Annotated in this window: 59 protein-coding genes, 5 tRNA genes and 2 rRNA genes (2 of these 66 cut by a window edge); 64 read left to right on the top strand and 2 right to left on the bottom strand. The window is 59.7% G+C overall.

From position 1 onward, the window contains the following. The 53 genes from K8374_RS01945 to bfr all read left to right on the top strand — a co-directional run. Nucleotides 1-1627 (top strand): 23S ribosomal RNA (locus K8374_RS01945); it begins 1265 nt to the left of the window's first position. Nucleotides 1628-1754: 127 nt separating this feature from the next. Continuing rightward, nucleotides 1755-1870: ribosomal RNA gene (gene rrf, locus K8374_RS01950) — 5S ribosomal RNA — on the top strand. A 325-nt stretch (nt 1871-2195) separates the two neighbouring features. Continuing rightward, a complete protein-coding gene (birA, locus tag K8374_RS01955) occupies nt 2196-3155 on the top strand; it encodes a bifunctional biotin--[acetyl-CoA-carboxylase] ligase/biotin operon repressor BirA (RefSeq protein WP_224457751.1) in 960 nt (319 codons plus the stop codon). Then, nucleotides 3145-3894: a pantothenate kinase gene (locus K8374_RS01960; protein WP_224457752.1), complete on the top strand. Its 750-nt coding sequence runs from the start codon at nt 3145-3147 to the stop codon at nt 3892-3894. Before birA ends, K8374_RS01960 begins: the two co-directional genes overlap by 11 nt. 7 nt (nt 3895-3901) lie before the next feature. Further along, nucleotides 3902-4327, top strand: coding sequence for a hypothetical protein (locus K8374_RS01965; RefSeq protein WP_224457753.1), 426 nt, complete (start codon nt 3902-3904; stop codon nt 4325-4327). 144 nt (nt 4328-4471) lie between these two features. Continuing rightward, nucleotides 4472-4556, top strand: a tRNA-Tyr gene (locus tag K8374_RS01970). A 23-nt stretch (nt 4557-4579) separates the two neighbouring features. Further along, nucleotides 4580-4653, top strand: a tRNA-Gly gene (locus K8374_RS01975). A gap of 28 nt (nt 4654-4681) precedes the next feature. Then, nucleotides 4682-4757: transfer RNA gene (locus K8374_RS01980), tRNA-Thr, on the top strand. 80 nt (nt 4758-4837) lie between these two features. Further along, nucleotides 4838-6031, top strand: a complete 1194-nt coding sequence (gene tuf, locus K8374_RS01985; protein WP_224457754.1) for an elongation factor Tu — start codon at nt 4838-4840, stop codon at nt 6029-6031. 55 nt (nt 6032-6086) lie between these two features. Further along, a tRNA-Trp gene (locus K8374_RS01990) sits at nt 6087-6162 on the top strand. 43 nt (nt 6163-6205) lie between these two features. Next, a complete protein-coding gene (gene secE / locus K8374_RS01995; protein ID WP_084859382.1) occupies nt 6206-6574 on the top strand; it encodes a preprotein translocase subunit SecE in 369 nt (122 codons plus the stop codon). Between the two features lie 9 nt (nt 6575-6583). Next, nucleotides 6584-7117 carry a transcription termination/antitermination protein NusG gene (nusG, locus tag K8374_RS02000; protein WP_011531880.1) on the top strand — a complete coding sequence of 178 codons (534 nt, stop codon included), beginning with the start codon at nt 6584-6586 and terminating at the stop codon, nt 7115-7117. A 119-nt stretch (nt 7118-7236) separates the two neighbouring features. Then, nucleotides 7237-7668: a 50S ribosomal protein L11 gene (gene rplK / locus K8374_RS02005; protein ID WP_224457755.1), complete on the top strand. Its 432-nt coding sequence runs from the start codon at nt 7237-7239 to the stop codon at nt 7666-7668. After that, the gene (gene rplA, locus K8374_RS02010; RefSeq protein ID WP_084859378.1) at nt 7668-8363 is read left to right on the top strand and encodes a 50S ribosomal protein L1; all 696 of its coding nucleotides are present in this window, start codon (nt 7668-7670) and stop codon (nt 8361-8363) included. The genes rplK and rplA overlap by 1 nt, the downstream gene beginning before the upstream one ends. A 200-nt stretch (nt 8364-8563) precedes the next feature. Continuing rightward, on the top strand, nt 8564-9064 hold the full coding sequence (gene rplJ / locus K8374_RS02015; protein WP_084859376.1) for a 50S ribosomal protein L10: 501 nt from the start codon (nt 8564-8566) through the stop codon (nt 9062-9064). 80 nt (nt 9065-9144) lie between these two features. Beyond that, on the top strand, nt 9145-9516 hold the full coding sequence (gene rplL, locus K8374_RS02020; protein ID WP_043215349.1) for a 50S ribosomal protein L7/L12: 372 nt from the start codon (nt 9145-9147) through the stop codon (nt 9514-9516). Nucleotides 9517-9566: 50 nt separating this feature from the next. Then, entirely contained in the window at nt 9567-9755 is a 189-nt protein-coding gene (locus K8374_RS02025; RefSeq protein WP_224457756.1) for a hypothetical protein, read from the top strand. Further along, on the top strand, nt 9736-13809 hold the full coding sequence (gene rpoB / locus K8374_RS02030; RefSeq protein WP_084859375.1) for a DNA-directed RNA polymerase subunit beta: 4074 nt from the start codon (nt 9736-9738) through the stop codon (nt 13807-13809). Before K8374_RS02025 ends, rpoB begins: the two co-directional genes overlap by 20 nt. Nucleotides 13810-13873: 64 nt before the next feature. Then, nucleotides 13874-18073, top strand: coding sequence for a DNA-directed RNA polymerase subunit beta' (rpoC, locus tag K8374_RS02035; protein ID WP_224457757.1), 4200 nt, complete (start codon nt 13874-13876; stop codon nt 18071-18073). Nucleotides 18074-18283: 210 nt separating this feature from the next. Continuing rightward, complete coding sequence (gene rpsL, locus K8374_RS02040) at nt 18284-18655, top strand: 30S ribosomal protein S12 (RefSeq protein WP_003257088.1); 372 nt, start codon at nt 18284-18286, stop codon at nt 18653-18655. Nucleotides 18656-18761: 106 nt separating this feature from the next. Beyond that, nucleotides 18762-19232, top strand: coding sequence for a 30S ribosomal protein S7 (gene rpsG / locus K8374_RS02045; protein ID WP_003246741.1), 471 nt, complete (start codon nt 18762-18764; stop codon nt 19230-19232). 30 nt (nt 19233-19262) lie between these two features. Then, complete coding sequence (fusA, locus tag K8374_RS02050; protein WP_084859371.1) at nt 19263-21407, top strand: elongation factor G; 2145 nt, start codon at nt 19263-19265, stop codon at nt 21405-21407. A 30-nt stretch (nt 21408-21437) separates the two neighbouring features. Further along, on the top strand, nt 21438-22631 hold the full coding sequence (gene tuf / locus K8374_RS02055) for an elongation factor Tu (RefSeq protein ID WP_224457758.1): 1194 nt from the start codon (nt 21438-21440) through the stop codon (nt 22629-22631). Nucleotides 22632-22772: 141 nt separating this feature from the next. Then, nucleotides 22773-23084: a 30S ribosomal protein S10 gene (gene rpsJ / locus K8374_RS02060; protein ID WP_003186070.1), complete on the top strand. Its 312-nt coding sequence runs from the start codon at nt 22773-22775 to the stop codon at nt 23082-23084. An 80-nt stretch (nt 23085-23164) separates the two neighbouring features. After that, complete coding sequence (gene rplC, locus K8374_RS02065; RefSeq protein ID WP_043210317.1) at nt 23165-23800, top strand: 50S ribosomal protein L3; 636 nt, start codon at nt 23165-23167, stop codon at nt 23798-23800. Nucleotides 23801-23812: 12 nt separating this feature from the next. Continuing rightward, a complete protein-coding gene (gene rplD / locus K8374_RS02070; RefSeq protein ID WP_043210315.1) occupies nt 23813-24415 on the top strand; it encodes a 50S ribosomal protein L4 in 603 nt (200 codons plus the stop codon). Then, nucleotides 24412-24711 (top strand): 50S ribosomal protein L23, encoded by a 300-nt coding sequence (rplW, locus tag K8374_RS02075; protein WP_003255484.1) that lies wholly within the window; start codon nt 24412-24414, stop codon nt 24709-24711. The genes rplD and rplW overlap by 4 nt, the downstream gene beginning before the upstream one ends. Nucleotides 24712-24725: 14 nt before the next feature. Next, nucleotides 24726-25550: a 50S ribosomal protein L2 gene (gene rplB, locus K8374_RS02080; protein ID WP_084857313.1), complete on the top strand. Its 825-nt coding sequence runs from the start codon at nt 24726-24728 to the stop codon at nt 25548-25550. 16 nt (nt 25551-25566) lie between these two features. Further along, the gene (rpsS, locus tag K8374_RS02085) at nt 25567-25842 is read left to right on the top strand and encodes a 30S ribosomal protein S19 (RefSeq protein WP_010486981.1); all 276 of its coding nucleotides are present in this window, start codon (nt 25567-25569) and stop codon (nt 25840-25842) included. Nucleotides 25843-25853: 11 nt separating this feature from the next. Next, a complete protein-coding gene (gene rplV / locus K8374_RS02090; protein WP_003103908.1) occupies nt 25854-26186 on the top strand; it encodes a 50S ribosomal protein L22 in 333 nt (110 codons plus the stop codon). A gap of 13 nt (nt 26187-26199) precedes the next feature. Then, a complete protein-coding gene (rpsC, locus tag K8374_RS02095; protein WP_003255481.1) occupies nt 26200-26886 on the top strand; it encodes a 30S ribosomal protein S3 in 687 nt (228 codons plus the stop codon). Nucleotides 26887-26898: 12 nt separating this feature from the next. Then, nucleotides 26899-27312, top strand: coding sequence for a 50S ribosomal protein L16 (gene rplP, locus K8374_RS02100; RefSeq protein WP_009397508.1), 414 nt, complete (start codon nt 26899-26901; stop codon nt 27310-27312). After that, on the top strand, nt 27312-27503 hold the full coding sequence (gene rpmC, locus K8374_RS02105; RefSeq protein ID WP_002555481.1) for a 50S ribosomal protein L29: 192 nt from the start codon (nt 27312-27314) through the stop codon (nt 27501-27503). The genes rplP and rpmC overlap by 1 nt, the downstream gene beginning before the upstream one ends. Nucleotides 27504-27505: 2 nt before the next feature. Beyond that, entirely contained in the window at nt 27506-27772 is a 267-nt protein-coding gene (gene rpsQ / locus K8374_RS02110; protein ID WP_084857315.1) for a 30S ribosomal protein S17, read from the top strand. 23 nt (nt 27773-27795) lie between these two features. Then, nucleotides 27796-28164 carry a 50S ribosomal protein L14 gene (rplN, locus tag K8374_RS02115; RefSeq protein ID WP_008089810.1) on the top strand — a complete coding sequence of 123 codons (369 nt, stop codon included), beginning with the start codon at nt 27796-27798 and terminating at the stop codon, nt 28162-28164. 11 nt (nt 28165-28175) lie between these two features. Next, nucleotides 28176-28490 carry a 50S ribosomal protein L24 gene (rplX, locus tag K8374_RS02120; RefSeq protein ID WP_013970637.1) on the top strand — a complete coding sequence of 105 codons (315 nt, stop codon included), beginning with the start codon at nt 28176-28178 and terminating at the stop codon, nt 28488-28490. A 20-nt stretch (nt 28491-28510) separates the two neighbouring features. Next, complete coding sequence (gene rplE / locus K8374_RS02125) at nt 28511-29050, top strand: 50S ribosomal protein L5 (RefSeq protein ID WP_084857317.1); 540 nt, start codon at nt 28511-28513, stop codon at nt 29048-29050. Between the two features lie 13 nt (nt 29051-29063). Further along, a complete protein-coding gene (gene rpsN / locus K8374_RS02130; protein ID WP_013970638.1) occupies nt 29064-29369 on the top strand; it encodes a 30S ribosomal protein S14 in 306 nt (101 codons plus the stop codon). Nucleotides 29370-29578: 209 nt separating this feature from the next. Continuing rightward, entirely contained in the window at nt 29579-29971 is a 393-nt protein-coding gene (gene rpsH / locus K8374_RS02135) for a 30S ribosomal protein S8 (protein WP_084857318.1), read from the top strand. Between the two features lie 12 nt (nt 29972-29983). Beyond that, nucleotides 29984-30517, top strand: coding sequence for a 50S ribosomal protein L6 (gene rplF, locus K8374_RS02140; protein ID WP_224457759.1), 534 nt, complete (start codon nt 29984-29986; stop codon nt 30515-30517). A gap of 10 nt (nt 30518-30527) precedes the next feature. After that, complete coding sequence (gene rplR, locus K8374_RS02145) at nt 30528-30878, top strand: 50S ribosomal protein L18 (protein WP_009397496.1); 351 nt, start codon at nt 30528-30530, stop codon at nt 30876-30878. Between the two features lie 3 nt (nt 30879-30881). After that, nucleotides 30882-31382 carry a 30S ribosomal protein S5 gene (gene rpsE, locus K8374_RS02150; RefSeq protein ID WP_023382626.1) on the top strand — a complete coding sequence of 167 codons (501 nt, stop codon included), beginning with the start codon at nt 30882-30884 and terminating at the stop codon, nt 31380-31382. Nucleotides 31383-31384: 2 nt separating this feature from the next. Next, nucleotides 31385-31561, top strand: a complete 177-nt coding sequence (rpmD, locus tag K8374_RS02155) for a 50S ribosomal protein L30 (protein WP_028690238.1) — start codon at nt 31385-31387, stop codon at nt 31559-31561. Nucleotides 31562-31564: 3 nt separating this feature from the next. Beyond that, complete coding sequence (gene rplO / locus K8374_RS02160; protein ID WP_084857322.1) at nt 31565-31999, top strand: 50S ribosomal protein L15; 435 nt, start codon at nt 31565-31567, stop codon at nt 31997-31999. Next, the gene (gene secY / locus K8374_RS02165; RefSeq protein WP_084857323.1) at nt 32000-33331 is read left to right on the top strand and encodes a preprotein translocase subunit SecY; all 1332 of its coding nucleotides are present in this window, start codon (nt 32000-32002) and stop codon (nt 33329-33331) included. A gap of 29 nt (nt 33332-33360) precedes the next feature. After that, nucleotides 33361-33477, top strand: coding sequence for a 50S ribosomal protein L36 (rpmJ, locus tag K8374_RS02170; RefSeq protein ID WP_011531897.1), 117 nt, complete (start codon nt 33361-33363; stop codon nt 33475-33477). A 131-nt stretch (nt 33478-33608) separates the two neighbouring features. Further along, nucleotides 33609-33965: a 30S ribosomal protein S13 gene (gene rpsM / locus K8374_RS02175; RefSeq protein ID WP_084857325.1), complete on the top strand. Its 357-nt coding sequence runs from the start codon at nt 33609-33611 to the stop codon at nt 33963-33965. Nucleotides 33966-33983: 18 nt separating this feature from the next. After that, complete coding sequence (rpsK, locus tag K8374_RS02180) at nt 33984-34373, top strand: 30S ribosomal protein S11 (protein WP_003255454.1); 390 nt, start codon at nt 33984-33986, stop codon at nt 34371-34373. A 15-nt stretch (nt 34374-34388) separates the two neighbouring features. Continuing rightward, nucleotides 34389-35009 (top strand): 30S ribosomal protein S4, encoded by a 621-nt coding sequence (rpsD, locus tag K8374_RS02185; protein WP_084857327.1) that lies wholly within the window; start codon nt 34389-34391, stop codon nt 35007-35009. A gap of 22 nt (nt 35010-35031) precedes the next feature. Further along, on the top strand, nt 35032-36033 hold the full coding sequence (locus K8374_RS02190) for a DNA-directed RNA polymerase subunit alpha (RefSeq protein ID WP_003255452.1): 1002 nt from the start codon (nt 35032-35034) through the stop codon (nt 36031-36033). Nucleotides 36034-36075: 42 nt separating this feature from the next. Continuing rightward, a complete protein-coding gene (rplQ, locus tag K8374_RS02195) occupies nt 36076-36462 on the top strand; it encodes a 50S ribosomal protein L17 (RefSeq protein ID WP_043210290.1) in 387 nt (128 codons plus the stop codon). A 171-nt stretch (nt 36463-36633) separates the two neighbouring features. Beyond that, on the top strand, nt 36634-38073 hold the full coding sequence (locus tag K8374_RS02200; protein WP_224457760.1) for a catalase: 1440 nt from the start codon (nt 36634-36636) through the stop codon (nt 38071-38073). A gap of 162 nt (nt 38074-38235) precedes the next feature. Continuing rightward, complete coding sequence (gene bfr, locus K8374_RS02205) at nt 38236-38700, top strand: bacterioferritin (RefSeq protein ID WP_084857331.1); 465 nt, start codon at nt 38236-38238, stop codon at nt 38698-38700. Nucleotides 38701-38821: 121 nt separating this feature from the next. Here the strand turns inward: bfr and uvrA are convergent, their stop codons facing one another. Then, the gene (gene uvrA, locus K8374_RS02210; RefSeq protein ID WP_224457761.1) at nt 38822-41656 is read right to left on the bottom strand and encodes an excinuclease ABC subunit UvrA; all 2835 of its coding nucleotides are present in this window, start codon (nt 41654-41656) and stop codon (nt 38822-38824) included. A gap of 129 nt (nt 41657-41785) precedes the next feature. Between uvrA and K8374_RS02215 the strand changes: the two genes are divergently transcribed. The 11 genes from K8374_RS02215 (at nt 41786) to K8374_RS02265 (ending at nt 55291) form a co-directional block, all read left to right on the top strand. Further along, nucleotides 41786-43180 carry an MFS transporter gene (locus tag K8374_RS02215; protein WP_224457762.1) on the top strand — a complete coding sequence of 465 codons (1395 nt, stop codon included), beginning with the start codon at nt 41786-41788 and terminating at the stop codon, nt 43178-43180. Between the two features lie 9 nt (nt 43181-43189). Beyond that, the gene (locus K8374_RS02220) at nt 43190-43729 is read left to right on the top strand and encodes a single-stranded DNA-binding protein (protein WP_196145403.1); all 540 of its coding nucleotides are present in this window, start codon (nt 43190-43192) and stop codon (nt 43727-43729) included. Nucleotides 43730-44002: 273 nt separating this feature from the next. Then, nucleotides 44003-47071 carry a formate dehydrogenase-N subunit alpha gene (fdnG, locus tag K8374_RS02225; protein WP_224457763.1) on the top strand — a complete coding sequence of 1023 codons (3069 nt, stop codon included), beginning with the start codon at nt 44003-44005 and terminating at the stop codon, nt 47069-47071. Further along, complete coding sequence (gene fdxH / locus K8374_RS02230) at nt 47072-48022, top strand: formate dehydrogenase subunit beta (RefSeq protein ID WP_084857342.1); 951 nt, start codon at nt 47072-47074, stop codon at nt 48020-48022. Then, nucleotides 48019-48675: a formate dehydrogenase subunit gamma gene (locus K8374_RS02235; protein ID WP_224457764.1), complete on the top strand. Its 657-nt coding sequence runs from the start codon at nt 48019-48021 to the stop codon at nt 48673-48675. Before fdxH ends, K8374_RS02235 begins: the two co-directional genes overlap by 4 nt. Nucleotides 48676-48679: 4 nt before the next feature. After that, nucleotides 48680-49606: a formate dehydrogenase accessory protein FdhE gene (fdhE, locus tag K8374_RS02240; RefSeq protein WP_224457765.1), complete on the top strand. Its 927-nt coding sequence runs from the start codon at nt 48680-48682 to the stop codon at nt 49604-49606. Nucleotides 49607-49746: 140 nt separating this feature from the next. After that, a complete protein-coding gene (gene selA / locus K8374_RS02245; RefSeq protein ID WP_224457766.1) occupies nt 49747-51174 on the top strand; it encodes an L-seryl-tRNA(Sec) selenium transferase in 1428 nt (475 codons plus the stop codon). Beyond that, a complete protein-coding gene (gene selB, locus K8374_RS02250; protein WP_224457767.1) occupies nt 51171-53093 on the top strand; it encodes a selenocysteine-specific translation elongation factor in 1923 nt (640 codons plus the stop codon). The genes selA and selB overlap by 4 nt, the downstream gene beginning before the upstream one ends. A gap of 6 nt (nt 53094-53099) precedes the next feature. Then, nucleotides 53100-53195, top strand: a tRNA-Sec gene (locus tag K8374_RS02255). Between the two features lie 370 nt (nt 53196-53565). Next, a complete protein-coding gene (locus K8374_RS02260; RefSeq protein ID WP_224457768.1) occupies nt 53566-54582 on the top strand; it encodes a hypothetical protein in 1017 nt (338 codons plus the stop codon). Between the two features lie 25 nt (nt 54583-54607). Beyond that, nucleotides 54608-55291 carry a hypothetical protein gene (locus K8374_RS02265; protein WP_224457769.1) on the top strand — a complete coding sequence of 228 codons (684 nt, stop codon included), beginning with the start codon at nt 54608-54610 and terminating at the stop codon, nt 55289-55291. A gap of 93 nt (nt 55292-55384) precedes the next feature. Here K8374_RS02265 and K8374_RS02270 read toward each other — a convergent pair whose 3' ends face one another. Then, a protein-coding gene (locus tag K8374_RS02270) for an asparaginase (RefSeq protein WP_224457770.1) crosses the window boundary here: on the bottom strand, nt 55385-56035 show its 3' portion. Its footprint extends 339 nt past the window's final position; the window shows 651 of its 990 coding nt (coding positions 340-990); its start codon lies off the right edge, out of view; its stop codon occupies nt 55385-55387.

Consider the following 56035-nt stretch of genomic DNA (forward strand, 5'->3'; position numbering starts at 1 on the left):
TGCGAGTGAAAAACTCGCACGCCGAAAGACCAAGGTTTCCTGCGCAACGTTAATCGACGCAGGGTTAGTCGGTCCCTAAGGCGAGGCTGAAAAGCGTAGTCGATGGAAAACAGGTTAATATTCCTGTACTTCCAGTTATTGCGATGGAGGGACGGAGAAGGCTAGGCCAGCTTGGCGTTGGTTGTCCAAGTTTAAGGTGGTAGGCTGAAATCTTAGGCAAATCCGGGATTTCAAGGCCGAGAGCTGATGACGAGTTGCCTTCAGGCGACGAAGTGGTTGATGCCATGCTTCCAAGAAAAGCTCCTAAGCTTCAGATAACTGGGAACCGTACCCCAAACCGACACAGGTGGTCGGGTAGAGAATACCAAGGCGCTTGAGAGAACTCGGGTGAAGGAACTAGGCAAAATGGCACCGTAACTTCGGGAGAAGGTGCGCCGGCGAGGGTGAAGGACTTGCTCCGTAAGCCCATGCCGGTCGAAGATACCAGGCCGCTGCGACTGTTTATTAAAAACACAGCACTCTGCAAACACGAAAGTGGACGTATAGGGTGTGACGCCTGCCCGGTGCCGGAAGGTTAATTGATGGGGTTAGCGCAAGCGAAGCTCTTGATCGAAGCCCCGGTAAACGGCGGCCGTAACTATAACGGTCCTAAGGTAGCGAAATTCCTTGTCGGGTAAGTTCCGACCTGCACGAATGGCGTAACGATGGCGGCGCTGTCTCCACCCGAGACTCAGTGAAATTGAAATCGCTGTGAAGATGCAGTGTATCCGCGGCTAGACGGAAAGACCCCGTGAACCTTTACTATAGCTTTGCACTGGACTTTGAGCTTGCTTGTGTAGGATAGGTGGGAGGCTTTGAAGTGGGGACGCCAGTTCTCATGGAGCCATCCTTGAAATACCACCCTGGCAACCTTGAGGTTCTAACTCAGGTCCGTGATCCGGATCGAGGACAGTGTATGGTGGGTAGTTTGACTGGGGCGGTCTCCTCCCAAAGAGTAACGGAGGAGTATGAAGGTGCGCTCAGACCGGTCGGAAATCGGTCGCAGAGTATAAAGGCAAAAGCGCGCTTGACTGCGAGACCCACACGTCGAGCAGGTACGAAAGTAGGTCTTAGTGATCCGGTGGTTCTGTATGGAAGGGCCATCGCTCAACGGATAAAAGGTACTCCGGGGATAACAGGCTGATACCGCCCAAGAGTTCATATCGACGGCGGTGTTTGGCACCTCGATGTCGGCTCATCACATCCTGGGGCTGAAGCCGGTCCCAAGGGTATGGCTGTTCGCCATTTAAAGTGGTACGCGAGCTGGGTTTAGAACGTCGTGAGACAGTTCGGTCCCTATCTGCCGTGGACGTTTGAGATTTGAGAGGGCTGCTCCTAGTACGAGAGGACCGGAGTGGACGAACCTCTGGTGTTCCGGTTGTCACGCCAGTGGCATTGCCGGGTAGCTATGTTCGGAAGAGATAACCGCTGAAAGCATCTAAGCGGGAAACTTGCCTCAAGATGAGATCTCACTGGGATCTTGAATCCCCTGAAGGGCCGTCGAAGACTACGACGTTGATAGGTCGGGTGTGTAAGCGCTGTGAGGCGTTGAGCTAACCGATACTAATTGCCCGTGAGGCTTGACCATATAACACCCAAGCAATTTGCTGTTGCGAATTGCGGTGGTGAAGACGAACGAACCGAAAGTTTGCATCACAAATTCACATATCCGAATTGGCTGGCATGTCCATCTGGACGTTCTGGCAACAGAATTTCTTGACGACCATAGAGCATTGGAACCACCTGATCCCATCCCGAACTCAGCAGTGAAACGATGCATCGCCGATGGTAGTGTGGGGCTTCCCCATGTGAGAGTAGGTCATCGTCAAGATTCATTTCGCAAAACCCCTATCTGCGTGAGCAGGTAGGGGTTTTGTCTTTCCGCTCTCCGAAAGACGCGCGCCTCGCCCTGTAGCGGCCTTGTGCCGCGAAGCGGGCGCGCAGCGACCGCCAACCCTGCCACCCCGATCCCCCTGGTGCACCGCGTCGCCTGGGCTTACGGCCGCTGCGCACCCGGTTCGCGGCACAAGGCCGCTCCTACAGAGGGGCGCGTCGGCTACAAGGCATTACCTGCGGGCCCAGGATTGCCGCCTTTTCCTATGCAAGCCCCCTGACGCGTCGCTATCATGCCAGCCTTATTCCTGGTCGAGACTGGCATGCTGAAGTTGTTGAATCTCCTCAAGGATGGCCGGTTCCATTCCGGGCAGGCCCTGGGGGAAGCATTGGGGGTGAGTCGCAGCGCCGTGTGGAAACAGCTGCAACACCTGGAAAGCGAACTAAACCTTGTTATCCACAAGGTGCGCGGTCGTGGCTATCAGTTGGCCGCACCGCTTGCCCTGCTCAACTCGCAATCGATCGCCGAATATACGCACGGAGAAGCTTGGCCGCTCGCGATCCATGACACCATCGATTCGACCAATGCCGAAGCCCTGCGCTTGATCGGCGAAGGGCGATCTGCGCCGTTCGTGGTGTTGGCCGAGCGTCAGAGCGCTGGCCGGGGAAGGCGAGGTCGCCAGTGGATAAGTCCGTTCGCTGAAAATCTCTATTACAGCTTGGTGCTGCGGGTGGATGGCGGCATGCGTCAGCTCGAAGGCCTGAGTTTGGTCGTTGGCCTGGCTGTCATGCGCACCCTCCAGGGGTTTGGCTTGGTGGGGGTCGGGTTGAAGTGGCCCAATGACCTATTGGTCGGTCAGCAAAAGATCGCGGGTATCCTCTTGGAGCTGGTTGGGGATCCTGCAGATGTCTGCCACGTCGTGCTGGGTATAGGCATCAATGTGAATATGCAGGTCAATGACCAAGTTGATCAGCAGTGGACGTCAATGAGGCGTGAGGCCGGGATAATGGTCGATCGTAATCGTCTCGTCGCGCAGCTCAACCAGCAACTGCAGCATGAGCTGGCTCGCCATCGTCGCTACGGTTTCGCGGCATTCCAGGAAGAATGGGAACAGGCGAACCTTTGGCAGGGGCGAACGGTATCGCTTGTTGCGGGTAACAACCGTATCGATGGGGTGGTGCTTGGGGTTGACGGGCAGGGCGCCCTGCGTCTTGAGGTCGATGGCGTGGAAAAGAGCTTCAGTGCAGGAGAGCTCAGTTTGAGGTTGCGTGATGATTCTTGAGCTCGATTGCGGTAACAGCTTTATCAAGTGGCGGGTGATCCACGCCAGTGATGCAACCATCGTCGGTGGTGGCATCGTCGACTCAGACCAGGCATTGCTGGTCCAGGTCGCTGGATTGCCCGGCCAGCGGTTGACTGGCTGCCGCATGGTGAGTGTGCGCAGCGAAGATGAAACCGATGTGCTTTGTGCGCTACTGGAACAGCGTTTCGGTGTGCGGGTGCAGGTTGCTCATCCCGCCCAGGAAATGGCTGGCGTGCGTAACGGGTATGACGACTACCAGCGCCTGGGCATGGATCGTTGGCTTGCCGCATTGGGTGCTTACCACCTGGCGAAAGGCGCCTGCCTTGTGATCGATCTGGGAACGGCGGCCAAGGCGGACTTCGTGGCTGCTGACGGTCAGCACCTCGGTGGGTACATCTGCCCAGGCATGCCGCTGATGCGCAGCCAGCTGCGTACGCATACCCGCAGGATCCGTTACGACGATGCGTCAGCGGAGCGCGCCTTGAGCAGCCTGGCTCCTGGGCATTCTACTGTTGAGGCGGTCGAGCGAGGTTGCGTATTGATGCTGCAAGGCTTTGCTCGTACACAGATCGAGCAGGCGCGTGCGTTGTGGGGGGATGCATTCTCCGTATTCCTTACTGGCGGTGATGCGCCCCTGGTGCAGGAGTCGGTCCCGCAGGCTCGGGTGATACCCGACCTGGTCTTCGTCGGCCTGGCCATGGCCTGTCCATTGGATTGAGGTGCCTATGCGTTGGTTGTTTCTGCTGTTGGTGGTGCTCAATGTCGTCTATTACGTCTGGCATCAGCAGGAAGCGCCGCTGAAGGCCAAGGAAGTGGCCCCTCTTTCTCTCTATAAAGGTAACCAGCAGGAGATTCGCCTGTTGCGTGAGACCGGAGCCTCTGCGCCGGCCAGGCGCCGTGAGGAGTGCCTGGTGGTAGGTGGGCTGGCGACCCAGGAACAGCTTGGCGCTCTGCGTCAGCGCCTGGTGAGCCTGGATATCGCTACCGTGCCGGTGGTGGGGCAGCTGCCCGGGGCAGACGGCCGCTGGTTGAAGGTGGCCGTTGAAAGCGAGCGTTTGCTGGACTCTGCAGTCCTTTCCAGTCTTTCCAAGGATTTCAAAGACTTAAAACACAAAATTATTTTGTGCGAGGGTATTGCAACTGCTGAATAGCTTGATAGAATGGCGCCCGCTTCGCAGGGAACACCACTGAGGTGGTAGGACCGGAAGCTGTTGTCAAAGTAGCTAACCTCAAGATTTTAATGAGAAAAAGCTTGACAGCAGGACGGCAAGAGTTGAAAATGCCGCCCACACTTAGGAGGGGTTCCCGAGTGGCCAAAGGGATCAGACTGTAAATCTGACGTCTACGACTTCGAAGGTTCGAATCCTTCCCCCTCCACCAGTTTAGCGAGAGCCGCAAGCTCCGCGGGTATAGTTTAGTGGTAGAACCTCAGCCTTCCAAGCTGATGATGCGGGTTCGATTCCCGCTACCCGCTCCAAGTTTGCTGTTATTGCAAAAAGCGTTTCGCTCTTGTAGCTCAGTTGGTAGAGCACACCCTTGGTAAGGGTGAGGTCAGCGGTTCAAGTCCGCTCAAGAGCTCCATATAAACAAGGCAGATATGAAAATATCTGCCTTTGTTTTATCAGTAGCAATGACTATTTCTTCTGCGGAGGACTGTATCGATGGCTAAGGAAAAGTTTGATCGTTCCCTTCCCCACGTTAACGTCGGCACCATCGGCCACGTTGACCACGGTAAGACCACTCTGACCGCAGCTCTGACTCGCGTCTGCTCCGAAGTTTTCGGTTCGGCAGTCGTTGAGTTCGACAAGATCGACTCGGCTCCGGAAGAAAAAGCGCGCGGTATCACCATCAACACCGCTCACGTCGAGTACAACTCGAACATTCGTCACTACGCTCACGTTGACTGCCCAGGTCACGCTGACTACGTGAAGAACATGATCACCGGTGCTGCCCAGATGGACGGCGCGATCCTGGTTTGCTCGGCCGCCGATGGTCCGATGCCACAAACCCGTGAGCACATCCTGCTGTCCCGTCAGGTAGGCGTTCCTTACATCGTGGTCTTCCTGAACAAGGCTGACCTGGTAGACGACGCTGAGCTGCTGGAACTGGTCGAGATGGAAGTTCGCGACCTGCTGTCCACCTACGACTTCCCAGGCGACGATACCCCGATCATCATCGGTTCGGCTCGTATGGCGCTGGAAGGCAAAGACGACAACGAAATGGGCACTACCGCTGTCAAGAAGCTGGTAGAAACTCTGGATGCCTACATCCCTGAGCCAGTTCGTGCCGTTGACCAGCCGTTCCTGATGCCGATCGAAGACGTGTTCTCGATCTCGGGTCGTGGTACCGTAGTTACCGGTCGTATCGAGCGTGGTATCGTCCGCGTTCAGGATCCGCTGGAAATCGTTGGTCTGCGTCCGACCACCAACACCACCTGCACCGGCGTTGAGATGTTCCGCAAGCTGCTGGACGAAGGTCGTGCTGGCGAGAACTGCGGCGTGCTGCTGCGCGGCACCAAGCGTGACGAAGTCGAGCGTGGTCAGGTTCTGGTCAAGCCGGGTTCGGTCAAGCCGCACACCAAGTTCACCGCAGAAGTCTACGTTCTGTCGAAGGAAGAAGGCGGCCGTCACACTCCGTTCTTCAAAGGCTACCGTCCTCAGTTCTACTTCCGTACCACTGACGTGACCGGTAACTGCGAACTGCCGGAAGGCGTTGAAATGGTAATGCCAGGTGACAACATTCAGATGACTGTCACCCTGATCAAGACCATCGCAATGGAAGACGGTCTGCGCTTCGCTATCCGTGAAGGCGGTCGTACCGTCGGCGCCGGCGTCGTAGCAAAAATTATTGAATAAGTAGTTGATTTCTCATGATCGGGCCGGCATAATGGCCGGCCTGATACAGCGTTAAAGGTCAGTAGCTCAATTGGCAGAGCGACGGTCTCCAAAACCGTAGGTTGGGGGTTCGATTCCCTCCTGACCTGCCATTCACCTCGGTGTGATGGCTTTCTTCTCACAGGATCCTCCTCGATGACTCCCAAAACTGAAGCCCAAGAATCGCGTTTTGATCTGTTCAAGTGGCTGGCTGTTGTTGTATTGGTAGTCGTTGGTGTTGTGGGTAATCAGTATTATTCCGCAGCTCCAATCCTGTATCGCGTCCTTGCACTTCTCGCCCTGGCTGCCGTTGCAGGCTTCGTTGCTCTGCAGACTGCAAAGGGTAAGTCGTTCTTTGCGTTGGCGAAGGAGGCTCGTGCCGAGATCCGTAAAGTCGTGTGGCCGACCCGCCAGGAAACCACTCAGACCACGCTCATCGTCGTGGTTGTCGTGCTGGTTATGGCGCTGCTGTTGTGGGGTCTTGATTCCCTGCTCGGCTGGGCGGTCTCCTTGATTGTTGGCTAAGGGTGTCCCGTGGCTAAGCGTTGGTACGTCGTGCATGCTTACTCGGGTTACGAGAAGCATGTCATGCGCTCCCTGATCGAGCGCGTCAAGCTGGCTGGCATGGAAGACGAGTTCGGCGAGATTCTTGTCCCGACCGAAGAAGTCGTTGAAATGCGTAACGGCCAGAAGCGCAAGAGCGAGCGTAAGTTCTTCCCTGGCTATGTATTGGTCCAGATGGAAATGAACGAAGGGACTTGGCACCTCGTCAAGGATACCCCTCGTGTCATGGGTTTCATTGGTGGTACCGCAGATAAGCCTGCGCCGATCACCGATAAAGAGGCTGAAGCTATCCTGCGTCGCGTTGCCGATGGCAGTGACAAGCCGAAGCCGAAGACGCTGTTCGAGCCGGGTGAAGTGGTTCGCGTCATTGACGGTCCCTTCGCTGACTTCAACGGCAGTGTCGAAGAAGTTAACTACGAAAAGAGCCGCTTGCAGGTTGCAGTGCTTATTTTCGGTCGCTCTACTCCGGTGGAGCTCGAGTTCAGCCAGGTCGAGAAGGTCTAGGCGAACGACGCATCCCATACCCCGCAGCCCTATGTGCTGCGGGGTTTTGTCGTCACTGGGATAAAACGCAAGTCATACGGGGAGCCATCTGGCGTTCGTACCCGATTTTGGAGTAGCTCATGGCTAAGAAGATTCAGGCTTATATCAAGCTGCAAGTTAAGGCCGGCCAGGCCAACCCAAGCCCACCCGTTGGTCCAGCACTGGGTCAGCACGGCGTGAACATCATGGAATTCTGCAAGGCCTTCAACGCCCGTACCCAGGGTCAAGAGCCAGGTCTGCCGACTCCAGTGATCATCACTGTCTACAGTGACCGTAGCTTCACCTTCGAAACCAAGAGCACCCCTGCCTCGGTTCTGCTGAAGAAAGCAGCTGGCCTGACCAGCGGTTCGGCCCGTCCGAACACTGTCAAGGTCGGTACCGTGACCCGTGCTCAGCTGGAAGAGATCGCCAAGACCAAGCAGGCTGATCTGACCGCAGCTGGCCTGGACGCTGCCGTGCGCACCATCGCCGGCTCCGCCCGCAGCATGGGCCTGAACGTGGAGGGTGTGTAATGGCTAAGCTGACTAAGCGCCAAAAGGCTATCGCCGAGAAAATCGAAGCAGGCAAGGCCTACAACTTCGAAGAGGCCGCGAATCTGCTGGCTTCCCTGCCGGCTGCCAAATTCGTCGAGTCTTACGACATCGCCGTCAACCTCGGTGTTGACCCGCGTAAATCCGACCAGGTCGTCCGCAGCGCTACCGTGCTGCCGCACGGCACTGGCAAGACCGTTCGTGTAGCCGTCTTCACCCAGGGCCCAGCTGCTGAAGCTGCTCTGGCCGCCGGCGCCGACCGCGTTGGTATGGACGACCTGGCTGCCGAAATGAAAGGCGGCGACCTGAACTATGACGTCGTCATCGCATCGCCTGATGCCATGCGCGTTGTGGGTCAGCTGGGCCAGGTCCTGGGTCCTCGTGGCCTGATGCCGAACCCGAAAGTGGGTACTGTAACTCCAGACGTAGCCGGCGCCGTCAAGAACGCCAAGGCTGGTCAGGTTCGCTACCGTACCGACAAGAACGGTATCATCCACACCTCCGTTGGCAAGGTCGGCTTCGAAGCTGGCAAGCTGAAGGAAAACGTTGAAGCCCTGATCGCCGATCTGAAGCGTATCAAGCCGGCTTCCTCGAAAGGTATCTACGTCAAGCGCGTAACCCTGAGCACCACTATGGGCCCAGGTCTGATCATCGATCAGAGCTCGCTGAACGTGTAATGCTCGGCCGGTGCGGCCCTGTTCGCACCGGCTGCTGAAAATTGGGGTCCCTGCCTGGCGGGGGCTGTCCAAGACCGTAGGCGGCGCAAGCCTTAAACCACAAGCCTACGCAGATGGTGCTCCCGATTCGTTACCGAATCAGACACCAAAACGACATCTGGCCTCGGCTGGATGAAACGGTAAAAACCAGGAGTAAACCCGTGGCAATTAAACTCGAAGACAAGAAGGCCATCGTCGCTGAAGTCAACGAGGCTGCCAAAGTCGCTCTGTCCGCTGTCGTGGCCGATGCCCGTGGTGTGACTGTAGGCGCAATGACCGGACTCCGTAAAGAGGCCCGCGAAGCTGGCGTTTACGTACGTGTCGTACGTAACACCCTGCTCAAGCGCGCTGTTGAAGGCACCGAGTACTCGGTCCTCAATGACGCGTTCAAAGGCCCGACCCTGATCGCTTTCTCCAATGAACACCCGGGCGCTGCTGCTCGTCTGTTCAAAGAGTTCGCCAAGGGTCAGGACAAGTTCGAGATCAAGGCAGCTGCGTTCGACGGCAAGTTCCTTGCCGCTAACCAGATCGACGTGCTGGCAACTCTGCCAACTCGCGACGAGGCTATCGCACAGCTGATGAGCGTGATCCAAGGTGCAACCAGCAAGCTGGCTCGTACCCTGGCTGCTCTGCGCGACCAGAAAGAAGCTGCTGCAGCCTAAGGCCGCGTAGTCTCTTTCGAAATCAAACGTTTAATTTGATGGCCGCGTAGGCTGTCACCCCAATACAGGAATTCATAGTCATGTCTCTGACTAACGAGCAAATCATCGAAGCGATCGGCCAGAAAACCGTTCTGGAAATTGTTGAACTGATCAAAGCGATGGAAGAAACCTTCGGCGTTACCGCTGCTGCCGCCGTTGCTGCTGCCCCTGCTGGTGGCGCTGCTGCCGCTGCTGAAGAGCAGACCGAGTTCAACGTCGTTCTGGCCGAAGCTGGCGACAAGAAGGTCAACGTGATCAAGGCCGTTCGTGAACTGACCGGTCTGGGCCTGAAAGAAGCCAAAGAGAAAGTTGACGGCGCTCCTGCTGTGATCGCTGAAGGCGTTTCGAAAGAAGCTGCTGAAGACGCCAAGAAGAAGCTGGAAGAAGCAGGCGCTAAAGTCGAGCTGAAGTAATTTCGACTTTGCGACTCCAGCCCAAGCGTTGAGCGAAAGGCTGACGGCTGGTGGCTTATGCCACCGGCCTTTTTCCGTTATTGGTGGCCGATCAGGTCGGCCCCGATAACGTGCTGCAAGACACCCAAGAGGGTGTGCAAACCATGGGGTTTGCAGATTTTCTGGCTGCTCCCGCTCGGGAGGAGCCAAACAAGCAGGTGACCAAGCTGGGGAACGCTGATGGCTTACTCATACACTGAGAAAAAACGTATCCGCAAGGACTTTAGCAAGTTGCCGGACGTCATGGATGTGCCTTACCTCCTGGCCATCCAGCTGGATTCGTATCGCGAATTCCTGCAGGCGGGAGCATCCAAGGATCAGTTCCGCGACGTCGGCCTGCACGCGGCCTTCAAATCGGTATTCCCGATCATCAGCTACTCCGGCAATGCTGCCCTGGAGTACGTCGGCTATCGCCTGGGCGAGCCGGCCTTCGATGTGAAGGAATGTGTCCTGCGTGGCGTGACGTTCGCTGTCCCGCTGCGTGTGAAGGTGCGCCTGATCATCTTCGACAAGGAATCGTCGAACAAAGCGATCAAGGACATCAAAGAGCAAGAAGTCTACATGGGTGAAATCCCCCTGATGACTGAAAACGGTACCTTCGTTATCAACGGTACCGAGCGTGTTATCGTTTCCCAGCTGCACCGCTCGCCTGGTGTGTTCTTCGACCACGACCGTGGCAAGACCCACAGCTCCGGCAAGCTGCTGTACTCCGCTCGCATCATCCCTTACCGCGGTTCCTGGTTGGACTTCGAGTTCGACCCGAAGGACTGCGTGTTCGTGCGTATCGACCGTCGCCGCAAGCTGCCGGCTTCGGTACTGCTGCGTGCCCTGGGCTACAGCACCGAGGAAATCCTCAACACCTTCTACACCACCAACGTGTTCCACGTTTCCGGCGAAAAACTGAGCCTGGAGCTGGTTCCTCAGCGTCTGCGTGGTGAAGTCGCGGTCATGGACATCCATGACGGCAGCGGCAAGGTCATCGTCGAGCAGGGCCGCCGTATTACCGCGCGCCACATCAACCAGCTCGAGAAGGCCGGCGTCAAGCAGCTGGACGTTCCAATGGAATACGTCCTGGGCCGTACCACCGCCAAGGCCATCGTGCATCCGGCCACCGGCGAGATCCTGGCCGAGTGCAACACCGAACTGACCACCGAGCTGCTGATCAAGGTCGCCAAGGCGCAGGTCGTGCGCATCGAGACCCTGTACACCAACGACATCGACTGCGGCCCGTTCATCTCCGATACCCTGAAGATCGACACCACCAGCAACCAGCTGGAGGCCCTGGTCGAAATCTACCGCATGATGCGCCCAGGCGAGCCGCCAACCAAGGATGCCGCCGAGACCCTGTTCAACAACCTGTTCTTCAGCGCCGAGCGTTACGACCTGTCCGCCGTGGGCCGCATGAAGTTCAACCGTCGTATCGGTCGTACCGAGATCGAAGGTTCGGGCGTGCTGAGCAAGGAAGACATCGTCGACGTATTGAAGACCTTGGTCGACATCCGTAACGGCAAAGGCATCGTCGATGACATCGACCACTTGGGTAACCGTCGCGTCCGTTGTGTCGGCGAGATGGCCGAGAACCAGTTCCGCGTTGGCCTGGTGCGCGTAGAGCGCGCGGTCAAGGAACGCCTGTCGATGGCTGAAAGCGAAGGCCTGATGCCGCAGGACCTGATCAACGCCAAGCCGGTTGCGGCGGCGGTGAAGGAGTTCTTCGGTTCCAGCCAGCTCTCGCAGTTCATGGACCAGAACAACCCGCTCTCCGAGATCACCCACAAGCGCCGCGTCTCCGCACTCGGCCCAGGCGGCCTGACCCGTGAGCGTGCTGGCTTCGAGGTTCGTGACGTACACCCGACCCACTATGGCCGCGTGTGCCCGATCGAAACCCCTGAAGGTCCGAACATCGGTCTGATCAACTCCCTGGCGGCCTACGCCCGCACCAACCAGTACGGCTTCCTGGAAAGCCCGTACCGCGTGGTGAAAGAGGGTGTGGTCACCGACGAGATCGTCTTCCTGTCCGCCATCGAAGAAGCCGATCACGTGATCGCCCAGGCTTCGGCCGCGATGAACGAGAAGAAGCAGCTTGTCGATGAGCTGGTAGCGGTCCGTCACCTGAACGAATTCACCGTCAAGGCGCCGGAAGACGTCACCCTGATGGACGTTTCGCCGAAGCAGGTTGTTTCCGTCGCTGCCTCGCTGATCCCGTTCCTCGAGCACGACGACGCCAACCGTGCCTTGATGGGTTCGAACATGCAGCGTCAGGCCGTTCCGACCCTGCGCGCCGACAAGCCGCTGGTCGGTACCGGCATGGAGCGCAACGTCGCCCGTGACTCCGGCGTCTGCGTCGTGGCCCGTCGTGGCGGCGTGATCGACTCGGTCGACGCCAGCCGTATCGTGGTTCGCGTGGCCGACGATGAAGTCGAGACCGGCGAAGCAGGTGTGGATATCTACAACCTGACCAAGTACACCCGTTCGAACCAGAACACCTGCATCAACCAGCGTCCGCTGGTGAGCAAGGGTGATGTGGTCGCGCGTGGCGACATCATGGCCGACGGCCCGTCCACCGACATGGGTGAACTGGCGCTGGGTCAGAACATGCGCATCGCGTTCATGGCGTGGAACGGCTTCAACTTCGAAGACTCCATCTGCCTGTCCGAGCGTGTGGTCCAGGAAGATCGCTTCACCACCATCCACATCCAGGAACTGACCTGTGTGGCGCGTGACACCAAGCTTGGCCCAGAGGAAATCACCGCGGACATCCCGAACGTGGGTGAGGCTGCGCTGAACAAGCTGGACGAAGCCGGTATCGTCTACGTAGGTGCCGAAGTCGGCGCTGGCGACATCCTGGTCGGCAAGGTCACTCCGAAAGGCGAGACCCAGCTGACGCCGGAAGAAAAACTGCTGCGCGCCATCTTCGGTGAGAAGGCCAGCGACGTTAAGGACACCTCCCTGCGCGTGCCGACCGGTACCAAGGGCACCGTCATCGACGTCCAGGTCTTCACCCGTGACGGCGTCGAGCGCGACAGCCGCGCCCTGGCCATCGAGAAGATGCAGCTGGACGAGATCCGCAAGGACCTCAACGAAGAGTTCCGCATCGTCGAGGGCGCGACCTTCGAACGTCTGCGTGCAGCCCTGAACGGCCAGGTGGTCGACGGTGGTGCGGGCCTGAAGAAAGGCACCGTGATCACTGACGAAGTCCTGAACGGTCTGGAGCACGGCCAGTGGTTCAAGCTGCGCATGGCTGAAGATGCACTGAACGAGCAGCTGGAAAAGGCTCAGCAGTACATCGTCGATCGCCGTCGCCTGCTGGACGACAAGTTCGAAGACAAGAAGCGCAAGCTGCAGCAAGGCGATGACCTGGCTCCAGGCGTACTGAAGATCGTCAAGGTCTACCTGGCTATCCGCCGTCGCATCCAGCCGGGTGACAAGATGGCCGGTCGTCACGGTAACAAGGGTGTGGTCTCGGTGATCATGCCGGTCGAAGACATGCCGCACGACGCCAACGGTACTCCGGTCGACGTCGTTCTGAACCCGCTGGGCGTACCTTCGCGTATGAACGTCGGTCAGATCCTTGAAACCCACCTGGGCCTCGCGGCCAAGGGCCTGGGCGAGAAGATCGACCGCATGATCGAAGAGCAGCGCAAGGCCGCTGAGCTGCGCAGCTTCCTGACCGAGGTCTACAACGAGATCGGCGGTCGCCAGGAAAACCTGGACGAGTTCTCGGACGAAGAGATCCTCGCCTTGGCGAACAACCTGAAGAAGGGCGTGCCGATGGCTACCCCGGTCTTCGATGGTGCCAAGGAACGCGAGATCAAGGCCATGCTGAAGCTGGCCGACATGCCTGAGAGCGGCCAGATGGTCCTGTTCGATGGCCGTACCGGCAACAAGTTCGAGCGTCCTGTAACCGTGGGTTACATGTACATGCTCAAGCTGAACCACTTGGTGGACGACAAGATGCACGCGCGTTCCACTGGTTCGTACAGCCTGGTTACCCAGCAGCCGCTGGGTGGTAAGGCGCAGTTCGGTGGTCAGCGTTTCGGGGAGATGGAAGTGTGGGCGCTGGAAGCATACGGCGCGGCATACACCCTGCAAGAAATGCTCACAGTGAAGTCGGACGACGTGAACGGCCGTACCAAGATGTACAAGAACATCGTGGATGGCGATCACCGTATGGAGCCGGGCATGCCCGAGTCCTTCAACGTGTTGATCAAAGAGATCCGTTCGCTCGGTATCGATATCGATCTGGAAACCGAATAACACGTGACGCGAAGGGGAGCGGGGCAGGTAATGCCCGCTTCCTGCTCCGCCAGGAGGAAAGGCCTTGAAAGACCTACTGAATTTGCTGAAAAACCAGGGTCAAGTCGAAGAGTTCGACGCTATCCGCATCGGTCTGGCGTCGCCTGAGATGATCCGTTCGTGGTCGTTCGGTGAAGTTAAGAAGCCGGAAACCATCAACTACCGTACGTTCAAACCTGAGCGTGACGGCCTGTTCTGCGCCAAGATCTTTGGCCCAGTCAAGGATTACGAGTGCCTGTGCGGTAAGTACAAGCGCCTCAAGCACCGCGGTGTGATCTGCGAGAAGTGCGGCGTTGAAGTCGCCCTGGCCAAGGTTCGTCGTGAGCGCATGGCGCACATCGAACTGGCCTCGCCGGTTGCCCACATCTGGTTCCTGAAGTCGCTGCCGTCCCGTATCGGCCTGCTGATGGACATGACCCTGCGTGACATCGAGCGCGTGCTCTACTTCGAGAGCTATGTCGTTATCGATCCGGGCATGACTACCCTGGAAAAGGGCCAGCTGCTGAACGACGAGCAGTATTTCGAAGCGCTGGAAGAGTTCGGTGACGACTTCGACGCCCGCATGGGTGCCGAGGCTGTCCGCGAGCTGCTGCACGCTATCGACCTGGAGCACGAAATTGGCCGCCTGCGCGAAGAGATTCCGCAGACCAACTCGGAAACCAAGATCAAGAAGCTGTCCAAGCGCCTGAAGCTGATGGAAGCTTTCCAGGGCTCGGGCAACCTGCCTGAGTGGATGGTCCTGACCGTTCTGCCGGTTCTGCCGCCAGACCTGCGTCCGCTGGTTCCGCTGGATGGTGGTCGCTTCGCGACTTCCGATCTGAACGACCTGTACCGCCGGGTGATCAACCGTAACAACCGTCTGAAGCGCCTGCTGGACCTGTCGGCACCGGACATCATCGTGCGCAACGAAAAGCGCATGCTGCAGGAAGCGGTCGACGCCCTGCTGGACAACGGCCGTCGCGGTCGCGCCATCACCGGCTCGAACAAGCGTCCGCTGAAGTCCTTGGCCGACATGATCAAAGGTAAGCAGGGTCGCTTCCGTCAGAACCTGCTCGGTAAGCGCGTGGACTACTCCGGTCGTTCGGTAATTACCGTAGGCCCGACCCTGCGCCTGCACCAGTGCGGTCTGCCGAAGAAGATGGCCCTGGAGCTGTTCAAGCCGTTCATTTTCGGCAAGCTGGAAATGCGTGGTCTGGCGACCACCATCAAGGCTGCCAAGAAGATGGTCGAGCGCGAGCTGCCGGAGGTCTGGGACGTCCTGGCCGAGGTGATCCGCGAACACCCCGTACTGCTCAACCGTGCGCCGACCCTCCACCGTCTGGGTATCCAGGCGTTCGAGCCGGTGCTGATCGAAGGCAAGGCAATCCAGCTGCACCCATTGGTGTGTGCTGCGTACAACGCCGACTTCGACGGTGACCAGATGGCTGTTCACGTGCCGCTGACGCTGGAAGCCCAGCTCGAGGCGCGCGCGCTGATGATGTCGACCAACAACATCCTGTCGCCTGCCAACGGCGAGCCGATCATCGTTCCTTCGCAGGACGTGGTTCTGGGTCTGTACTACATGACCCGTGAAGCCATCAACGCCAAGGGCGAAGGTCGTGTGTTCGCTGACCTGCAGGAAGTCGACCGCGTATTCCGCGCCGGCGAGGCCGCGCTGCACGCGAAGATCAAGGTCCGTATCAACGAGACCGTGAAGGAGCGTGACGGCAGCATCACCAAGAACACCCGTATCGTCGACACCACCGTCGGCCGTGCGCTGCTGTTCCAGGTCGTGCCAGCTGGCCTGCCGTTCGACGTCGTCAACCAGTCGATGAAGAAAAAGGCGATCTCCAAGCTGATCAACCAGTGCTATCGTGTGGTAGGTCTGAAGGAAACCGTCATCTTCGCCGACCAGCTGATGTACACCGGCTTTGCTTATTCGACCATTTCCGGTGTATCGATCGGTGTTAACGACTTCGTTATCCCGGACGAGAAGGCCCGCATCATCGGTACCGCTACCGACGAAGTGAAGGAAATCGAGAGCCAGTACGCCTCCGGCCTGGTAACCCAGGGCGAGAAGTACAACAAGGTCATCGACTTGTGGTCCAAGGCGAACGACGAAGTGTCCAAGGCGATGATGGCCAACCTCTCGAAAGAGAAGGTCATCGACCGCGAAGGCAATGAAGTCGAGCAGGAATCCTTCAACTCGATGTACATGATGGCTGACTCCGGTGCGCGGGGTTCCGCGGCCCAGATCCGTCAGCTGGCCGGTATGCGTGGCCTGATGGCCAAGCCGGACGGCTCCATCATCGAGACGCCGATCACTGCAAACTTCCGTGAAGGTCTGAGCGTTCTGCAGTACTTCATCTCGACCCACGGTGCTCGTAAAGGTCTGGCGGATACCGCACTGAAGACCGCGAACTCCGGTTACCTGACCCGTCGTCTGGTCGACGTGGCCCAGGATCTGGTGGTGACCGAGATCGACTGCGGCACCGATCAGGGCCTGGTCATGACCCCGCACATCGAAGGCGGCGACGTTGTCGAGCCGCTGGGTGAGCGCGTACTGGGTCGTGTCATCGCCCGTGACGTGTTCAAGCCGGGCACCGAAGACGTCATCGTTCCGGCCGGTACCCTGGTCGACGAGAAGTGGGTCGAGTTCATCGAGCTGAACAGCATCGACGAAGTGGTCGTACGTTCGCCGATCAGCTGCGAAACCCGCTACGGCATCTGCGCCAAGTGCTACGGTCGTGACCTGGCTCGCGGTCACCAGGTGAACATCGGTGAGGCTGTCGGCGTTATCGCAGCCCAGTCGATCGGTGAGCCGGGTACCCAGCTGACCATGCGTACCTTCCACATCGGTGGTGCTGCAAGCCGTACCTCGGCTGCCGACAGCGTCCAGGTGAAGAACGGCGGTATGGTGCGTCTGCACAACCTCAAGCAGGTCGAACGCGCCGATGGCAACCTGGTTGCCGTATCGCGTTCCGGCGAGCTGGCCATTGCCGACGAGTTCGGCCGTGAGCGTGAGCGCTACAAGCTGCCGTACGGTGCGGTCATTTCGGTCAAGGAAGGTGAGAAGGTCGAAGCTGGCGCCATCGTCGCCAAGTGGGACCCGCACACCCATCCGATCGTTACCGAACTGAAAGGTACCGTGACCTTCGTGGGCATGGAAGAAGGCATCACCATCAAGCGTCAGACCGACGAGTTGACCGGCCTGACCAACATCGAAGTGATGGACGTCAAGGATCGCCCTGCTGCAGGCAAGGAAATCCGTCCGGCGATCAAGATGGTCGACGCCGCAGGCAAGGACCTGTACCTGCCAGGTACCGATGTACCTGCCCAGTACTTCCTGCCGGCCAACGCCCTCGTCGGTGTGGCTGACGGTGCACAGATCGGTGTGGGTGACGTTATCGCGCGTATTCCGCAAGAAACGTCCAAGACCCGTGACATCACCGGTGGTCTGCCGCGCGTTGCCGACTTGTTCGAAGCGCGTCGTCCGAAGGAAGCGTCGATCCTGGCTGAAGTCAGCGGTACCATTGCCTTCGGTAAGGAAACCAAGGGCAAGCGTCGCCTGGTCATTACCCCGACCGACGGCAGCGATCCGTACGAAGAGCTGATTCCGAAGTGGCGCCACCTGAACGTCTTCGAAGGCGAACAGGTAAACCGCGGCGAAGTCATTTCCGACGGCCCGAGCGATCCGCACGACATCCTGCGCCTGCTGGGTGTGAGCGCGCTGGCCAAGTACATCGTCAACGAGATCCAGGACGTTTACCGCCTGCAGGGCGTGAAGATCAACGACAAGCACATCGAGACCATCCTGCGTCAGATGCTGCGTAAGGTTGAGATCACCGAGTCCGGCGACTCCAGCTTCATCAAGGGCGACCAGATGGAACTGACCCAGGTGCTGGTCGAGAACGAGCGTCTCGCCGCCGAGGACAAGTTCGTCTCGAAGTTCTCGCGTGTACTGCTGGGTATCACCAAGGCCTCGCTGTCGACCGAATCGTTCATCTCCGCGGCTTCCTTCCAGGAAACCACCCGCGTGCTGACCGAGGCGGCCGTCACCGGCAAGCGCGATTATCTGCGCGGCCTGAAGGAAAACGTGGTCGTGGGTCGTCTGATCCCGGCCGGTACCGGTCTGGCCTACCACAGCGAGCGTAAGCGTCGCCGTGATGCCGACAAGCCGCTGCGTGTGAGCGCCAGTGAGGTGGAAGCCGCACTGACCGAAGCGCTGAACTCCAGCGGTAACTAAGAACAGGGCAGGGCCCCGGTTCATCTCGCAGGGCATCGGTGACATGAATTGTTGCCGATGACCGGGCGAGGAGGGCCGGGGCCTCGTCTTGACTGGGTGCAAGATCCTCTTTAGACTTTTGTACCCTTAAATTTGGTGAGGCTCCGTCTCGCCAATTTTTGGCTTTCTTGCAAGACAATAGCGTCGCAAGACAATCAGTGGAGCTAGTAGATGGCAACTATCAACCAGCTGGTACGTCAGCCGCGTAAGCGTACCGTCGAGAAATCCGACGTACCTGCGCTGCAGAACTGCCCGCAGCGTCGTGGCGTGTGCACCCGCGTGTACACCACCACGCCGAAAAAACCTAACTCGGCACTGCGTAAAGTATGCCGTGTGCGTCTGACCAACGGTTTCGAGGTTTCCTCGTACATCGGCGGTGAAGGCCACAACCTGCAAGAGCACAGCGTCGTCCTGATCCGTGGCGGCCGTGTAAAAGACTTGCCAGGTGTTCGTTACCACACCGTTCGCGGCTCTCTGGATACTTCGGGCGTCAAAGGCCGTAACCAGGGTCGTTCCAAGTACGGTACCAAGCGTCCGAAGTAATCGGCCGTTTGCAGACATCCAATTTTTTGAGTCGATAAGAGTAAGGTCGGGCAGGGGTCGAAGACCCGCGTCCCGGGCTAACCTGAAGACCGTTTGAGGGCTTATCATGCCAAGACGTCGTGTAGCAGCAAAACGTGAGATCCTGGACGATCCGAAGTACGGATCCCAGATCCTCGCCAAGTTCATGAACCACGTGATGGAAAGCGGCAAGAAGGCCGTAGCCGAGCGCATCGTTTACGGTGCCCTGGATACCGTCAAAGCACGCAAGAACAGCGACCCCCTGGAAATCTTCGAGAAAGCTCTCGACGCCATCGCTCCGCTGGTCGAAGTAAAGTCCCGCCGTGTCGGCGGTGCCACTTACCAGGTTCCGGTTGAAGTTCGTCCGTCCCGTCGTAACGCTCTGGCAATGCGCTGGCTCGTAGACTACGCCCGCAAGCGTGGCGAGAAGTCCATGGCCCTGCGCCTGGCTGGTGAACTGCTGGATGCTGCCGAAGGCAAGGGTGCTGCAGTCAAGAAGCGTGAAGACGTGCACCGTATGGCCGAAGCCAACAAGGCGTTCTCGCACTACCGCTTCTAATTCAAGCATCAATTTTTTTGCGAGGGCTTTATGGCTCGTACTACAGCTATTAACCGCTACCGTAACATCGGTATCTGCGCGCACGTCGATGCGGGCAAGACTACCACTACCGAGCGGATCCTGTTCTACACAGGTCTGAGCCACAAGATGGGCGAGGTGCATGACGGCGCCGCGACCACCGACTGGATGGTGCAGGAGCAGGAGCGCGGTATCACCATTACCTCCGCTGCCGTTACCACCTTCTGGAAGGGCTCCCGTGGTCAGTACGACAACTACCGCGTAAACGTCATCGATACCCCCGGCCACGTTGACTTCACCATCGAAGTTGAGCGTTCGCTGCGTGTACTCGACGGCGCGGTCGTCGTATTCTGCGGTACCTCCGGCGTTGAGCCGCAGTCCGAAACCGTATGGCGTCAGGCCAACAAGTACGGCGTTCCACGTGTTGTCTACGTGAACAAGATGGACCGTGCCGGTGCCAACTTCCTGCGCGTTGTCGGCCAGATCAAGAACCGCCTGGGTCACACCCCGGTTCCAATCCAGCTGGCTATCGGCGCCGAGGACAACTTCCAGGGTCAGGTCGACCTGATCAAGATGAAAGCCATCTACTGGAACGAAGACGACAAGGGCACCACCTATCGTGAGGAAGAAATTCCTGCCGATATGCTGGAGCTGGCTGAAGAGTGGCGCGCCAACATGGTCGAGTCCGCTGCCGAAGCCAACGAAGAGCTGATGAACAAGTACCTTGAAGAAGGTGACCTGTCCGTCGAAGAGATCAAGGCCGGTCTGCGCGCCCGTACTCTGGCGAGCGAAATCGTTCCTGCTGTCTGCGGCTCCTCGTTCAAGAACAAGGGCGTTCCCCTGGTTCTCGACGCTGTGATCGACTTCCTGCCGGCTCCGACCGAAATTCCTGCCATCCAGGGTATCAACCCGGATGACAAGGATCTGGCCAAGGACGATCCTGCCGTTCGTCACGACGAGCGTCATGCCGACGACAACGAGCCGTTCTCGGCTCTGGCGTTCAAGATCGCTACCGACCCGTTCGTAGGTACCCTGACCTTCGTTCGCGTGTACTCGGGCGTTCTGAGCTCCGGTGACTCGGTCATCAACTCGGTCAAGGGCAAGAAAGAGCGCGTTGGTCGTATGGTGCAGATGCACGCCAACCAGCGTGAAGAGATCAAGGAAGTACGCGCTGGCGACATCGCGGCCCTGATCGGCATGAAGGACGTCACCACGGGTGAAACCCTGTGCGACGCCGACAAGCCAATCATCCTCGAGCGTATGGACTTCCCAGAGCCAGTGATCTCGCTGTCTGTTGAGCCGAAGACCAAGCAAGACCAGGAAAAGATGGGTATCGCGCTGGGCAAGCTGGCCCAGGAAGACCCGTCGTTCCGCGTCAAGACCGACGAAGAAACCGGCCAGACCATCATCTCCGGTATGGGTGAGCTGCACCTGGACATCATCGTTGACCGCATGAAGCGCGAATTCAACGTTGAGGCCAACATCGGCAAGCCGCAGGTTTCGTACCGCGAGAAGATCACCAAGTCCAACGTCGAGATCGAAGGCAAGTTCGTTCGTCAGTCGGGTGGTCGTGGTCAGTTCGGTCATTGCTGGATCCGCTTCTCCGAGCCGGACCAGGATGACAAGGGCAACATCACCGAAGGCCTGGTCTTCACCAACGAAGTCGTTGGCGGTGTGGTTCCGAAGGAATACATCCCGGCGATCCAGAAGGGTATCGAAGAGCAGATGAAGAACGGCGTTGTCGCCGGCTATCCTCTGATCGGCCTGAAGGCTACCGTGTTCGACGGTTCGTACCACGACGTCGACTCCAACGAGATGGCGTTCAAGATCGCGGCCTCCATGGCGACCAAGCAGCTGGCTCAGAAGGGCGGCGGTGTTGTGCTTGAACCGATCATGAAGGTTGAGGTAGTAACCCCTGAGGATTACATGGGTGACGTGATGGGTGACCTGAACCGTCGTCGTGGTCTGATCCAGGGTATGGATGACTCGGTCTCCGGCAAGGTTATCCGTGCAGAAGTCCCGCTGGGAGAAATGTTCGGTTATGCGACCGACGTCCGTTCCATGTCTCAGGGTCGCGCAAGCTACTCCATGGAATTCTCCAAGTACTCCGAAGCTCCGTCGAACATCGTCGAAGCACTCGTTAAAAAACAAGGCTAATCCAGCCCTTTAGGCAAGAGGTTCACTGTCGTGGCTAAAGAAAAATTTGATCGTTCCCTTCCCCACGTTAACGTCGGCACCATCGGCCACGTTGACCACGGTAAGACCACTCTGACCGCAGCTCTGACTCGCGTCTGCTCCGAAGTTTTCGGTTCGGCAGTCGTTGAGTTCGACAAGATCGACTCGGCTCCGGAAGAAAAAGCGCGCGGTATCACCATCAACACCGCTCACGTCGAGTACAACTCGAACATTCGTCACTACGCTCACGTTGACTGCCCAGGTCACGCTGACTACGTGAAGAACATGATCACCGGTGCTGCCCAGATGGACGGCGCGATCCTGGTTTGCTCGGCCGCCGATGGTCCGATGCCACAAACCCGTGAGCACATCCTGCTGTCCCGTCAGGTAGGCGTTCCTTACATCGTGGTCTTCCTGAACAAGGCCGACCTGGTAGACGACGCTGAGCTGCTGGAACTGGTCGAGATGGAAGTTCGCGACCTGCTGTCCACCTACGACTTCCCAGGCGACGACACCCCGATCATCATCGGTTCGGCTCGTATGGCGCTGGAAGGCAAAGACGACAACGAAATGGGTACCAGCGCTGTCAAGAAGCTGGTTGAAACTCTGGATGCCTACATCCCTGAGCCAGTTCGTGCCGTTGACCAGCCGTTCCTGATGCCGATCGAAGACGTGTTCTCGATCTCGGGTCGTGGTACCGTAGTTACCGGTCGTATCGAGCGTGGTATCGTCCGCGTTCAGGATCCGCTGGAAATCGTTGGTCTGCGTCCGACCACCAACACCACCTGCACCGGCGTTGAGATGTTCCGCAAGCTGCTGGACGAAGGTCGTGCTGGCGAGAACTGCGGCGTGCTGCTGCGCGGCACCAAGCGTGACGAAGTCGAGCGTGGTCAGGTTCTGGTCAAGCCGGGTTCGGTCAAGCCGCACACCAAGTTCACCGCAGAAGTCTACGTTCTGTCGAAGGAAGAAGGCGGCCGTCACACTCCGTTCTTCAAAGGCTACCGTCCTCAGTTCTACTTCCGTACCACTGACGTGACCGGTAACTGCGAACTGCCGGAAGGCGTTGAAATGGTAATGCCAGGTGACAACATTCAGATGACTGTCACCCTGATCAAGACCATCGCAATGGAAGACGGTCTGCGCTTCGCTATCCGTGAAGGCGGTCGTACCGTCGGCGCCGGCGTCGTAGCCAAAATCATCGAGTAATCACTCGATCGATTGAAAAAGCCCCCGCTCAGCGGGGGCTTTTTTTATTGGGTTGACACTAAATGGGGGCGTCTATAGAATCACGCCTCCTTTTAACGGGCGTAGTGCGCCCGATGGGAACAGCCTGGAGTCTGAAATCCAATGCAAAATCAGCAAATCCGTATCAGGTTGAAGGCATTTGACCATCGCCTGATCGACCAATCCACCCAGGAAATCGTGGAAACCGCGAAACGTACTGGTGCACAAGTGCGTGGTCCAATTCCACTGCCAACCCGCAAAGAGCGTTTCACCGTTCTGGTTTCCCCGCACGTCAACAAAGACGCGCGTGACCAGTACGAGATTCGCACTCATAAGCGTGTTCTGGACATCGTCCAGCCGACGGATAAAACCGTTGACGCGCTGATGAAGCTTGATCTCGCGGCAGGCGTGGAAGTACAGATCAGCCTCGGCTAAGACTTCGGTCTGGTCGTGTAACGCTCTGAAATGGGCGGCCATAGCGGGTGAAAGCCCCGTACACTCATGAGGTTTACAACATGACTATTGGTGTAGTCGGTCGTAAGTGCGGCATGACCCGCATTTTCACCGAAGAAGGTGTCTCCATTCCGGTCACGGTCATCGAGATCGAGCCGAATCGCGTCACCCAGTTCAAAACTGAAGAAACCGATGGCTACCGTGCAGTGCAAGTCACTGTCGGCGAGCGTCGTGCTTCGCGCGTGACTGCCGCTCAGGCAGGTCACTTCGCCAAGGCTAACGTTGCCGCTGGTCGCGGTGTTTGGGAGTTCCGTCTTGAAGAAGGCGATTTCCAGGCTGGCGATCTGATCAAAGCTGAACTCTTCACTGCAGGCCAGCTGGTAGACGTAACCGGTCAGTCCAAAGGTAAAGGCTTCGCCGGTACCATCAAGCGTTGGAACTTCCGTGGTCAGGACAACACCCACGGTAACTCCGTATCGCACCGTGTCCCTGGCTCCATCGGCCAGTGCCAGACTCCTGGTCGTGTATTCAAGGGCAAGAAGATGTCCGGTCACATGGGCGCCGAGCGCGTGACTGTTCAGTCCCTGGAAGTAGTACGCGTAGACGCAGAACGCAACCTGCTGCTGGTCAAGGGTGCCGTTCCAGGCGCTACTGGCGGCGACGTGGTTGTGCGTCCAGCTGTCAAGGCTCGCGGTTAAGGGGAAACTGACATGCAACTCAATGTAAATGACGCTCAGGCGATCGAAGTTTCCGAACTGACTTTCGGTGGCGAATTCAACGAGACGCTGGTACACCAAGCAGTCGTGGCCTACATGGCCGGCGGCCGTCAGGGCACCAAGCAGCAGAAGACCCGTTCCGACGTGGCTGGTGGCGGTAAGCGCCCATGGCGTCAGAAGGGCACCGGCCGTGCTCGTGCCGGTACCACTCGTGGCCCGATCTGGCGCGGCGGTGGTGTCACCTTCGCAGCTCGTCCTCAGGACCACTCGCAGAAGCTCAACAAGAAGATGTACCGCGCAGCCCTGCGCTCCATCCTCTCCGAGCTGGTACGTAGCGAGCGTCTGGTCGTAGTTCAGGACTTCGCAGTCGAAGCCCCGAAGACCAAGGACCTGCTGAACAAGCTGAACGGCATGGGTCTGAACGACGTACTGATCGTTTCCGACGCCGTTGATCAGAACCTGTACCTGGCTGCTCGTAACCTGCCGCACGTCGATGTACGTGACGTCCAGGGTTCCGATCCGGTCAGTCTGATCGCATACGAGAAAGTGTTGATCACTGTCTCGGCCGTGAAGAAATTCGAGGAGCTGCTGGGATGAACCAGGAACGCGTATTTAAAGTCCTCCTTGGCCCGCACGTTTCCGAGAAGGCTACCGTTCTGGCTGAGAAGAAAGGCCAGTTCGTATTCAAGGTTGCTACTGACGCAACCAAGCTGGAAATCAAGAAAGCTGTCGAAGGCCTGTTCAACGTAAAAGTTGAAAACGTGTCGACTGTCAACGTCCTGGGTAAAACCAAGCGTACCGCACGTGGTCTGGGCAAGCGTAATGACTGGAAGAAGGCGATCGTCTCCCTTCAGCCAGGCCAAGATCTCGATTTCAGCAGCAGTGCTGAGTAAGGAAGGGGTGCATCATGGCAATCGTTAAATGCAAACCGACTTCCCCTGGCCGCCGTTTCGTGGTCAAGGTGGTCAACAAGGAGCTGCACAAAGGCGCTCCTCACGCACCGCTGATCGAGAAGAAATCGAAGTCTGGTGGTCGTAACAACAATGGCCGCATCACCACTCGTCACGTTGGTGGTGGCCATAAGCAGCATTACCGTCTGGTCGACTTCCGTCGCAACGACAAAGATGGCATCCCAGCCACTGTCGAGCGTATCGAATACGACCCGAACCGTACTGCTCACATCGCCCTGCTGTGCTACGCAGACGGCGAGCGTCGCTACATCATCGCCCCTAAAGGCGTTGTTGCCGGTGACCAGCTGATCGCAGGTGCTCTGGCCCCAATCAAGGCCGGTAACACCCTGCAGCTGCGCAACATTCCAGTAGGTAGCACCATTCACGGCATCGAACTGAAGCCGGGCAAAGGTGCTCAGATCGCTCGTTCCGCTGGTGCTTCGGCTCAGCTGATCGCTCGTGAAGGCGCTTACGTGACCCTGCGTCTGCGCTCTGGTGAAATGCGTAAAGTACTGGCCGAGTGCCGTGCGACCCTGGGCGAAGTCTCGAACTCCGAGCACAGCCTGCGCTCGCTGGGTAAAGCTGGTGCCAAACGCTGGCGCGGCGTTCGCCCAACCGTTCGTGGTGTTGCCATGAACCCGGTTGACCACCCGCATGGTGGTGGTGAAGGTCGTACCTCCGGTGGTCGTCATCCGGTATCGCCATGGGGCTTCCCGACCAAGGGTGCGAAGACCCGTGGTAATAAGCGTACCGACAACATGATCGTCCGTCGTCGCAAGTAACTAGAGGGATACGACAGTGCCACGTTCTCTGAAAAAAGGTCCTTTTATCGATCTTCACCTTCTGAAGAAGATCGAAGTGGCGGTGGAGAAGAACGATCGCAAGCCAGTGAAAACCTGGTCGCGCCGTTCGATGATCCTGCCACAAATGGTCGGTCTGACCATCGCGGTACACAACGGTCGCCAGCATGTCCCCGTTCTCGTGAACGAAGACATGGTCGGCCACAAACTGGGCGAGTTCGCCGGTACCCGCACCTATCGCGGGCACGTGGCTGACAAGAAAGCCAAGCGTTAAGGGGTAAGGAAATGGAAGTAGCCGCTAAGTTGTCGGGCGCTCGAATCTCCGCCCAGAAAGCCCGCTTGGTCGCCGACCAGATCCGCGGGAAGAAGGTGGGCGAAGCGCTCAACCTGTTGGCCTTCAGCAGCAAAAAAGCCGCTGAAATCATGAAGAAAGTCCTCGAGTCGGCCGTTGCCAACGCCGAACACAACGAAGGCGCAGACGTTGATGACCTGAAGGTCTCCACCGTCTTCGTCAACGAAGGGCGTTCGCTGAAGCGCATCATGCCGCGTGCCAAAGGCCGCGCTGATCGCATCGTCAAGCGGTCTTGCCATATCACTGTCAAGGTTGCGGACAAGTAACGGAGTCGATCAGATGGGTCAGAAAGTACATCCCACTGGCATTCGCCTGGGAATCGTCAAGGAGCACACCTCCGTCTGGTATGCAGACGGCGCTACTTACGCAGATTACCTGTTGAAGGATCTGAAAACGCGTGAGTACCTCCAGGACAAACTAAAAAGCGCGTCCGTAAGCCGTATCGATATTCATCGTCCGGCTCAAACTGCACGCATCACCATCCACACCGCTCGTCCCGGTATCGTTATCGGCAAGAAGGGTGAGGACGTTGAGAAGCTGCGTCAGGACCTGACCAAGCAGATGGGTGTGCCTGTGCACATCAACATCGAAGAGATCCGCAAGCCGGAACTCGACGCTATGCTGGTTGCCCAGAGCGTAGCTCAGCAGCTGGAGCGCCGCGTAATGTTCCGTCGCGCCATGAAGCGCGCCGTACAGAACGCCATGCGTATTGGTGCCAAGGGCATCAAGATCCAGGTGAGCGGTCGTCTCGGCGGTGCCGAGATCGCACGTACCGAGTGGTATCGCGAAGGTCGTGTGCCCCTGCACACCCTGCGTGCCGATATCGACTACAACACCTACGAAGCTCACACCACCTACGGTGTGATCGGTGTGAAGGTTTGGATCTTCAAAGGCGAAGTGATTGGTGGTCGCCAGGAAGAGCTGAAGCCGCAAGCACCAGCGCCTCGTAAAAAAGCTGCTAAGTAAGGGGTACGCCAAATGTTGCAACCAAAGCGTACAAAATTCCGCAAGCAGATGACCGGCCACAACCGTGGTCTGGCACTGCGCGGTAGCAAGGTCAGCTTCGGCGAATTCGCCCTGAAGGCTGTTGCTCGCGGTCGTCTCACCGCCCGTCAGATCGAGTCGGCACGTCGTGCCCTGACCCGTCACGTAAAACGTGGCGGCAAGATCTGGATCCGTGTATTCCCGGACAAGCCGGTTACCAAGAAGCCTCTCGAGGTTCGTATGGGTAAAGGTAAGGGTTCCGTTGAGTACTGGGTTGCCCAGATCCAGCCAGGCAAGGTCCTGTACGAGATCGAGGGTGTTTCTGAAGAGCTGGCGCGTGAGGCCTTCGCCCTGGCTGCTGCAAAGCTGCCACTCGCCACCTCCTTTGTTAAGCGGACGGTGATGTGATGAAAGCGAATGAACTTCGTGAAAAATCGGCACAGCAGCTGAACGAGCAACTGCTCGGCTTGCTGCGCGACCAGTTCAATCTGCGTATGCAGAAAGCAACTGGCCAGTTGGGGCAGTCGCACCTGCTCTCGCAAGTTAAGCGTGACATCGCTCGCGTGAAAACTGTGCTCAACCAGCAGGCAGGTAAGTGATCATGGCTGAAGCTGAAAAAACCGTCCGTACGCTGACTGGCCGTGTCGTCAGCGACAAAATGGACAAGACCATCACCGTTCTGATCGAGCGTCGCGTCAAGCACCCGATCTACGGTAAATACGTTAAGCGTTCGACTAAGCTGCACGCGCACGACGAGACCAACCAGTGCAAGATCGGCGACAAGGTTTCCATTCGCGAAACCCGTCCGCTGGCCAAGACCAAGTCCTGGGCACTGGTTGAAGTCCTCGAACGCGCTGTTGAAGTCTAAGGGCGAAGGGTCGGAGAAATTTTATGATTCAGACTCAATCCATGCTCGATGTGGCCGATAACAGCGGCGCTCGTCGCGTCATGTGCATCAAGGTGCTCGGCGGTTCCCACCGCCGTTACGCCGGTATCGGTGACATCATCAAAGTTACCGTCAAGGAAGCTATTCCTCGCGGTAAGGTCAAAAAAGGCCAGGTGATGACTGCTGTTGTCGTCCGTACCCGTCACGGTGTACGTCGCGCTGACGGTTCCATCATTCGTTTCGACGGCAACGCTGCTGTTCTGCTGAACACCAAGCAAGAGCCGATCGGCACTCGCATCTTCGGGCCAGTGACCCGTGAACTTCGTACCGAGAAGTTCATGAAGATCGTCTCGCTCGCCCCTGAAGTGCTCTAAGGAGATCCGACATGCAAAAGATTCGTCGTGACGACGAGATCATCGTGATCGCCGGCAAGGACAAAGGTAAGCGCGGTAAGGTGCTGAAGGTGCTCGCTGACAACCGTCTGGTTGTTGGCGGTGTCAACCTGGTCAAGCGTCATACCAAGCCTAACCCGATGGCGGGCGTCCAGGGCGGTATCGTCGAAAAAGAAGCGCCTCTGCACGCTTCCAACGTTGCCATTTTCAATGGTGAAACCAACAAGGCTGACCGCGTTGGCTTCAAGGTTGAAGACGGCAAGAAAATTCGTGTCTTCAAGTCGACCCAGAAAGCGGTTGATGCTTGAACACTGCTAGGTAGAAGACAATGGCACGACTGAAAGAGATTTACCGGAACGAAATCGCTCCCAAGCTTAAGGAAGAACTTAAGCTGGCGAACGTGATGGAAGTTCCTCGCGTAACCAAGATCACCCTGAACATGGGTCTGGGCGAAGCGGTCGGTGACAAGAAAGTCATCGAGAACGCCGTTGCCGACCTGGAAAAGATCACCGGTCAAAAGCCGGTCGTGACTTTCGCTCGCAAGTCGATTGCGGGTTTCAAGGTTCGTGAAGGTTGGCCGATCGGCGTCAAGGTAACCCTGCGCCGCGATCGTATGTACGAATTCCTGGACCGCCTGCTGGCGATCTCCCTGCCTCGGGTTCGCGACTTCCGCGGCCTGAATGCCAAGTCCTTCGATGGTCGTGGCAACTACAGCATGGGCGTGAAAGAGCAGATCATCTTCCCGGAAATCGACTACGACAAGATCGATGCTCTGCGCGGTCTGGACATCACCCTGACCACCACTGCTCGTACGGATGACGAAGGCCGCGCCCTGCTGCGTGCTTTCAAATTCCCGTTCCGCAACTGATTGGAGTAGGAAAATGGCCAAGAAGAGCATGAAAAACCGCGAGCTGAAGCGTCAGCTCACGGTAGCCAAGTACGCTAAGAAGCGCGCTGAGCTGAAAGCGACCATCGTCAACCTGAACGCTTCTCCTGAAGAGCGTTTCGCTGCCGTAGTCGCTCTGCAGAAGCAGCCGCGTGACGCTAGCGCCTCGCGCCTGCGTAACCGTTGCCGCCTGACCGGTCGTCCTCACGGTGTATACCGTAAGTTCGGCCTGGGCCGTAACATGCTGCGTCAAGCTGCAATGCGTGGTGACGTACCAGGTCTGGTCAAGGCCTCCTGGTAATCGCTGCCGGTGTAGTCCCGACGGAAGGGGAGCAATCTTCCGACCGTCGGTGGTCTCGCCAACAAACAAGCCCCTATATGGGGCTTGTTTCGTTTCTGTCTTGTGTCTAGAATGACCGGCTCACCTGAGCCCGGGTTTTTTACCCTGCCCGCTCGGGTGGTTGTGATAGCCGCAAGGCTAATAATTCTTGTATCAGGAGCATCTAGCCCATGAGTATGCAGGACCCGTTAGCGGACATGCTAACTCGCATCCGTAATGCCCAGATGGCTGAAAAGTCCGTCGTAAGCATGCCTTCCTCCACCCTGAAGGTCGCGGTTGCCAAAGTTCTGAAGGACGAAGGTTACATCGCTGGCTACCAGGTCAGTGGCGAAGCCAAACCCTCCCTGTCGATCGAACTGAAGTACTTCGAAGGCCGTCCGGTCATCGAGGAACTGAAGCGCTCCAGCCGTCCAGGCCTGCGCCAGTACAAGTCCGTCGCAGACCTGCCGAAAGTACGTGGCGGCCTGGGCGTGTCTATTGTCTCCACCAACAAAGGTGTGATGACTGATCGCGCTGCGCGCGCTGCCGGTGTTGGCGGCGAAGTTCTGTGCACAGTGTTCTAAGGGGAGATAGGCATGTCTCGCGTCGCTAAGAACCCCGTTAAGCTGCCTTCCGGCGTCGAAGTCAAATTCGCCGGACAGCAGCTTTCGGTGAAGGGTGCCAAGGGCACTCTCGAACTGAACGTTCACTCGTCTGTTGAAATCACCCAGGAAGCTGGTGAGCTGCGTTTCGCCGCTCGCAACGGTGACCAGCAAGCTCGCGCCATGGCCGGTACTACCCGTGCTCTGGTGAACAACATGGTCCAGGGCGTAAGCCAAGGCTTCGAGCGCAAGCTCCAGCTGATCGGTGTTGGTTACAAGGCACAGGCCAAGGGCAGCGTCCTGAACCTGGCTCTGGGCTTCTCGCACCCAGTGGACTACGAACTGCCAGCCGGCATCACCGCTGAAACCCCCAGCCAGACCGACATCCTGATCAAGGGTATCGACAAGCAGCTGGTTGGTCAGGTGGCCGCTGAAATCCGCGACTTCCGTCCGCCAGAGCCTTACAAAGGCAAGGGTGTGCGTTACGCGGACGAAGTAGTCCGTCGTAAAGAAGCCAAGAAGAAGTAGGGCCTAGCAAATGACCGACAAAAAAGTTACTCGACTGCGTCGCGCTCGCAAAGCACGCCTGAAAATGCACGAACTCGAAGTCGTGCGTCTGTGCGTGTTCCGCTCCTCGCAGCACATCTACGCCCAGGTCATTTCGGCCGACGGCAGCAAGGTTCTGGCAAGCGCCTCGACCTTGGACAAAGAACTGCGTGATGGCGCCACCGGCAACATCGACGCGGCCACTAAGGTTGGCAAGCTGGTAGCTGAGCGTGCGAAAGCCGCCGGTGTATCTCAAGTTGCCTTTGACCGTTCCGGCTTCAAGTACCACGGCCGCGTCAAGGCGCTGGCTGATGCTGCTCGTGAAGGCGGGCTGGAGTTCTAAGTTATGGCAAATAACGATCAAAAGCGCGACGAAGGCTACATCGAGAAGCTGGTTCAAGTTAACCGCGTAGCTAAAACCGTTAAAGGCGGCCGTATCTTCACCTTCACCGCGCTGACCGTGGTAGGTGACGGCAAGGGCCGTGTTGGTTTCGGCCGTGGCAAATCGCGCGAAGTACCTGCCGCGATCCAGAAAGCCATGGAAGCTGCCCGTCGCAACATGATTCAAGTCGACCTGAAGGGCACCACCCTGCAGTACGCCACCAAGGCCGCTCACGGCGCCTCGAAGGTCTACATGCAGCCTGCCTCGGAAGGTACCGGTATCATCGCCGGCGGCGCAATGCGTGCTGTCCTGGAAGTTGCTGGTGTCCAGAACGTTCTGGCCAAGTGCTACGGTTCGACCAACCCAGTGAACGTGGTTTATGCCACCTTCAAGGGTCTGAAAGCCATGCAATCTCCTGAGTCCATTGCTGCCAAGCGCGGCAAGAGCGTTGAGGAGATCATCTGATCATGGCAACTGTAAAAGTAACGCTGATCAAAAGCACCGCCGGCCGCCTGCCTAACCACAAACTGTGCGTTAAAGGCCTGGGTCTGCGTCGCATCGGTCACACTGTAGAAGTCCAGGATACTCCCGAAAACCGCGGGATGATCAACAAGGCTTACTACATGCTGAAGGTCGAGGGTTAATCGATGAAACTCAATGATCTGAGTCCAGCGCCGGGTTCCCGTCGCGAGAAGCATCGTCCGGGTCGTGGTATCGGTAGCGGTTTGGGCAAGACTGGTGGCCGTGGCCACAAAGGTCAGACCTCCCGTTCCGGTGGTTCGATCGCTCCGGGCTTCGAAGGCGGTCAACAGCCGCTGCACCGTCGTCTGCCGAAGTTCGGCTTCGTTTCCCTGAAAGCCATGGACCGCGCCGAAGTGCGTCTGTCCGAGCTGGCCAAGGTGGAAGGCGACGTGATCTCCGTGCAATCCCTGAAGGATGCCAACGTGATCGGCCAGCACGTACAGCGCGTGAAAATCATGCTGTCGGGCGAAGTCACTCGCGCAGTCACCATCAAGGGTATCGCAGCCACCAAGGGTGCGCGTGCGGCTATCGAAGCAGCTGGCGGCAAGTTCGAGGAATAAATGGCTAAGCAAGGTGCTCTCTCTTCGCTCGGAAAGGGCGGGATGTCGGAACTCTGGGCTCGTCTGCGCTTTCTGTTCATGGCGATCATCGTCTATCGGATCGGCGCGCATATCCCGGTGCCTGGCATCAACCCGGACCGTCTGGCGGATCTGTTTCGGCAGAATGAGGGGACCATTCTTAGCTTGTTCAACATGTTTTCCGGTGGCGCGCTGGAGCGCATGAGCATTTTTGCACTGGGGATCATGCCGTACATTTCGGCGTCGATCATCATGCAGCTCATGACCGCGGTCAGCCCGCAACTGGAGCAGTTGAAGAAGGAAGGTGAAGCTGGCCGTCGCAAGATCAGCCAGTACACCCGCTACGGCACCGTTATCCTGGCACTGGTTCAAGCCATTGGCATGTCCATTGGCCTGGCCAACCAGGGCGTGGCGTTTTCTGTTGGCCTGGGCTTCCATGTTGTCGCCGTTGCCACTTTCGTGGCCGGCGCGATGTTCATGATGTGGCTGGGCGAGCAGATCACCGAGCGCGGTGTGGGCAACGGTATCTCGATGTTGATCTTCGCGGGTATCGTTGCCGGTCTTCCGAGAGCAATCGGGCAGTCTTTCGAGTCTGCGCGTACAGGCGATATCAATATTTTCGCCCTGGTCGCTATCGGTTTGCTTGCAGTAGCGATTATCGGCTTCGTGGTGTTCATCGAGCGTGGTCAGCGTCGTATCGCCGTTCACTACGCCAAGCGTCAGCAGGGCCGCAAGGTCTTTGCCGCGCAGACCAGCCACTTGCCGCTCAAGGTGAACATGGCAGGGGTTATCCCGGCCATTTTCGCCAGCAGCATTCTGCTGTTCCCGGCTTCGCTGGGTGCCTGGTTCGGTCAGTCCGAGGGTATGGGCTGGCTGCAGGACATCTCGCAGTCGATCGCTCCTGGTCAGCCGTTGAACATTTTGCTGTTTAGTGCAGGGATCATTTTCTTCTGCTTCTTCTATACAGCGCTGATGTTCAACCCGAAAGACGTAGCGGAAAACCTGAAGAAGTCCGGTGCCTTTATTCCGGGTATCCGTCCTGGTGAGCAGTCGGCACGCTATATTGATGGCGTTCTGACCCGTCTGACCATGTTCGGTGCTCTTTACATGATGGCCGTCTGCCTTCTGCCCCAGTTCCTGGTGGTGGCAGCAAACGTGCCGTTCTACCTTGGCGGGACCTCGTTGCTGATTGTGGTAGTGGTTGTGATGGACTTCATGTCCCAAGTACAATCGCACCTCGTTTCGCACCAGTACGAATCCCTGATGAAGAAAGCCAACCTGAAAGGCTACGGTGGCAGCGGTCTGCTGCGCTGATAGACCCCCTAAGGTTCGAGGAGTCGGTAATGAAAGTTCGTGCATCGGTGAAAAAGCTGTGCCGCAACTGCAAGATCATTCGTCGCGAAGGTATCGTTCGCGTGATCTGCAGCGCGGAACCGCGTCACAAGCAGCGCCAAGGCTGAGTGTGATCCGCGCTTCAAACCCAGCAGCTAGTGTGCTGCTGGGTTGATTATTCGTTTCTACAGCGATATTATCTCGCGCCCTATTTCTTGGCTTCCGGGGCGTAGGTAGCTGTCAATTGGAGTCCCACTGAATGGCCCGTATTGCAGGCGTCAACATTCCAGATAACAAGCACACTGTTATCTCGCTGACCTACATCTATGGTGTCGGTCGCACTACTGCACAGAAGATCTGTGCAGACGCTGGTGTAAACCCAGCCGCTAAGATCAAGGATCTGAGCGACGAGCAAATCGAAACCCTGCGTGGCGAAGTCGCGAAGATCACCACCGAAGGTGATCTGCGTCGTGACATCAACATGAAGATCAAACGCTTGATGGACCTGGGTTGCTACCGCGGCCTGCGTCATCGTAAAGGTCTGCCGGTTCGCGGCCAGCGCACCAAGACCAACGCACGCACCCGTAAGGGCCCGCGTAAGCCGATCCGCAAGTAATCGCCCAGGAATATAGACATGGCAAAACCTGCTGCTCGTCCTCGTAAAAAAGTCAAAAAGACAGTGGTTGATGGCATCGCCCACATCCATGCGTCTTTCAATAACACCATCGTGACCATCACCGACCGTCAGGGCAACGCTTTGTCCTGGGCGACCTCCGGTGGTTCGGGTTTCCGTGGTTCGCGCAAATCCACCCCGTTCGCAGCCCAGATCGCTGCTGAGCGTGCTGGTCAAGCTGCGCTGGAATATGGCCTGAAGAACCTCGACGTCAACGTCAAGGGCCCAGGTCCAGGTCGTGAGTCCGCCGTTCGTGCACTGAACAGCTGCGGCTACAAGATCGCCAGCATCACCGACGTGACGCCAATCCCGCACAACGGGTGCCGTCCGCCGAAGAAGCGTCGCGTGTAATCAGGAGACAGATAAATGGCACGTTACATTGGTCCAAAATGCAAACTGTCTCGTCGTGAAGGCACCGATCTGTTCCTGAAGAGCGGCGTTCGCGCTCTGGAATCGAAGTGCAACATCGAAGCAGCCCCAGGTATCCACGGCCAGCGCCGTGGCCGTCAGTCCGACTACGGTACCCAGCTGCGCGAGAAGCAAAAAGTTCGTCGTATCTACGGTGTCCTGGAGCGTCAGTTCCGCGGTTACTACCAGCTGGCAGCCTCGAAGAAGGGTGCTACCGGTGAAAACCTGCTGCAACTGCTCGAGTGCCGTCTGGACAACGTCGTCTACCGTATGGGCTTCGGTTCCACTCGTTCGGAATCGCGCCAGCTGGTTTCGCACAAGGCAATCAGCGTCAACGGCAAGACCGTAAACATTCCATCCTACCAAGTTCGTCCGGGTGACGTGGTCGCGGTTCGCGAGAAGTCGCAGAACCAGCTGCGCATTGTTCAAGCCCTTGAACTGTGCGCCCAGCGTGGCCGCGTTGAGTGGGTTGACGTGGATGCTGCCAAGAAGTCGGGCGTTTTCAAGAACGTTCCTGCTCGCAGCGACCTGTCCGCCGACATCAACGAAAACCTGATTGTCGAGCTCTACTCCAAGTAAGGGCTAGAAAATAGGTGCATCCATGCAGATTTCGGTAAATGAGTTCCTGACACCCCGCCACATTGATGTGCAGGTTGTCAGTCCGACCCGCGCCAAGATCACGCTCGAGCCTCTCGAGCGTGGTTTCGGCCATACCCTGGGCAACGCGCTGCGTCGCATCCTGTTGTCCTCCATGCCTGGCTGTGCAGTAGTCGAGGCCGAGATCGACGGCGTACTCCACGAGTACTCCGCGATCGAAGGTGTACAGGAAGACGTCATTGAAATCCTGTTGAACCTCAAAGGCCTGGCCATCAAGCTGCACGGTCGTGACGAAGTTACGCTGACCTTGTCGAAAAAGGGTTCGGGGGTGGTTACCGCTGCCGATATTCAGCTGGATCACGATGTCGAGATCGTCAATCCCGATCACGTAATCGCGAACCTGGCGTCCAACGGCGCCCTGAACATGAAGCTCACCGTAGCTCGTGGTCGCGGTTACGAGCCGGCCGACTCCCGTCAAACCGACGAAGACGAAAGCCGCAGCATCGGCCGTCTGCAGTTGGACGCTTCGTTCAGCCCGGTGCGTCGTATCGCCTACGTGGTCGAGAACGCCCGTGTTGAACAGCGTACCAACCTGGACAAGCTGGTCATCGACCTGGAAACCAACGGTACCCTGGACCCTGAAGAGGCCATCCGTCGTGCCGCGACCATCCTGCAGCAGCAGCTGGCCGCGTTCGTCGACCTCAAAGGTGACAGCGAGCCTGTTGTAGTCGAGCAGGAAGACGAGATCGATCCGATCCTGCTGCGTCCGGTTGACGATCTGGAACTGACCGTACGTTCGGCCAACTGCCTCAAGGCGGAGAACATCTACTACATCGGCGACCTGATTCAGCGTACCGAAGTAGAGTTGTTGAAGACTCCGAACCTGGGCAAGAAGTCCCTGACTGAAATCAAGGACGTCCTGGCCTCCCGTGGTCTGTCTCTCGGCATGCGCCTCGACAACTGGCCGCCTGCAAGTCTTAAGAAAGACGACAAGGCGACCGCCTGATCGTCGTAATCACCGAACGTAGTGTTTGGTAAGGAATGAATCATGCGTCATCGTAAAAGTGGACGTCACCTGAGCCGTACCAGCTCTCACCGCAAGGCTATGTTCCAGAACATGGCTGTGTCGCTGATTGAGCACGAGCTGATCAAAACCACCCTGCCGAAAGCCAAGGAACTGCGCCGCGTTGCCGAGCCGCTGATCACCCTGGCCAAGGAAGACAGCGTCGCTAACCGTCGCCTGGCTTTCGACCGTACCCGTTCGAAAGCTGCCGTCGGCAAGCTGTTCAACGACCTGGGCAAGCGCTACGCCACCCGTCAGGGCGGCTACCTGCGTATCCTGAAGTGCGGTTTCCGCGCTGGCGACAACGCGCCTATGGCGTATGTCGAGCTGGTTGATCGTCCGGTCGGTGGTGCTGTAGAAGCTGCCGAGTAAGACGTCTGTCTGCTACAAGAAACCGGGCCTCGTGCCCGGTTTTTTGTGCTTGTGTGAATTGCTATTTTCTATCGATTCTAATAATTCAATGAATTAGTTGTTGTAACCAGGCTCGACCATACTTGTCAGCACGCCGATACAGCGGCAGCCCTAGACTGATAAGGAGAGCCCATGAGCAAGATTCTCACCACCGCCAGCGGTGCCCCAGTAGCCGACAACCAGAACTCCCGTTCGGCAGGCCCACGTGGCCCGCTGCTGCTCGACGACTTTCATCTGATCGAGAAGCTCGCCCATTTCAACCGTGAGAACATTCCTGAGCGCCGGGTGCATGCCAAGGGGTCGGGCGCCTATGGCACCTTCACCGTTACCCATGACATTTCCCAGTACACCAGCGCCAAGCTGTTCGACACCATCGGCAAGCAAACCGAGACCTTCCTGCGTTTCTCCACGGTCGGTGGTGAGCGAGGCTCGGCCGATACCGAGCGTGACCCGCGCGGTTTCGCAGTCAAGTTCTACACCGAGGAAGGCAACTGGGACATCGTGGGCAACAACACGCCGGTGTTCTTCATCCGCGATCCGCTCAAGTTCCCGGACTTCATCCATACCCAGAAACGCCACCCGCAGTCCAACCTGAAGAACGCCCAGATGATGTGGGATTTCTGGTCCCATTCCCCTGAAGCGCTGCACCAGGTCACGATTCTGTTCTCCGACCGTGGCATCCCGGATGGCTATCGGCATATGCACGGCTTCGGCAGTCACACCTACAGCCTGATCAACGCCAAGGGCGAGCGCACCTGGGTCAAATGGCACTTCAAGACCCAGCAGGGCATCAAGAACCTCGCACCCGCCGAAGCGGCCCGTCTGGCAGGTACCGACCCGGACTACGCCCAGCGTGATCTGTTCGAGGCCATCGAGCGTGGCGACTACCCGCGTTGGACCGTGTGCATCCAGGTGATGAGCGAGGCCGAAGCCGCTGGCCGTGCGGAAAACCCCTTCGACGTGACTAAGACCTGGTCGCAGAAGGAGTACCCGCTGATCGAGGTCGGTGTATTGGAGCTCAACCGCAACCCGCTCAACTACTTCGCCGAAGTCGAGCAGGCGGCCTTCGGCCCGAGCAACATGGTACCGGGTGTTGGCCTGTCGCCGGACCGGATGTTGCAAGGTCGGGTATTCGCCTACGCTGACGCCCACCGCTACCGTGTCGGCACCAATCACCAGCAGTTGCCGGTGAATGCCCCACGCTGCCCGGTGCACAGCTATCAGCGCGATGGTGCGATGGCGTCCGGCACCTACGGCAGCGCCCCGAACTACGAGCCAAACAGCTACAGCGACGCGCCCAAGCAGTCGCCGCGCCATGCCGAGCCAGCCCTGGCCCTGCAAGGCGCTGCCGACCGCTACGATCATCGCGAAGACAACGACTACTTCAGCCATGCCGGTGCGTTGTTCCGGCTGATGAATGCCGAGCAGCAAGCCTTGCTCATCAGCAATATCGCCGCCGCGATGGCTGGGGTCAGCATGGATGTGGTGCAACGCCAGTTGCAGTACTTCTTCAAGGCTGACCCGGCCTATGGCGAAGGTGTCGCCAAGGCGCTGGGCGTGAATTTCGCCTAAGTCGAAGTGAAAAGAAGAACCGCCCTCATTTGGGCGGTTTTTCAATGAATATCACTACTGTTTAGCCGATTTTTTACTTCTAATTGCGCCTTTCTCCGTGACCGCGAGGCAAAGCTGGTTCACACTATTGGCATTGACGTATTCACAGGGAGAAGCAGGGCGATGCAAGGTCACCCGGACGTAATCAACTACCTCGTCACGTTGCTGAAGGGCGAACTGGCAGCACGCGACCAATACTTCATCCATTCGCGCATGTACGAAGACTGGGGCCTGTCCAAGCTCTACGAACGTATCAACCACGAGATGGAAGAAGAGACCCAGCACGCCGACGCCCTGATGCGCCGTATCCTCATGCTCGAAGGCACGCCGGACATGCGCGCCGATGATCTGGAAGTGGGCAGCACCGTGCCCGAGATGATCGAGGCCGACCTCAAGCTCGAGTACAAGGTGCGTGCGGCATTGTGCAAAGGCATCGAGTTGTGCGAGTTGCACAAGGATTACGTCAGCCGCGACATCCTGCGTGCGCAGTTGGCCGATACTGAGGAAGACCACACCTACTGGCTGGAGAAGCAGCAGGGGTTGATCAAGGCGATCGGCCTGGAGAACTACCTGCAGTCGCAGATGTAAAAGCTGGGGCTGCTCTGCAGCCCTTTCGCGGCACAAGGCCGCTCCTACAGGACAGCGTAACTCTCCGCTGCCCTGTAGGAGCGGCCTTGTGCCGCGAAAGGGGCGCAAAGCGCCCCCATCCTCAGGCCCGGTCCCGCTCCAGCAGCGGCTTGAGGTAATGCCCGGTGTAGGACTGCTTCATCTCGGCCAACTCCTCCGGGGTACCACAGGCAATGATCTGGCCACCTTTGGAGCCACCTTCCGGCCCCAGGTCCACCAGCCAGTCGGCCGTCTTGATCACGTCCAGGTTATGCTCGATCACCACCACGGTATTGCCGTGGTCGCGCAGGCGATGCAGTACATCCAACAGTTGCTGGATATCGGCGAAATGCAGGCCGGTAGTCGGCTCATCGAGGATATACAGCGTCTTGCCGGTATCGCGCTTGGACAGTTCGCGAGACAACTTGACCCGCTGCGCCTCGCCGCCTGACAGTGTCGTGGCCGACTGCCCCAGCTTGATGTAGGACAGGCCCACGTCCATCAGTGTCTGCAGCTTGCGCGCCAGGGCCGGTACCGCATCGAAGAACGCCCGGGCATCCTCGATGGTCATTTCCAGCACCTCGTGGATGTTCTTGCCCTTGTACTTGATCTCCAGGGTCTCGCGGTTGTAGCGCTTGCTCTTGCACACATCGCAGGGCACGTAGATATCCGGCAGGAAGTGCATCTCCACCTTGATCAGGCCATCGCCCTGGCACGCCTCGCAGCGCCCACCCTTGACGTTGAACGAGAAACGCCCCGGGCCGTAGCCCCGTGCGCGCGACTCTGGCACGCCGGCGAACAGTTCGCGGATCGGCGTGAAGATGCCGGTGTAGGTTGCCGGGTTGGAGCGCGGTGTGCGGCCGATCGGGCTCTGGTCGATGTCGACCACCTTGTCCAGGTGCTGCAGGCCGTCCAGGCTGTTGTGCGGCGCCGCCTCCAGGCTGCTGGCACCGTTGAGCGCGGTGGCGGCCAGGGGGAACAGGGTATTGTTGATCAGCGTCGACTTGCCTGAGCCGGACACCCCCGTGACGCATGTCAGCAGGCCGATCGGTACTTCCAGGTCGACGTTCTGCAGGTTGTTGCCACGGGCGCCCTTGAGCTTGAGCGCGAGCTTCTTGTTGCGTGGGGTTCGCTTGGCCGGCACGACGATCTTCTTGCGTCCGGAGAGGTACTTGCCGGTGAGCGAGTCGGGGTGGGCCATCACCTCTTCCGGTGAGCCCTCGGCGACGATCTGGCCGCCGTGCACACCTGCGCCCGGGCCAATGTCGACCACGTAGTCGGCCAGGCGAATGGCATCCTCGTCGTGCTCCACCACGATCACCGTGTTGCCCAGGTCGCGCAGGTGGTTCAGGGTCGCCAGCAAGCGGTCGTTGTCCCGCTGGTGCAGACCAATGGACGGTTCGTCGAGAATGTACATGACGCCCACCAGGCCGGCGCCGATCTGGCTGGCCAGGCGGATGCGCTGGGCTTCGCCGCCAGACAGGGTCTCGGCGCTGCGGTCCAGGGTCAGGTAGTCCAGGCCGACATTGACCAGGAATTGCAGGCGCTCGCAGATCTCCTTGAGGATTTTCGCCGCGATCTCGCCGCGCCGGCCGGTCAGGGTCAGGTCGCTGAAATAGTCGCTGGCTTCGCCGATCGGCAGGTTGGTGACCGCCGGCAGGGTTTTCTCGCCTACCCAGACGTGACGCGCTTCGCGACGCAGGCGGGTGCCGCGGCAGTCCGGGCAGGGCTGGGTACCGAGGTACTTGGCCAGCTCCTCGCGCACAGTGGCGGACTCGGTCTCGCGGTAGCGTCGCTCCAGGTTGGGCACGATGCCCTCGAAGGGGTGCGAACGCTTGACGATGTCGCCACGGTCGTTGAGGTACTTGAAGTCGACGCTCTGTTTGCCGCTGCCGTGCAGGATCACCTTCTGGTGTTCGGCCGACAGCTCGCCGAACGGCAGCTCCAGGCTGAAGCCATAGTGCGAGGCCAGCGAGCCGAGCATCTGGAAGTAATAGACGTTGCGCCGGTCCCAGCCGCGTATGGCGCCCTCGGCCAGGGTCAGCTCGTTGTTGACCAGGCGCTTGGTGTCGAAGAACTGCTTCACGCCCAGGCCGTCGCAGGTCGGGCAGGCACCGGCCGGGTTGTTGAAGGAGAACAGCTTAGGCTCGAGTTCGCTGATGGCATGGCCGCACACCGGGCAGGCGAAACGGGCGGAGAAGATCATCTCCTCGCCGACCTCGTCGTCCATCGGCGCAACCAGGGCGATACCGTCGGCCAGCTTCAGGGCTGTCTCGAAGGACTCGGCCAATCGCTGCTGCAAGTCTTCGCGGACCTTGAAGCGGTCCACCACCACATCGATGCTGTGCTTCTTCTGTTTGTCCAGCTTGGGCAGTTCGTCGAGCTCGTACAACTTGCCGTTGACCCGGGCGCGTACGAAGCCCTGGGCGCGCAGTTCGTCGAACACCGCCAAGTGCTCGCCCTTGCGTTCACGTACTACCGGCGCGAGCAGCATCAGCTTGCTGCCTTCGGGCTGGGCAAGCACCAGATCGACCATCTGGCTGATCGTTTGCGCCTCCAGCGGGATGTCGTGGTCCGGACAGCGTGGCGTGCCGACGCGGGCGTAGAGCAGGCGCAGGTAGTCGTAGATTTCGGTGATGGTGCCGACGGTGGAGCGGGGGTTGTGCGAGGTGGATTTCTGCTCGATGGAGATGGCCGGCGACAGGCCTTCGATGGTGTCCACGTCGGGCTTTTCCATCATGGACAGGAACTGCCGGGCATAGGCCGACAAGGACTCCACATAGCGGCGCTGCCCCTCGGCGTACAAGGTGTCGAACGCCAGGGACGACTTGCCGGAACCGGACAGGCCGGTGATCACGATCAGTTTGTCCCGAGGCAGGGTCAGGTCGATGTTCTTCAGGTTGTGGGTGCGTGCCCCACGGATCAGGATCTTGTCCACTGCGGCCTCGCTCGGCGGGCATAAACAAGGGAGTATAAGGCGCGCTGCCAGTACGCGGCAAAGCGTCGCGTGGATGCTGTTACGCTGTCGGACTGATAGAATCGCCGCCGGTTCACACGAGGTTATTCCATGCACGACACCCACAACGAGCGCATGAGTGGCAGCGAAACCCGCGCCGCAAGCGGCCTGGCCCTGGTCTTTGCCTTTCGTATGCTGGGCATGTTCATGGTCCTGCCGGTGCTGGCGACCTATGGCATGGACCTGGCCGGCGCGACCCCTGCGCTGATCGGCCTGGCCATCGGTGCCTACGGCCTGACCCAGGCCGTGCTGCAGATTCCGTTCGGGGTGATTTCCGATCGCATCGGGCGCCGCCCGGTGATCTACCTGGGCCTGGTGGTGTTCGCCCTCGGCAGCCTGCTGGCGGCGCAGGCTGACTCGATCTGGGGTGTGATCGCCGGGCGCATCCTGCAAGGTGCAGGGGCCATTTCGGCGGCCGTCATGGCATTGCTTTCCGACCTGACCCGCGAGCAGCACCGCACCAAGGCCATGGCCATGATCGGCATGAGCATCGGTCTGTCGTTCGCCGTGGCCATGGTTATTGGGCCATTGTTGACCCGTGCCTTTGGCTTGTCAGGATTGTTCCTCGCCACTGCAGGACTTGCCCTCGTCGGCATCGCCCTCATCGCCTTCGTCGTGCCCAGCGGCCACAAGGCCCTGCAGCACCGCGAGTCCGGTGTGGCGCGCCAGGCCCTGGGCCCGACCCTGCGTCATCCGGACCTTCTGCGCCTGGACGTGGGCATTTTCGTCCTGCATGCCATCCTCATGGCCAGCTTCGTTGCGTTGCCCCTGGCCTTCGTCGAGCGCGGCGGCCTGCCGAAGGAGCAACACTGGTGGGTATACCTGACCGCCTTGCTCGTCTCATTTTTTGCAATGATCCCGTTCATCATCTATGGCGAGAAGAAGCGCAAGATGAAGCGCGTGTTGATCGGCGCTGTCGGCGTGCTGATGGTGGTCGAGCTGTTCTTCTGGCAATGGGCTGACAACTTGCGCGGACTGGTGACCGGCACCGTGGTATTCTTTACGGCATTCAACCTGCTGGAGGCATCGCTGCCTTCTCTGGTGAGCAAAGTGTCGCCCGCAGGCGGCAAGGGGACGGCCATGGGGGTTTATTCCACCAGCCAGTTCCTGGGTGCCGCCCTGGGAGGAATCATCGGTGGCTGGTTGTTCCAGCACGGTGGCCTGGGCATGGTGTTCCTCGGTTGCGCAGGGCTGTGTGCCGTGTGGCTGGTGACTGCCTTGAGCATGAACGAGCCGCCGTACGTGACCAGCCTGCGCATGCCGCTGACGCCGGAAGGTCTCCGGGAAGCCGGCTTGACCGAGCGACTGTTGGCCGTGCCGGGTGTGACCGACGCCGTGGTGGTGGCAGAAGAAGCCGCCATCTATATCAAACTGGATACGAAAATTTTGGACCGTGCGACCCTCGAGCGTCTGGTGAACCCAGCCTCTTCGGCGTGCGAAGCCTAGGAGAACGTTATGGCCCGTGGGGTTAACAAAGTCATTCTGGTCGGCACCTGCGGTCAGGATCCCGAAGTCCGCTACCTGCCCAACGGTAACGCCGTGACCAACCTGAGCCTGGCCACCAGCGAGCAATGGACCGACAAGCAGTCCGGCCAGAAGGTCGAGCGTACCGAATGGCACCGCGTGGCCCTGTTCGGCAAGGTCGCCGAGATCGCCGGCGAGTACCTGCGCAAAGGTTCGCAGTGCTACATCGAAGGCAAGCTGCAGACCCGCGAGTGGGAAAAAGACGGCATCAAGCGCTACACCACCGAAATCATCGTCGACATCAACGGCACCATGCAGTTGCTCGGCGGTCGTCCGCAGAATCAGCAGGGCGGTGATCCGTACAACCAGGGTGGCGGCAACTACAACCAGGGCGGCCAGCAGCAGTACAACCAGGCCCCTCGCCAGCAGGCGCCGCGTCCGCAGCAAGCCCCGCAGCGCCCCGCACCGCAGCAGCCAGCACCGCAGCCAGCGGCCGACTTCGACAGCTTCGATGACGATATTCCGTTCTGACCAGCGCCAGGGCCTCGAACTACGCCGGTCCTGAGCTATCTGCGGTAATGGTTGGGGCTGTTACACAGCCCATCGCGGGGCAAGCCCGCACCTACAGGCACCCCCTTGTAGGTGCGGGCTTGCCCCGTGATTGCTTCATGCCTGACCCATGTCATCGCACATTCCTGATTCTTGACTAGAGTTACAGGTTGGTGGCCATCCCGATGGCCACTACCGTGAGTCCTAGAGGCGCCGGCACGTTCCAGGCGCCCAGAACCTGATCAGGAGTGCACGATGGACCTCAACCGTCGGCAGTTCTTCAAGGTCGCCGCTGTCGGCCTTGGAGGCTCGAGCCTTGCGGCGTTGGGCATGGCCCCTACGCCTGCGTTCGCCGAGCAGGTGCGCCACTTCAAGCTGGCGCACACCAAAGAGACCCGCAACACCTGCCCCTACTGCTCGGTCGGCTGCGGCCTGATCATGTACAGCCAGGGCGACGCGGGCAAGAACGTCAAGCAGAACATCATCCACATCGAGGGCGATGCGGATCACCCGGTCAACCGTGGCACTCTGTGCCCTAAGGGCGCCGGCCTGTTGGACTTTATCCACAGCCCCAACCGCCTGCAGTACCCCGAAGTGCGCAAGCCAGGCAGCAAGGAATGGACCCGGGTCAGCTGGGACGAGGCGCTCGATCGCATCGCCGACCTGATGAAGAAGGACCGCGACGCCAATTTCATCGAGAAGAACGATCAGGGCCAGACGGTCAACCGCTGGCTCACCGTGGGCTTCCTCGCCGCGTCAGCCGCCTCCAGCGAGGCCGGCTACCTGACGCACAAGGTGGTCCGTTCGCTGGGCGTACTGGGGTTCGATAACCAAGCGCGTGTCTGACACGGCCCGACGGTGGCAAGTCTTGCCCCGACGTATGGCCGTGGCGCCATGACCAATCACTGGTCTGATATCGCCAACGCGAACCTGGTCCTGGTGATGGGTGGCAACGCAGCAGAAGCGCACCCGTGCGGCTTCAAGTGGGTGACCGAGGCCAAGGCGCACAACAAGGCGCGGCTGATCGTGGTCGACCCGCGGTTCACGCGTACCGCCTCGGTGGCGGACTACTATGCGCCGATCCGTACCGGTACCGACATCGCCTTCATGGGCGGGCTGATCAATTACCTGCTGAGCAACGACAAGATCCAGCACGAGTACGTGCGCAACTACACCGACGTGTCGTTCATCGTCAACGAAGGCTATGGCTTCGAAGATGGGCTGTTCAGCGGCTACGACGCGGACAAGCGTATCTATGCCGACAAGTCTGGCTGGGGCTATGAACTCGGCGAAGACGGCTTCGCCAAGGTCGACCCGACCCTGCAGCACCCGCGCTGCGTCTTCCAGCTGATGAAGCAGCACTACAGCCGCTACACCCCGGAAGTGGCGAGCATGACCTGTGGCATGCCCCAGGACGCCATGATGAAGATCTGGGAAGAGATCGCCACCTGCTCGCAACCGGGCAAGACCATGACGATCCTTTATGCGCTCGGCTGGACGCAGCACTCGATTGGTGCGCAGATCATCCGCAGTGCGGCCATGGTCCAGTTGCTGCTGGGCAACGTCGGCATGCCGGGTGGCGGGGTCAACGCGCTGCGCGGCCACTCCAACATCCAGGGCCTGACCGACCTGGGGCTGCTGTCCAACTCGTTGCCTGGCTACCTGACCCTGCCCGGCGATGCCGAGCAGGACTACGCCACGTACATCGACAAACGCGCATCCAAACCGCTGCGCCCAGGGCAGCTGTCCTACTGGCAGAACTACGGCAAATTCCACGTCAGCCTGATGAAGGCCTGGTATGGCGCCAACGCCACCGCAGAGAACGACTGGGGCTATGAGTGGCTGCCCAAGCTGGATGTCGGCTCCTACGACGTGCTGCGCATGTTCGAGATGATGGGGCAGGGCAAGGTCAACGGCTATATGTGCCAGGGCTTCAACCCCATCGCTGCGTTGCCGGACAAGAACCGCGTCACCGCCGCGCTGGCCAAGCTCAAGTGGCTGGTGATCATGGACCCGCTGGCCACCGAAACCTCCGAGTTCTGGCGCAACGCTGGCCCGTTCAACGACGTCGACACGGCCAATATCCAGACCGAGGTGTTCCGCCTGCCCACCACCTGCTTCGCCGAGGAAGATGGCTCGCTGGTCAACAGCAGCCGCTGGTTGCAATGGCACTGGAAAGGCGCCGACGGCCCGGGCGAGACCCGCACCGACGTGCAGATCATGAGCGAGCTGTTCCTGCGCCTGCGCCATCGCTACAAGACCGAGGGCGGTGCCTACCCCGACCCGATGCTCAATATCAGCTGGCCGTACAAGATTCCTGAAGAGCCTTCCCCGGAGGAGCTGGCCAAGGAAATGAACGGCTGGGCGATCACCGACCAGGTCGATGCGGCCGGTACCACCCTCAAGGCAGGCCAGCAGCTCTCTGGCTTCGGCCAGCTTAAAGACGATGGCAGTACCGCGTCCGGTTGCTGGATCTTCTCGGGTTGCTGGACCGAACAGGGCAACCAGATGGCCCGGCGCGACAACAGCGACCCTTACGGCATGCATCAGGTGCAGAACTGGGCCTGGGCGTGGCCTGCCAACCGGCGCATCCTCTACAACCGTGCCTCCAGCGACCCGCAGGGCAAACCCTGGGAGCCGGAGAAGAAGCGCCTGGTGTGGTGGAACGGCAAGGCCTGGACCGGTACCGACGTGCCTGACTTCAAGGTCGACTCGCCGCCGGAAGCCGGGATGAATCCGTTCATCATGAACCCCGAAGGTGTGGCGCGGTTCTTCGCCATCGACAAGATGGCCGAGGGGCCGTTCCCCGAACACTACGAGCCGTTCGAAACGCCCATCGGCATCAACCCGCTGAACCCGCAGAACAAGAAGGCCACCAGTAACCCGGCCGGGCGGGTCTTCGACTCGGTGTGGGATACCCTCGGCAAGGCCGACCAGTTCCCCTATGCGGCAACCACCTACCGGCTGACCGAGCACTTCCACTTCTGGAGCAAGCATTGCCGCCTCAACGCCATTGCCCAGCCCGAGCAGTTCGTCGAAATCGGTGAGGCGCTGGCTAATGAGAAGGGCATCAAGGCGGGCGATCGGGTGCGGGTGAGCTCCAAGCGAGGGCATATCGAGGCGGTGGCGGTGGTGACCAAGCGGATCCGTCCGCTGAAGGTCAACAACCAGACCGTGCACCACGTGGGTATCCCGTTGCACTGGGGCTTCACCGGCATCACCCGGCATGGCTATTTGACCAACACCCTGGTGCCGTTCCTGGGCGATGGCAACACCCAGACGCCGGAGTCCAAGTCGTTCCTCGTCAACGTGGAGAAAATCTAAATGGCCCAGCAAGACATCATCGCCCGCTCGGCCACCACGACCGTACCGCCTTCGGTACGCCAGCAGCAGGAAGTGGCCAAGCTGATCGACACCACCAAGTGCATCGGCTGCAAGGCCTGCCAGGTGGCGTGCTCGGAGTGGAACGAACTGCGTGACGAGGTCGGCCACAACCATGGCACCTACGACAATCCCCAGGATCTGACTGCCGATACCTGGACCTTGATGCGCTTCACTGAGCACGAGCGCGACGATGGCAACCTGGAATGGCTGATCCGCAAGGATGGTTGCATGCATTGCGCCGAGCCAGGGTGCCTGAAGGCGTGCCCGAGCCCGGGGGCGATCATCAAGCACGCCAACGGCATCGTCGACTTCAACCAGGACCACTGCATCGGCTGTGGCTACTGCATCACCGGGTGCCCGTTCAACATCCCGCGCATCTCGCAGAAGGACCACAAAGCCTACAAGTGCAGCCTGTGTTCCGACCGCGTGGCCGTGGGCCTGGAGCCGGCCTGTGTGAAGACCTGCCCGACCGGGGCGATCGTCTTCGGCAGCAAGGACGAGATGAAGGTGCATGCCGCCGAGCGCATCGTCGACCTCAAGTCCCGTGGCTACGACAACGCCGGGTTGTACGACCCGGACGGCGTCGGCGGTACCCACGTGATGTACGTGTTGCACCATGCCGACACGCCCAAGCTGTATGCAGGCTTGCCCGACCAGCCGGTGATCAGCCCCCTGGTGGGGTTGTGGAAGGGCATCAGCAAGCCGCTGGCGCTGCTGGCCATGGGGGCGGCGGTGCTGGCCGGGTTCTTCCACTACGTGCGGGTCGGCCCACAGCGGGTCGAGGAGCAGGAGCATCCGACCACGGGCGAAGACGGCGTGCACCAAGTGGACCCGTCGGTCCATGTCTATGACCCGACCAAGCCCGGTGGGCAAGGGGAGCCACGGCCATGAGCGACCACAAACCTATCGTGCGCTACAACGCCAACGAGCGAAGCAACCACTGGATCGTCGCGATCCTGTTCGTGATGGCCGGGTTGTCGGGGCTGGCGCTGTTCCATCCGGCACTGTTCTGGCTCAGCCACCTGTTTGGCGGCGGGCCGTGGACACGCATCCTGCATCCGTTCCTCGGGGTGGCGATGTTCGTGTTCTTCCTCGGCCTGGTGCTGCGTTTCTGGCGCGCCAACTTCATCACTGCAAACGACCGCCTATGGCTGCGCCGTATCGACCGGGTGATGCTGAACAAGGAAGAGGGCGTGCCACCGATCGGCAAGTACAACGCCGGGCAGAAGCTGCTGTTCTGGACCTTGCTGTTGTGCATGCTCGTGTTGCTGGTCAGTGGCGTGGTGATCTGGCGAGCCTGGTTCAGCCAGTACTTCGACATCGGCGCCATTCGCCTGGCCACCTTGCTGCATGCCTTGGCAGCATTCGTGCTGATCCTCAGCATCATCGTGCACATCTACGCCGGCATCTGGATCAAGGGCTCGGTAGGCGCGATGCTGCATGGCACGGTGAGCCGCGCCTGGGCGCGCAAGCATCATGAACTGTGGTACCGGGACGTGACGGGCGACAAGGCCCCGCCAAGCCCGGGTAGAAAAGAAGGATGACCGCTTGAGCACGATTCTCGAACCTGGGCAGATCGAGGCGGCGGCGACTGCGCCGCCGTTCCTGCATCTTCCATCCTCCGAGCTGTTCCAGTTGCGAGCCGAACGGCTCGAACACCTGGCCGAGGGGCACGCCTTGAGCGATTACCTTCGGCTGGCCGCCCGGCTGTGTCGTGTCCAGCAGTATTTGCTGGCGCAGCCGCCAACCTCCATGCCGGTGGCCGAGGAACGTCGGCGCCTCTGCCTGAGCCATGGCCTGCCGCCGCTGGCCGCCGACAGCCTGGTGCGCGAGGGGCCCTGGCTGCCTTGGTTGGACGCACTGCTCGAGCACTTCCAGGATGAGCCGAGCGGCGCGCTGGCCGATGCCGTGCGTACCTTGGGCAACAGTGATCAAACGCAGCGCAAGGGCTGGGCCATCGCCTTGCTCGGCGGCCAGTATGATGCCGTGCCAGCTGCCATGGTGCCCTTCATTGGCGCTGCATTGCAGGCGGCATGGAGCCATTGGTTGCTGAGCCTGCCGGAGCCTGAACTCAAACCTGGCGGCAGCCTTTCGCAGTGCCCAGCCTGTGGCTCGCCGGCCATGGCCGGGGTAGTGCGTAACCGTGGCAAACACAATGGTCTGCGTTACCTGGCCTGTTCGCTGTGTGCCTGCGAGTGGCATGTGGTGCGGGTCAAGTGCGTGTACTGCGACTCGAGCAAGGACCTGCGCTACACCAACCTCGAGGATGACCGCCATGCGCCGGGCAAGGCGCCGCTGCGTGCCGAGTGCTGCCCGGGCTGCAACAGCTACCTCAAGCAGTGTTACCTGGAGAACGACAGCGCCGCCGAGCCCTTGGCCGACGACCTGGCCAGCCTGGCACTGGACATGCGCCTGGACGAAGAGGGCTTCCATCGGCTGGCACCGAACCTGATGCTCGCGCCGGGTGGCGGGTGAAGGTCTACACTGCTACATCGAGTTGAGCCCATCGCTGGCAAGTCAGCTCCCACAAGGTCCTGCATGCGCCGACCTGTGGGAGCGGGCTTGTCCCGCGATAGAGCCGGAACAGACTACGGATCAGTTGAAGGTAGTACCGTATGCCCGCGAGCCCCGCTAGCGACACCCCACGCCTGCCCTCTATCGATACCCTGCTGCGTCACCCGACCTGCGAGCCCCTGATCGAGCGGCATGGTCGCGACGCCGTGTTGGCCACCTTGCGCCAACTGCTCGACGATCTGCGCGAGCCTGCCCGCCTTGGCCAGATGGGCGCTGTCGAACTGGCGCCGGACGTCCTCAATGGCCGCGCCGGCGAACGCCTGGCCATCCAGCAGCGCAGCCAGGTCCGCCGGGTTTTCAATCTCACCGGCACCGTGCTGCACACCAACCTCGGCCGCGCCTTGCTGCCGGAAGAGGCTGTCGAGGCCATGCAAACCGCCGCCCGCTATCCGCTCAACCTGGAGTTCGACCTGGCCACCGGCAAGCGCGGCGACCGCGATGACCTGATCGAAGGCCTGATCCGCGAGCTCACCGGCGCCGAAGCGGTCACCGTGGTCAACAACAATGCCGCTGCCGTGTTGCTGGCGCTCAACAGCCTGGGCGCACGCAAGGAGGGCATCATCTCCCGGGGCGAGCTGATCGAGATCGGTGGTGCCTTCCGTATCCCGGACATCATGGCCCGCGCCGGTGTGCGCCTGCATGAGGTGGGCACCACCAATCGCACCCATGCCCGTGACTACCAAGGGGCGATCAACCCGCGCACAGGTCTGCTGATGCGCGTGCACTGCAGCAACTACAGCATCCAGGGCTTCACCACCCAGGTGGCCACGGCCGAGCTGGCCAGCATCGCCCATGCCCACGGCCTGCCGTTGCTAGAAGACCTGGGCAGCGGCAGCCTGCTCGACCTCACGCGCTGGGGCCTGCCGGCCGAACCTACGGTGCGCCAGGCCCTGGCCGACGGCGCCGACATCGTCACCTTCAGTGGCGACAAACTGCTCGGCGGTCCCCAGGCCGGCATCATCGTGGGGCGCAAGGAACTGATCGCCAAGATCAAGAAGAACCCGCTCAAGCGTGCCCTGCGCGTCGACAAGATCACCCTGGCTGCCCTGGAGGCGGTGCTGGCGCTGTACCGCAACCCTGATCGCCTGGCCGAGCGCCTGCCCAGCTTGCGCTTGCTGACGCGCCCGCAAGTCGAGATCGCTGCCCAGGCCGAGCGCCTGGCGCCCGTATTGGCCAATCGCCTGGGGCCGCAATGGGTTGTCAGCGTGGAGCCTGCGCTGGGCATGATCGGCAGCGGCAGCCAGCCGGTGGCACGCCTACCCAGTGCGGCGTTGTGCCTGCGTCCGCAGGTGTCGAAGAAGTTGCGCGGGCGTAGCCTGCACGTACTGGAACGCGCCTTGCGCGCCTTGCCGGTGCCGGTGCTGGGGCGCATCGACGATGATGCCCTGTGGCTCGACTTGCGCCAGCTGGATGACGAGGTCCAGTGGCTGGCGCAGCTCCCTGAGTTGCAGTTGGGACCGACCCAATGATCGTCGGCACCGCCGGCCATATCGACCATGGCAAGACCGCGCTGCTCCAGGCCCTGACCGGCCAGGCGGGTGACCATCGCCAGGAGGAGCGCGCCCGGGGCATGACCATCGACCTTGGCTATCGCTACGCCGCCCTGGCCGAAGGGGGACCGCTGACCGGTTTCATCGATGTGCCGGGCCATGAGCGCTTCATCCATAACATGCTGGCCGGTGCCCATGGCATCGACCTGGTACTGCTGGTGGTGGCCGCCGACGACGGCGTGATGCCGCAGACCCGCGAGCACCTGGCGATCATCGAGCTGCTGGGCATTCCCCAGGCCCTGGTAGCGATCAGCAAGTGCGACCGCGCCGACCCGGTGCGCGTGGCCCAGGTGCAGGCCGAAGTGAGCGACCTGCTGGCGCCCGGACCTTATGCCGATGCGGCCCAGTTTCCGTTGTCCAGCGTCACTGGCGAAGGCATCGAGGCGTTGCGCCAGGCCTTGCTGGCGGCCGAGGCGCGCGTGGGCCAGCGCAGCGCCCGGGGCGGCTTCCGGCTGGCGGTGGACCGGGCGTTCGCCGTGCCCGGTGCGGGTATCGTGGTCACCGGTACGGCGCTGGCCGGGCGGGTCAGTGCCGGGGACAACCTGCTGCTGGGCAAGGCGGGCAAAGCGGTACGGGTGCGCGGCCTGCATGCGCAGAACCAGGCCGCACTGGTGGCCGACGCCGGTCAGCGAGTGGCCTTGAACATCAGTTCCGAGCGTCTGGCCCTGGAGCAGATCCACCGCGGCGACTGGCTGGTGCCGGACTGGCTGCATGCGCCAAGCACGCGGGTGGACATTGAACTCACTCTGCTGCCGGGCGAAACACGCACCTTCGAGCATTTCAGCGCCGTGCATGTGCATTTGGGCACGCAGGATGTCACGGCGCGGGTAGCGCTGCTCGAAGGCGAGACACTGAAGGCCGGCCAGAGGACGTTCGCCCAACTGCTGCTCAACGCACCCTTGCAGGCGGTGCATGGCGACCGCCTGGTGCTGCGTGACCAGCGTGCCCAGCGCACGCTGGGTGGTGGCCGGGTACTCGACCCCTTCGCCCCCAGCCGCCAGCGGCGTAGCGACGCGCGCCTGCGCCAGTTGCAGGTGTTGCGCGAAACTCTGGAGTTGGAGCAGGCCTTGCCTGCCATGCTGGACGCGGCACCGGGAGGGCTGGACCCGCAGCGCCTGGAACGTCAGTTCAATCGGTTGCGTGAAAGCTGGCAGTTGCCCGAGGGCGTGCAAACCATTACCACGAAACAGGGGCCGCTGTTGTTTGCCCGGCATCATTGGCAGGCACTCAAGCAGCAGGTAATCGCACAGCTTGCGCACTTCCATGAACAGGAGCCGGACCAGCTCGGCCCGGACCGCGACCGGCTGCGCCGTTTCGTCGCCTTGCCCGTAGAGCGCCCGGCATTTGTCACCTTGCTGGAGGAGCTGCTGGCGTCGGGCGATATCGTCAGCAGCGGCCCCTGGCTGCACCTGCCGAATCACAAGGTGCAATTGAGCGAAGCCGACGCTGCCTTGTGGGCGCGGCTGCAACCGGCGTTGTTGGAAGGGTTGTATGACCCGCCGTGGGTCCGTACCCTGGCCTCGGCGGAAAAACGCGACGAGGGTGAAGTGCGCCTGCTGCTGCGCAAGCTGGCTCGGCTGGGTCTGGTGCACCAGGTGGTGCGCGATCTGTTCTACCCCGAGGTGACGATCCGGCGCATGGCCGACATGCTATTGCAGCATTCGGCCAGTACACCGATAGTGCAGGTCGCGGCGTTTCGCGATATGTTGGGCATCGGTCGCAAGCGAAGCGTACAGATTCTCGAATACTTCGACCGCCTCGGCCTGACCCGGAGGGTCGCCGACCAGCGTTACATCCGCGCCGACAGCGCCTTGGCCCAGCAACCGGCCAGGCACTGACTACAAGGAAGGCAATCGCGCCCGGTGGCGCGGCCGGGCTTCAAACCCGGTTGGGGACGGCAGCCGTTCCCGGGCAGGTTCGACTCCCGCTGCCTTCCGCCATTCACCCCAACACGCGCACCCTCTGTAGGAGCGGCCTTGTGCCGCGAAAGGGCTGCGCAGCAGCCCCAAAACAGCCATGCCATACCGTCAGGCCGATCCCGCCCGATCATCCCTAACACTGTGTCCAATTATCATGCCCACAAACATGTCAAGGAAGTTAGGCTGGTAATGTATTTAAGAAGAATATTCCTACAGCTGGAGAAATAAACTTCCTACTTTTCGAAATGCCTAATAAAAAATCAGCCAGCCAAAACGCCTTCGAGTTCATTGACTGAAGCCCCTCGCTCTTTTTTACTCTTCTGCACGCCACTTACCCACTTACTGCAGGATGCAGGCATGAATCGTTCATGCACAGTAAGGAATGCAGACCATGTACTACATACCCCCGCTTTGCACACGCACCAACCCCTGGGGCGAAAACCCCCGCGGCCTGCTCGGCAAAGGCGAATTGCCCTGGCCTGAACTGGTCGCCGCTCGAGCCTTCCCGTCATTGATCGACATCGAAGGCTGGTATAACACCGACGACTACAGTGCAGCGATGTTCCTGGCCAATGAGCTAGCGATGCCCGACGCTGAGATGTCGGCAGACGAGGCCCAGGAGTCGCTTACACTTCTGCTCAGCCTGTTCGCCAGGCTCGAAAATGCTGGCCGGAATACTGTCCAAGAGCTCGAAGCCTTGCGCGAACGCGCCGAGTCGATCCCGACCATAGGGCCGCTCTGGTTCTCCCCCGCCAGCCTCCCCAGCACGCTGGGCACAGTCATCCACCTGGTGTATGCGGCGTCGAACACCAAGCGCTTGATCGACCTGCTGGACCTGCCCGAACCTCTGAAGAAAGACCTCAAGGCCTGGGCCGCGGAGCGCGGGCGCGCTGGCAGCCGCTCGGCGCGCAAGTCGTTTCAGCGCCGGATCACGTTGGTGCACGTGGGGGGCGTTCTCAAGTTCCAAGTGCCGGTGATGAAGGGGGTGGCCTATTACAACGTCAGGTCGTTGCGGGTGGGGAACAATCTCCACATGCCGGTTCACCAGGCTCAACGATTGCTGAACAGTCGCGTAGGGCTTGATCCACGGACGTATGGTTCGAGGGGATTCGCGAAGATTATTTCGAGCAATGCGGTAGGAGGCCTATTGTCGTTCGGCCCACAAGCACTTATCGATGCCAGGGACTCCAATTCTCTGGGTGAGTTCTTCGAGCGATCTGCATACAGCCAACCCGCAAATGTTGTTGGCTTTGCTACAAGCGTATTGACCGCTGCGGCTATTGGATCAGCGCCATTAGTACTTGTCGTTGGCATATCTTTCCTGCTCGGCACAATGGCCCAGAAAGCATTCATCGAATATGGGGGCGACAAAAAGTTAGGAGACGGGCTCACCAAGGGACACTGGTAAAATGCCATTCTCAGGGATTCATGAAGTGTTCAAGCTAACCCGCTACAGCATGCTATTTGAAATTGCCTGCCTATTCCTTGCCCATCTAATGTGCGACTGGCCGTTAGCACTCATCATAGTGTTGTCGCTTCTTATTTTTTGGACAAGAAGTCAGTGCGCCTATGTTAGTGATAGTTATAGCGCCTTTTGCACATACTCTTTATTTCAGATATTCTTTTTGATTCTTTTCATCCCAGGGGCGTGCATACTTTCAACGGCCCCCAAAAAAGAGGGGTGGCCTATAGGGACCTTACTTGTCGGCGTACTATTAGCGATTACTGCGATCAGTTATCTCCTGATATCCCGACTGAACATCTCGCCAGTGCCCTACGAGATTCGAGATGGCAGGGTTCATGTTGCGCCTCGCAAGGAAACCTATGTTCCCCCGGTTTGGACCGCCATGGGCACCCTCGGCGGCGGTGCTGTCGTCTCGCTCATGGATGAATACCCTACCGTAACGCTCATAATCTGTATGGCATTGCCCACAATTGTAATAATCGGCATCTGGCGCACTGTAGCCGGCCTCGCCCACCTCCGCGCAGAAGAACGCCGCAAGGGCGTGCGCTACACCTTCTCCAACCTCGAAGAAATCCAAGCCATACGCGCCCGCTCTTGGGCCGCACGCCTGTTTATCGCCTTGAACAACGCTATTGGAATACGCCTTCGCTGACGAGACGCTGCGGCGCAGCGCCCTCGTCAGCCCAGCGTGGGAGGCTGAAATCCCGGGGCCGCTACGCGCCCCGTTCGCGGCACAAGGCCGCTCCTACGCGCGCTCGCCGCACAGGTCCAGGGCAAACCAGTGCTCTGCCGCCTGGACATCGAGTCCGGCGCCCAGCAGCGCGAACAGTTTGCCCAGCGCCGCCTCGCGGGTCATTCCGCCGCCGCTGACCAGCCCTGTGTCACGCAACCGGCTCCCTGCGGCATAGGTATCGAACACCACCGAGCCCTCCGGGCACTGGCTGATCGCGACGATCATCACACCGCCCTGGCGGGCATCGTGCAAGGCATCGAGCAGGGCCTGGTCATCGGACGGGCCGGTGCCGCTGCCATAGCATTCGAGCACCAGGCCCTGGATGCCGGTGTCGAGCAATGCCTGCACGAAACTGGCCTGTAATCCGGGCACCACCGGCAGCACAGCGAGCTTCACCGCCTCGCGCCGCTGACGATAGGCGAGGGCGGGGGGAATCGCCGCTGCCCGCTCGCCTTCACGGTGACGGGGCAGGACCGCGAAGGCATCGAACGCCTCGCTGCGCAGCTTCGAGGCTCGGCAGCCGTGCAGCAACTGGCCGTGGAAATACAACTGCACGCCACTTTCCAGGCCGCGCTCGAACAGGTGCAGGGCACCGAGCAGGTTGCCCCAGGCATCGCTGTCGGGTGCGCCGGCCGGCAGCATGGAGCCGGTCAGCACTACCGG

Source organism: Pseudomonas sp. p1(2021b) (assembly GCF_020151015.1).
Classification (GTDB): Bacteria; Pseudomonadota; Gammaproteobacteria; order Pseudomonadales; family Pseudomonadaceae; genus Aquipseudomonas; species Aquipseudomonas putida_K.

What these genes read in the sequence shown, in the direction of transcription:
- birA (WP_224457751.1), top strand. Translation starts at nt 2,196, where the DNA reads ATGCTGAAGTTGTTGAATCTCCTCAAGGATGGCCGGTTCCATTCCGGG.
- K8374_RS01960 (WP_224457752.1), top strand. Translation starts at nt 3,145, where the DNA reads ATGATTCTTGAGCTCGATTGCGGTAACAGCTTTATCAAGTGGCGGGTG.
- K8374_RS01965 (WP_224457753.1), top strand. Translation starts at nt 3,902, where the DNA reads ATGCGTTGGTTGTTTCTGCTGTTGGTGGTGCTCAATGTCGTCTATTAC.
- tuf (WP_224457754.1), top strand. Translation starts at nt 4,838, where the DNA reads ATGGCTAAGGAAAAGTTTGATCGTTCCCTTCCCCACGTTAACGTCGGC.
- secE (WP_084859382.1), top strand. Translation starts at nt 6,206, where the DNA reads ATGACTCCCAAAACTGAAGCCCAAGAATCGCGTTTTGATCTGTTCAAG.
- rplK (WP_224457755.1), top strand. Translation starts at nt 7,237, where the DNA reads ATGGCTAAGAAGATTCAGGCTTATATCAAGCTGCAAGTTAAGGCCGGC.
- rplA (WP_084859378.1), top strand. Translation starts at nt 7,668, where the DNA reads ATGGCTAAGCTGACTAAGCGCCAAAAGGCTATCGCCGAGAAAATCGAA.
- rplL (WP_043215349.1), top strand. Translation starts at nt 9,145, where the DNA reads ATGTCTCTGACTAACGAGCAAATCATCGAAGCGATCGGCCAGAAAACC.
- rpoB (WP_084859375.1), top strand. Translation starts at nt 9,736, where the DNA reads ATGGCTTACTCATACACTGAGAAAAAACGTATCCGCAAGGACTTTAGC.
- rpsL (WP_003257088.1), top strand. Translation starts at nt 18,284, where the DNA reads ATGGCAACTATCAACCAGCTGGTACGTCAGCCGCGTAAGCGTACCGTC.
- rpsG (WP_003246741.1), top strand. Translation starts at nt 18,762, where the DNA reads ATGCCAAGACGTCGTGTAGCAGCAAAACGTGAGATCCTGGACGATCCG.
- fusA (WP_084859371.1), top strand. Translation starts at nt 19,263, where the DNA reads ATGGCTCGTACTACAGCTATTAACCGCTACCGTAACATCGGTATCTGC.
- rpsJ (WP_003186070.1), top strand. Translation starts at nt 22,773, where the DNA reads ATGCAAAATCAGCAAATCCGTATCAGGTTGAAGGCATTTGACCATCGC.
- rplC (WP_043210317.1), top strand. Translation starts at nt 23,165, where the DNA reads ATGACTATTGGTGTAGTCGGTCGTAAGTGCGGCATGACCCGCATTTTC.
- rplD (WP_043210315.1), top strand. Translation starts at nt 23,813, where the DNA reads ATGCAACTCAATGTAAATGACGCTCAGGCGATCGAAGTTTCCGAACTG.
- rplW (WP_003255484.1), top strand. Translation starts at nt 24,412, where the DNA reads ATGAACCAGGAACGCGTATTTAAAGTCCTCCTTGGCCCGCACGTTTCC.
- rplB (WP_084857313.1), top strand. Translation starts at nt 24,726, where the DNA reads ATGGCAATCGTTAAATGCAAACCGACTTCCCCTGGCCGCCGTTTCGTG.
- rplV (WP_003103908.1), top strand. Translation starts at nt 25,854, where the DNA reads ATGGAAGTAGCCGCTAAGTTGTCGGGCGCTCGAATCTCCGCCCAGAAA.
- rpsC (WP_003255481.1), top strand. Translation starts at nt 26,200, where the DNA reads ATGGGTCAGAAAGTACATCCCACTGGCATTCGCCTGGGAATCGTCAAG.
- rplP (WP_009397508.1), top strand. Translation starts at nt 26,899, where the DNA reads ATGTTGCAACCAAAGCGTACAAAATTCCGCAAGCAGATGACCGGCCAC.
- rpmC (WP_002555481.1), top strand. Translation starts at nt 27,312, where the DNA reads ATGAAAGCGAATGAACTTCGTGAAAAATCGGCACAGCAGCTGAACGAG.
- rpsQ (WP_084857315.1), top strand. Translation starts at nt 27,506, where the DNA reads ATGGCTGAAGCTGAAAAAACCGTCCGTACGCTGACTGGCCGTGTCGTC.
- rplN (WP_008089810.1), top strand. Translation starts at nt 27,796, where the DNA reads ATGATTCAGACTCAATCCATGCTCGATGTGGCCGATAACAGCGGCGCT.
- rplX (WP_013970637.1), top strand. Translation starts at nt 28,176, where the DNA reads ATGCAAAAGATTCGTCGTGACGACGAGATCATCGTGATCGCCGGCAAG.
- rplE (WP_084857317.1), top strand. Translation starts at nt 28,511, where the DNA reads ATGGCACGACTGAAAGAGATTTACCGGAACGAAATCGCTCCCAAGCTT.
- rpsN (WP_013970638.1), top strand. Translation starts at nt 29,064, where the DNA reads ATGGCCAAGAAGAGCATGAAAAACCGCGAGCTGAAGCGTCAGCTCACG.
- rpsH (WP_084857318.1), top strand. Translation starts at nt 29,579, where the DNA reads ATGAGTATGCAGGACCCGTTAGCGGACATGCTAACTCGCATCCGTAAT.
- rplF (WP_224457759.1), top strand. Translation starts at nt 29,984, where the DNA reads ATGTCTCGCGTCGCTAAGAACCCCGTTAAGCTGCCTTCCGGCGTCGAA.
- rplR (WP_009397496.1), top strand. Translation starts at nt 30,528, where the DNA reads ATGACCGACAAAAAAGTTACTCGACTGCGTCGCGCTCGCAAAGCACGC.
- rpsE (WP_023382626.1), top strand. Translation starts at nt 30,882, where the DNA reads ATGGCAAATAACGATCAAAAGCGCGACGAAGGCTACATCGAGAAGCTG.
- rpmD (WP_028690238.1), top strand. Translation starts at nt 31,385, where the DNA reads ATGGCAACTGTAAAAGTAACGCTGATCAAAAGCACCGCCGGCCGCCTG.
- rplO (WP_084857322.1), top strand. Translation starts at nt 31,565, where the DNA reads ATGAAACTCAATGATCTGAGTCCAGCGCCGGGTTCCCGTCGCGAGAAG.
- secY (WP_084857323.1), top strand. Translation starts at nt 32,000, where the DNA reads ATGGCTAAGCAAGGTGCTCTCTCTTCGCTCGGAAAGGGCGGGATGTCG.
- rpmJ (WP_011531897.1), top strand. Translation starts at nt 33,361, where the DNA reads ATGAAAGTTCGTGCATCGGTGAAAAAGCTGTGCCGCAACTGCAAGATC.
- rpsM (WP_084857325.1), top strand. Translation starts at nt 33,609, where the DNA reads ATGGCCCGTATTGCAGGCGTCAACATTCCAGATAACAAGCACACTGTT.
- rpsK (WP_003255454.1), top strand. Translation starts at nt 33,984, where the DNA reads ATGGCAAAACCTGCTGCTCGTCCTCGTAAAAAAGTCAAAAAGACAGTG.
- rpsD (WP_084857327.1), top strand. Translation starts at nt 34,389, where the DNA reads ATGGCACGTTACATTGGTCCAAAATGCAAACTGTCTCGTCGTGAAGGC.
- K8374_RS02190 (WP_003255452.1), top strand. Translation starts at nt 35,032, where the DNA reads ATGCAGATTTCGGTAAATGAGTTCCTGACACCCCGCCACATTGATGTG.
- rplQ (WP_043210290.1), top strand. Translation starts at nt 36,076, where the DNA reads ATGCGTCATCGTAAAAGTGGACGTCACCTGAGCCGTACCAGCTCTCAC.
- K8374_RS02200 (WP_224457760.1), top strand. Translation starts at nt 36,634, where the DNA reads ATGAGCAAGATTCTCACCACCGCCAGCGGTGCCCCAGTAGCCGACAAC.
- bfr (WP_084857331.1), top strand. Translation starts at nt 38,236, where the DNA reads ATGCAAGGTCACCCGGACGTAATCAACTACCTCGTCACGTTGCTGAAG.
- K8374_RS02215 (WP_224457762.1), top strand. Translation starts at nt 41,786, where the DNA reads ATGCACGACACCCACAACGAGCGCATGAGTGGCAGCGAAACCCGCGCC.
- K8374_RS02220 (WP_196145403.1), top strand. Translation starts at nt 43,190, where the DNA reads ATGGCCCGTGGGGTTAACAAAGTCATTCTGGTCGGCACCTGCGGTCAG.
- fdxH (WP_084857342.1), top strand. Translation starts at nt 47,072, where the DNA reads ATGGCCCAGCAAGACATCATCGCCCGCTCGGCCACCACGACCGTACCG.
- K8374_RS02235 (WP_224457764.1), top strand. Translation starts at nt 48,019, where the DNA reads ATGAGCGACCACAAACCTATCGTGCGCTACAACGCCAACGAGCGAAGC.
- selA (WP_224457766.1), top strand. Translation starts at nt 49,747, where the DNA reads ATGCCCGCGAGCCCCGCTAGCGACACCCCACGCCTGCCCTCTATCGAT.
- selB (WP_224457767.1), top strand. Translation starts at nt 51,171, where the DNA reads ATGATCGTCGGCACCGCCGGCCATATCGACCATGGCAAGACCGCGCTG.
- K8374_RS02260 (WP_224457768.1), top strand. Translation starts at nt 53,566, where the DNA reads ATGTACTACATACCCCCGCTTTGCACACGCACCAACCCCTGGGGCGAA.